General features: G+C 41.1%; 42 protein-coding genes and 1 riboswitch. Of the genes, 35 read left to right on the top strand and 7 right to left on the bottom strand.

Annotation, left to right across the window (positions count from 1 at the left end; genetic code table 11):
- Positions 1-67: 67 nt before the first annotated feature.
- Complete coding sequence (locus LKJ51_RS03290) at positions 68-1,582, top strand: YfcC family protein (protein ID WP_291980097.1); 1,515 nt, start codon at positions 68-70, stop codon at positions 1,580-1,582.
- A gap of 66 nt (positions 1,583-1,648) precedes the next feature.
- On the opposite strand, the gene LKJ51_RS03295 is transcribed toward LKJ51_RS03290, so the two are convergent.
- Complete coding sequence (locus tag LKJ51_RS03295; protein WP_291980101.1) at positions 1,649-2,479, bottom strand: aldo/keto reductase; 831 nt, start codon at positions 2,477-2,479, stop codon at positions 1,649-1,651.
- Between the two features lie 121 nt (positions 2,480-2,600).
- Entirely contained in the window at positions 2,601-3,008 is a 408-nt protein-coding gene (locus LKJ51_RS03300; RefSeq protein ID WP_291980098.1) for a hypothetical protein, read from the bottom strand.
- Positions 3,009-3,057: 49 nt separating this feature from the next.
- Between LKJ51_RS03300 and LKJ51_RS03305 the strand changes: the two genes are divergently transcribed.
- The 4 genes from LKJ51_RS03305 (at position 3,058) to cytX (ending at position 7,384) form a co-directional block, all read left to right on the top strand.
- A complete protein-coding gene (locus LKJ51_RS03305) occupies positions 3,058-4,113 on the top strand; it encodes a dipeptide epimerase (RefSeq protein ID WP_291980099.1) in 1,056 nt (351 codons plus the stop codon).
- 64 nt (positions 4,114-4,177) lie between these two features.
- A complete protein-coding gene (locus LKJ51_RS03310; RefSeq protein WP_291978814.1) occupies positions 4,178-4,858 on the top strand; it encodes a ribonuclease H family protein in 681 nt (226 codons plus the stop codon).
- Complete coding sequence (locus LKJ51_RS03315; RefSeq protein ID WP_291978813.1) at positions 4,858-6,018, top strand: hydroxymethylglutaryl-CoA synthase; 1,161 nt, start codon at positions 4,858-4,860, stop codon at positions 6,016-6,018. The genes LKJ51_RS03310 and LKJ51_RS03315 overlap by 1 nt, the downstream gene beginning before the upstream one ends.
- A gap of 16 nt (positions 6,019-6,034) precedes the next feature.
- Positions 6,035-6,143: riboswitch (TPP riboswitch) on the top strand.
- 80 nt (positions 6,144-6,223) lie between these two features.
- Positions 6,224-7,384 carry a putative hydroxymethylpyrimidine transporter CytX gene (gene cytX / locus LKJ51_RS03320; protein ID WP_291978812.1) on the top strand — a complete coding sequence of 387 codons (1,161 nt, stop codon included), beginning with the start codon at positions 6,224-6,226 and terminating at the stop codon, positions 7,382-7,384.
- A gap of 56 nt (positions 7,385-7,440) precedes the next feature.
- On the opposite strand, the gene lexA is transcribed toward cytX, so the two are convergent.
- On the bottom strand, positions 7,441-8,073 hold the full coding sequence (lexA, locus tag LKJ51_RS03325) for a transcriptional repressor LexA (protein ID WP_291978811.1): 633 nt from the start codon (positions 8,071-8,073) through the stop codon (positions 7,441-7,443).
- Between the two features lie 169 nt (positions 8,074-8,242).
- Between lexA and LKJ51_RS03330 the strand changes: the two genes are divergently transcribed.
- Both LKJ51_RS03330 and LKJ51_RS03335 read left to right on the top strand, forming a co-directional pair.
- Positions 8,243-8,494 carry a DUF896 domain-containing protein gene (locus tag LKJ51_RS03330; protein WP_291978809.1) on the top strand — a complete coding sequence of 84 codons (252 nt, stop codon included), beginning with the start codon at positions 8,243-8,245 and terminating at the stop codon, positions 8,492-8,494.
- 74 nt (positions 8,495-8,568) lie between these two features.
- Positions 8,569-8,793, top strand: a complete 225-nt coding sequence (locus LKJ51_RS03335) for a YneF family protein (protein ID WP_003716917.1) — start codon at positions 8,569-8,571, stop codon at positions 8,791-8,793.
- Between the two features lie 54 nt (positions 8,794-8,847).
- On the opposite strand, the gene LKJ51_RS03340 is transcribed toward LKJ51_RS03335, so the two are convergent.
- Complete coding sequence (locus LKJ51_RS03340) at positions 8,848-9,486, bottom strand: lysophospholipid acyltransferase family protein (protein ID WP_291978807.1); 639 nt, start codon at positions 9,484-9,486, stop codon at positions 8,848-8,850.
- Positions 9,487-9,573: 87 nt separating this feature from the next.
- On the opposite strand from LKJ51_RS03340, the gene LKJ51_RS03345 reads away from it, so the two are divergent.
- The 19 genes from LKJ51_RS03345 (at position 9,574) to ribF (ending at position 30,174) form a co-directional block, all read left to right on the top strand.
- On the top strand, positions 9,574-10,332 hold the full coding sequence (locus tag LKJ51_RS03345) for a tRNA1(Val) (adenine(37)-N6)-methyltransferase (protein WP_291978806.1): 759 nt from the start codon (positions 9,574-9,576) through the stop codon (positions 10,330-10,332).
- Positions 10,316-10,594 carry a GIY-YIG nuclease family protein gene (locus tag LKJ51_RS03350; RefSeq protein WP_291978805.1) on the top strand — a complete coding sequence of 93 codons (279 nt, stop codon included), beginning with the start codon at positions 10,316-10,318 and terminating at the stop codon, positions 10,592-10,594. The genes LKJ51_RS03345 and LKJ51_RS03350 overlap by 17 nt, the downstream gene beginning before the upstream one ends.
- A gap of 174 nt (positions 10,595-10,768) precedes the next feature.
- On the top strand, positions 10,769-11,554 hold the full coding sequence (gene rpsB, locus LKJ51_RS03355; RefSeq protein WP_291978804.1) for a 30S ribosomal protein S2: 786 nt from the start codon (positions 10,769-10,771) through the stop codon (positions 11,552-11,554).
- 111 nt (positions 11,555-11,665) lie between these two features.
- Entirely contained in the window at positions 11,666-12,541 is an 876-nt protein-coding gene (gene tsf / locus LKJ51_RS03360; protein WP_291978803.1) for a translation elongation factor Ts, read from the top strand.
- A 76-nt stretch (positions 12,542-12,617) separates the two neighbouring features.
- Positions 12,618-13,340, top strand: coding sequence for a UMP kinase (pyrH, locus tag LKJ51_RS03365; RefSeq protein ID WP_291978802.1), 723 nt, complete (start codon positions 12,618-12,620; stop codon positions 13,338-13,340).
- Positions 13,341-13,343: 3 nt separating this feature from the next.
- Positions 13,344-13,904: a ribosome recycling factor gene (gene frr / locus LKJ51_RS03370; RefSeq protein ID WP_291978801.1), complete on the top strand. Its 561-nt coding sequence runs from the start codon at positions 13,344-13,346 to the stop codon at positions 13,902-13,904.
- Positions 13,905-14,031: 127 nt separating this feature from the next.
- Positions 14,032-14,799, top strand: coding sequence for an isoprenyl transferase (locus tag LKJ51_RS03375; protein ID WP_291978800.1), 768 nt, complete (start codon positions 14,032-14,034; stop codon positions 14,797-14,799).
- A 17-nt stretch (positions 14,800-14,816) separates the two neighbouring features.
- On the top strand, positions 14,817-15,602 hold the full coding sequence (locus LKJ51_RS03380; RefSeq protein WP_291978799.1) for a phosphatidate cytidylyltransferase: 786 nt from the start codon (positions 14,817-14,819) through the stop codon (positions 15,600-15,602).
- A 22-nt stretch (positions 15,603-15,624) separates the two neighbouring features.
- Positions 15,625-16,902 (top strand): RIP metalloprotease RseP, encoded by a 1,278-nt coding sequence (gene rseP / locus LKJ51_RS03385; protein ID WP_291978798.1) that lies wholly within the window; start codon positions 15,625-15,627, stop codon positions 16,900-16,902.
- Positions 16,903-16,920: 18 nt separating this feature from the next.
- Positions 16,921-18,663 carry a proline--tRNA ligase gene (locus LKJ51_RS03390; RefSeq protein WP_291978797.1) on the top strand — a complete coding sequence of 581 codons (1,743 nt, stop codon included), beginning with the start codon at positions 16,921-16,923 and terminating at the stop codon, positions 18,661-18,663.
- A 73-nt stretch (positions 18,664-18,736) separates the two neighbouring features.
- Positions 18,737-23,065, top strand: a complete 4,329-nt coding sequence (locus tag LKJ51_RS03395; protein WP_291978796.1) for a PolC-type DNA polymerase III — start codon at positions 18,737-18,739, stop codon at positions 23,063-23,065.
- Between the two features lie 113 nt (positions 23,066-23,178).
- Positions 23,179-23,661, top strand: coding sequence for a ribosome maturation factor RimP (gene rimP, locus LKJ51_RS03400; RefSeq protein ID WP_291978795.1), 483 nt, complete (start codon positions 23,179-23,181; stop codon positions 23,659-23,661).
- A gap of 15 nt (positions 23,662-23,676) precedes the next feature.
- Positions 23,677-24,915, top strand: a complete 1,239-nt coding sequence (nusA, locus tag LKJ51_RS03405; protein ID WP_291978794.1) for a transcription termination factor NusA — start codon at positions 23,677-23,679, stop codon at positions 24,913-24,915.
- A gap of 18 nt (positions 24,916-24,933) precedes the next feature.
- Entirely contained in the window at positions 24,934-25,236 is a 303-nt protein-coding gene (gene rnpM, locus LKJ51_RS03410; protein ID WP_291978793.1) for an RNase P modulator RnpM, read from the top strand.
- Complete coding sequence (locus LKJ51_RS03415) at positions 25,226-25,537, top strand: L7Ae/L30e/S12e/Gadd45 family ribosomal protein (protein ID WP_291978820.1); 312 nt, start codon at positions 25,226-25,228, stop codon at positions 25,535-25,537. The genes rnpM and LKJ51_RS03415 overlap by 11 nt, the downstream gene beginning before the upstream one ends.
- Before the next feature lie 13 nt (positions 25,538-25,550).
- Positions 25,551-27,842: a translation initiation factor IF-2 gene (gene infB, locus LKJ51_RS03420; RefSeq protein WP_291978791.1), complete on the top strand. Its 2,292-nt coding sequence runs from the start codon at positions 25,551-25,553 to the stop codon at positions 27,840-27,842.
- A gap of 14 nt (positions 27,843-27,856) precedes the next feature.
- Complete coding sequence (gene rbfA, locus LKJ51_RS03425; protein WP_291978790.1) at positions 27,857-28,222, top strand: 30S ribosome-binding factor RbfA; 366 nt, start codon at positions 27,857-27,859, stop codon at positions 28,220-28,222.
- A gap of 60 nt (positions 28,223-28,282) precedes the next feature.
- Entirely contained in the window at positions 28,283-29,182 is a 900-nt protein-coding gene (gene truB / locus LKJ51_RS03430; RefSeq protein WP_291978789.1) for a tRNA pseudouridine(55) synthase TruB, read from the top strand.
- A 14-nt stretch (positions 29,183-29,196) separates the two neighbouring features.
- Positions 29,197-30,174 carry a riboflavin biosynthesis protein RibF gene (gene ribF / locus LKJ51_RS03435; RefSeq protein ID WP_291978788.1) on the top strand — a complete coding sequence of 326 codons (978 nt, stop codon included), beginning with the start codon at positions 29,197-29,199 and terminating at the stop codon, positions 30,172-30,174.
- Positions 30,175-30,222: 48 nt separating this feature from the next.
- On the opposite strand, the gene LKJ51_RS03440 is transcribed toward ribF, so the two are convergent.
- A complete protein-coding gene (locus tag LKJ51_RS03440; RefSeq protein WP_291978787.1) occupies positions 30,223-30,594 on the bottom strand; it encodes a hypothetical protein in 372 nt (123 codons plus the stop codon).
- A gap of 114 nt (positions 30,595-30,708) precedes the next feature.
- Between LKJ51_RS03440 and hrcA the strand changes: the two genes are divergently transcribed.
- The 5 genes from hrcA to lepA all read left to right on the top strand — a co-directional run bounded on the left by hrcA (position 30,709) and on the right by lepA (position 37,527).
- The gene (hrcA, locus tag LKJ51_RS03445) at positions 30,709-31,758 is read left to right on the top strand and encodes a heat-inducible transcriptional repressor HrcA (RefSeq protein ID WP_291978785.1); all 1,050 of its coding nucleotides are present in this window, start codon (positions 30,709-30,711) and stop codon (positions 31,756-31,758) included.
- A gap of 12 nt (positions 31,759-31,770) precedes the next feature.
- Positions 31,771-32,343, top strand: a complete 573-nt coding sequence (gene grpE / locus LKJ51_RS03450; RefSeq protein WP_291978784.1) for a nucleotide exchange factor GrpE — start codon at positions 31,771-31,773, stop codon at positions 32,341-32,343.
- A 26-nt stretch (positions 32,344-32,369) separates the two neighbouring features.
- A complete protein-coding gene (gene dnaK, locus LKJ51_RS03455; protein WP_291978783.1) occupies positions 32,370-34,241 on the top strand; it encodes a molecular chaperone DnaK in 1,872 nt (623 codons plus the stop codon).
- A gap of 119 nt (positions 34,242-34,360) precedes the next feature.
- Positions 34,361-35,515, top strand: coding sequence for a molecular chaperone DnaJ (gene dnaJ, locus LKJ51_RS03460; RefSeq protein ID WP_291978782.1), 1,155 nt, complete (start codon positions 34,361-34,363; stop codon positions 35,513-35,515).
- 176 nt (positions 35,516-35,691) lie between these two features.
- On the top strand, positions 35,692-37,527 hold the full coding sequence (lepA, locus tag LKJ51_RS03465) for a translation elongation factor 4 (RefSeq protein ID WP_291978818.1): 1,836 nt from the start codon (positions 35,692-35,694) through the stop codon (positions 37,525-37,527).
- 69 nt (positions 37,528-37,596) lie between these two features.
- Here lepA and LKJ51_RS03470 read toward each other — a convergent pair whose 3' ends face one another.
- The gene (locus tag LKJ51_RS03470; RefSeq protein WP_291978781.1) at positions 37,597-38,826 is read right to left on the bottom strand and encodes an MFS transporter; all 1,230 of its coding nucleotides are present in this window, start codon (positions 38,824-38,826) and stop codon (positions 37,597-37,599) included.
- Between the two features lie 491 nt (positions 38,827-39,317).
- Here LKJ51_RS03470 and LKJ51_RS03475 point away from each other — a divergent pair, with 491 nt between their 5' ends.
- The gene (locus tag LKJ51_RS03475) at positions 39,318-39,566 is read left to right on the top strand and encodes a cytochrome b5 domain-containing protein (protein ID WP_291978780.1); all 249 of its coding nucleotides are present in this window, start codon (positions 39,318-39,320) and stop codon (positions 39,564-39,566) included.
- A gap of 78 nt (positions 39,567-39,644) precedes the next feature.
- Here the strand turns inward: LKJ51_RS03475 and LKJ51_RS03480 are convergent, their stop codons facing one another.
- Positions 39,645-40,454 (bottom strand): Cof-type HAD-IIB family hydrolase, encoded by an 810-nt coding sequence (locus LKJ51_RS03480; RefSeq protein ID WP_291978779.1) that lies wholly within the window; start codon positions 40,452-40,454, stop codon positions 39,645-39,647.
- Positions 40,455-40,615: 161 nt separating this feature from the next.
- On the opposite strand from LKJ51_RS03480, the gene LKJ51_RS03485 reads away from it, so the two are divergent.
- From LKJ51_RS03485 to LKJ51_RS03495, 3 genes are all read left to right on the top strand, one after another.
- Positions 40,616-41,986: an RsmF rRNA methyltransferase first C-terminal domain-containing protein gene (locus tag LKJ51_RS03485; RefSeq protein WP_291978778.1), complete on the top strand. Its 1,371-nt coding sequence runs from the start codon at positions 40,616-40,618 to the stop codon at positions 41,984-41,986.
- Positions 41,987-42,002: 16 nt separating this feature from the next.
- On the top strand, positions 42,003-42,869 hold the full coding sequence (locus LKJ51_RS03490; RefSeq protein ID WP_291978777.1) for an SPFH domain-containing protein: 867 nt from the start codon (positions 42,003-42,005) through the stop codon (positions 42,867-42,869).
- Between the two features lie 15 nt (positions 42,870-42,884).
- Positions 42,885-43,528, top strand: a 644-nt coding sequence (locus tag LKJ51_RS03495; RefSeq protein ID WP_291980100.1) for a LytS/YhcK type 5TM receptor domain-containing protein, incomplete at its 3' end; no start/stop codon positions are given.

The following is a 43,528-nucleotide window of genomic DNA, read 5'->3' on the forward strand; positions in this document are numbered from 1 at the left end:
ATTTTATAAATCGGTTGAATACTATCGCCAAGTAGCTAAGGAGTTCTTTGAAAAGTAGGTGACTTTTATGGGAGAAAAAATTCAAAAAAAGCATCATTTTAAGATGCCCTCTGCCTTTACAATTCTATTTGGATTGATTATTCTAATTGCCGTATTAACCTGGATTGTCCCTGCAGGAGAATATAAGGTAAATAGTGCTGGTAACATGATTTCTGGTACTTATCATCAGGTCGCAAGTCATCCTCAAGGTATTTGGGATGTCTTTATGGCACCAATTATTGGAATGATTGGTGATAAAGCAACTACTGGAGCAATTGATATTGCATTGTTTATTCTTGTGATTGGTGGCTTCTTAGGTGTAGTTAATAAGACGGGTGCATTAGATGATGGGATCCGTTCAATTGTCGAAAATTCTAAGGGTCATGAAAAACGGTTAATTATCATTTTGACAATTATCTTTGCGATTGGTGGTTCAACTTATGGAATGGGTGAGGAAACTTTAGCGTTCTTTCCTCTAATCGTTCCAATTATGATGGGTGTTGGTTATGATTCATTAGTTGCTGCTGGAATTATTTTATTAGGTACTCGGGTTGGTGACCTGGCATCAACGGTTAACCCGTTTTCAACTGGGGTTGCTTCTGGAATTATAAAGATTTCACCGGGAGAAGGCCTTGGTTCACGGATTATTTTATTGATTATCGTAACTGGGTTAACAATTGCCTTTGTAATTCACTATGCAGATAAAATTAAAAAAGATCCAACAAAATCATTGGTTTACCAGCAACGTGAGTCAGATATGAAATTCTTTGAAGTTGCTAGGCGAAGCGGCCAACCCAAACCATTAACTAAAGTTCAAAAACATGTTCTTTGGGCGTTTGCGTTAACTTTTATTATTATGATTGTTGGCTTGGTTCCGTGGACTAGTATTAACAAGTCTTGGACATTTTTTGGAACCTTCACTAAATGGTTAACCCATATTCCATTTCTTGGTAATTTCTTAGGTGCTGATATGACCGCACTCGGTAGCTGGTATTTTAATGAAATTACGATGCTGTTTCTTTTCATGTCAGTAGTGATTATGTTCGTTGGTCACCTTAAAGAAGCTGAATTTATAGATTCGTTCATGAAAGGCATGGGAGAACTTCTAAATGTTGCAATTATTGTCGCTGTTGCTCGGGGAATTCAGGTTGTGATGAATAATGGTAAAATTACGGGAACAATTCTCCATTGGGGCGAAATTTCCTTGGCTGGAATGCCCAAGGCAGTGTTTATTATTTTGGCATTCATTTTCTTTATTATTTTATCGTTCTTAATTCCATCGAGTTCAGGGTTAGCTGCGGCAACCATGGGAATCATGGGATCATTAGCTCATTTTGCTCATGTTGATGGGAGCGTTTTGGTAACTTCTTATCAAGCTGCCACAGGACTAATTACCGCAATTACACCTACTGCGGGGATGCTTGTTGGAGCTTTAGCATTATCACGAATTCCAATTACGATCTACTGGAAATGGGTTTATAAGTTTATCCTCCTTCTCTTTTTAATAACCTGTGTTTACCTTGCAATCCTAACGGCACTCTAAAAAGTAAGCAGGCAAGTGATCGAATTAAGTGACGATCACTTGCCTGCTTTTAATGAGCTCAAATTTCTAAAATTCGCCAGGTTTAGCAATATAGTCATCTCGGCCATTTGGGTTTCCTGACCACTTATACTTGTCATACCAAATCGAATGCTTTTCTTCATCTAGCATTGCGATTGCTTCCATTTCATCGGCATCCAGTTCAAAGTCATAAACATTGCGGTTTTCTTGCATCCGTTCTTCGTGAACTGACTTTGGAATAACGATGAAGCCTTGTTGAAGCTCCCAACGAAGGATTACTTGCGCTGGGGATTTCTCATGTTTCTTCGCAATCTTACTGATTACCGGATTGCTCAGTGATTGACCATTACCTAGTGGTGACCAGGCCTCTAATTGAATATGGTGGTCTTGACAGAAGGCAACGGTTTCCGGTTGGTGAATGTGTGGGTTGAATTCAATTTGGTTAATCATTGGCATAATCTTAGCATGATCCATCAAATCTTTAAGGTGTTCAACGTCAAAGTTACAAACCCCAATTGCTCGCGCCTGTCCGTCATTATAAATTGCTTCCAGTGCCCGCCAACTTTCAATGTATTTATTGAATACGGGCCAGTGAAGCAAGAGGAGATCGACATGATCAGTTCCGAGTTTCTTTAATTGCCCATTAAAGGCATTTCGGAGTTGATCGAAGTTCCCTTGGTCTCCGTTAAAAATCTTGGTAGTAAGAAAAATTTGCTTCCGGTCAATTCCTGATTCTTTAATTCCTTGACCTACTTGTTCTTCGTTTCCGTACTGTTTAGCGGTATCAATTAGTCGATAATTATTTTTGATTGCGTTAGCAACGGTTTTGGCCGTTTGATTAAATGGAATCTTCCAAACACCGAAACCGATTTGTGGCATTTCAACCCCATTACTTAGTTTGATTAATTTTTGTTGATTTTTATTCAACAGTTTTCACCTTCTTAAATTAATTTTAGCAGTAATCGTTCTGGGTGACGCAGTTGAATTATATTTAATTGGTTTATTTCCAGTGATAATTCGTTTGAGTAGGTTTCTTAATTCCAATTAACTTCTTATTGTGTTTGACTTCAATTGTCACTGGACGTTTATCATTATTCGGTTGGATAGACCTAGTAAGGGCATAGGCTTGATTACTAATACTAGACTTATCGTTTTTTGTCATTTTCTGAAAACCTGGCTTGACCCGAATAATAATTGTTTTACGATCCCGATAATAAATCTTCTGAATATATTTTGCATAATCATAATTTCCTGGATCACTGTCGGCATAACTTTGGTGGTCACCAAGGTCTTCAGCAAGTCGCTGATTAATACTTCGTAAAGGTTGCTGCTTAGCATTTGCATTGCTAATGTTTAGGGCTAGACTAAAGAATAGGATTAACAAAATAACGAACGATTTTTTATACATAATGGACTCCTTGATAGTTTAGAACTGAGGAAGGTTTGAGGTGCTCTTAATGGAAGATAAATTAATGGTTTCTAAGATAACAACTGAAGTAGTCGAGGTCCCGCTGGAGCGACCATTCGTCACTCATCTTCACACGGTTAACGCAATTCATGCGGTTAAAGTGAAGGTCATCCTGAAAAACGGAATGACAGGCATAGGTGCAGCAACTCCCAACGAAGTAGTTACTGGTGATAATATTGATACTCTTAAATTAATTATTGAAGAAGTAATTACACCACGACTGATCGGGGCTTCCTTAGCCAATATTGAACCTCTGATGAAACAGTTGCATGATTCAGTAGTAGCGAACGGACCGGCGAAGGCTGCAATTGATATTGCAATCTATGATCTTTTAACTCAAATTTACCATGTTTCACTTAATCATTTGCTTGGTGGTAGTAAGCAGTCAATGGCGACCGACTATACTATCAGTATTGGTAAACCGGCTGAAATGGTCGAGCAGGCGAAGAAGACGGTTCAGCGAGGATTCACTGCACTAAAGATTAAACTTGGCGATCATTCCATTGATGAAGATGTAGCGAGTGTTAAACAAATTGCACAAGCGGTTGGACCGGATGTGGCGCTCCGTCTTGATGTTAATCAAGGTTGGAACTATAAGCAAGCTTTACGAGCTTTCAAAATGCTAACTGATGCCGAGTTAAACCTTGATTTTATCGAACAACCGCTGCCGGCAAATCAAATACGTGATTTAGCTTTACTTCGGCAGCAGTCGGCTATTCCACTAATGCTGGATGAGAGCGTATTTACACCAGCGGATGCCTTGCGAGTGATTAAAGCCAGAGCAGCAGACTATGTCAATATTAAACTGATGAAATGTGGTGGGATCTATGAAGCAACTAAGATTAATCAACTATGTGAAAGTGCAAGGATTCCGTGCATGGTTGGGAGTATGATTGAAGCTCCTGAAAGCATTGCCGCTGCGGCAGCTTTTGCTAATGCTCATGCCAATATTCACTTTATTGATCTCGATTCGGTTTATATGATTAAGCGTGATCTCGATCTTGGCCATCTGAAACGGGTTGGTACCCATTTGTGGCACGCATAGCTTTTAGTTCACATATTGCATTTAAATTCGTTATAATAAATGTATTACTTTTTTGAGGTTAGACATGAGTAAAGTATACGCAGTTAAGAAGGGGCGTCATCCGGGAATCTATCTTACCTGGCCGGAATGTCAGCAAGAAATTAATGGTTATTCGGGAGCGGTATATAAAAGCTTTTCTAGTAAGTCATCGGCTAAGAAGTGGCTGTCTGGAGAAGATCAGGACCAAATGGAAGATCATCCTGAGCAGCCAAATGATTCAGACGCCATTTACTTATATACAGATGGCGGTTCCCGGAATCATGGTAATAAGCTGGGGCAGCATGTTAAGCAGACGGATAAGGCTGCTTGGGCATTACTGATCAGTAAGAATGGACAGCAGTTTACCAAGACTGGTGGCGAATTTGGCGCGACAAATAACCGAATGGAATTAATGGCACTCCGGAATGCGCTTCGCATTTTATTGAAGAACCGGAAGCAGGAAGAGCCAATTGTCGCCACCCTTGACTCGCACTATGTTCTGGATCCAATCATGAAAAATTGGTTGAATGGTTGGCAGCGTCGGGGTTGGAAAACAAGTTCAGGTTCACCGGTTGCTAATCGGGAGCTATGGCAAGAGGTTGTGAAATTATTGCCACAATTTAAGCAGCTAAGGTTTCAATGGACCAAGGGCCACGCTAACAACCAGGGAAATGTTATTGTTGATCACTTATTGAATCAAACAATGGATCAAATGGAGGAAGAGTAATGAAAATCGGAATTGATAAGATGGCATTTGCAACTACTGACGAATATATTGATTTGCGCGAGTTAGCTCGTGAACGGGGTGATGAGCCAGATAAGTATACAATTGGGATTGGTCAGGATCGTCAAGCTGTTGTTCCGCCAACTCAAGATATTGTCACTTTGGGGGCAACGGCAGCTAAGAAACTCTTATCGGAAGATGACAAAAAGCATGTTTCTACCGTAATTGTTGCTACTGAATCAGGGATTGATAATTCCAAGGCAAGCGCCATTTATATAAAACACCTTTTGGGCCTTGATGATTTTACCCGTGCGGTTGAGCTAAAGGAAGCTTGTTATTCAGCGACGGCAGGGATTCAGTTTGCTAAGGGATTAGTAGCAATGGATCCGCAGTCGACTGTTTTAGTAATTGCGGCCGATATTGCTCGCTATGGTTTGAAAACACCGGGCGAGGTTACTCAAGGGGCTGGGGCAGTTGCAATGTTGATTTCTGCTGATCCTCATGTCTTGGCTCTTGAAGATACTACGGTTTCATATACAAAGGATGTTATGGACTTTTGGCGGCCGCTTTACGCGACTGAAGCACATGTAGATGGTAAGTACTCAACTAATGTTTACATTGACTTCTTCCTTCAGTGTTGGCAACGCTATCAGCAAATGACTGGGCGACAACTTGACGATTTTGCAGCCTTAACATTCCACTTACCATTTACAAAAATGGGAAAGAAGGCACTGGAAGCACTACTTAAGGACAATCAATCACCAGTTGCCGATAAAATGCGTGAGCAGCTGACTGCAAGTCAAAAGTACTGTCGTGAGGTAGGAAATCTCTATACTGGTTCGCTTTACCTTGGAGTAATGTCATTGTTGCAAAATGGTCAGGTTAATCCCGGAGAGCGGCTTGGTCTCTTTAGTTACGGTTCCGGAGCAGAAGGAGAATTTTACAGTGGTATTCTCCAACCTCACTTTAAAGAGTACTTGAGTGGCGTTATGGATGATCTCGCAAAGCGCCATCAGGTTTCGATTGCGGAATATGAGAAGCAGTTTAGTTCACAGCTGGGGATGAATTCAGATGATGTTGAGTTAGATTGGCAAGCGGATCCTGCACCGTTTGTATTGAAAGGACAGAAAGAACACCAACGGATTTATCAAGAAAAGAAATAAAAGTGTTATAATATAATTAACATGAACGGGGAGCTTGTATAACAGGCTGAGAGGAAGATGTGATCTTCGACCCATGGGACCTGATTTGGATAATGCCAACGGAGGGAATTCAATTAAGAATTTTAAAATCGATCAGGTAAGTGCCTGGTCGATTTTTCTTTATCAGGATCAAGTTTCGCTAATCAAGAAAAGGATGGTGGAACTGATGCAGCATAAGACATCACTGATAGAAAATGGAATGATTTGGTGTGGTGCGGGAATATCGATCGCAGAAATTCTGACAGGAACTTACTTAGCACCACTTGGGATGACCACGGGAATAGCAGCCATTATTTTAGGTCATTTGATTGGCTGTGGACTACTTTTCCTCGCTGGAATAATTGGCGGTCAGTTGCGGATTAGTGCGATGGAATCGGTAAAAATCAGTTTTGGTCAATTTGGTGGAATCTTCTTTGCCAGTTTGAATGTTTTGCAACTAATTGGCTGGACGGGAATCATGATTTGTGACGGCTCACTTGCGGCGAACGGGCTTTGGAAATTAGGTCGACCATTATGGTGTGGTTTGATCGGATTTTTTATTATAGTGTGGTTAATTATTGGGATCCGTCGTTTAAAATGGTTGAATACGGTTGCTTTAACTGCGTTATTACTTTTGACGATTTGGCTGTGTTACTTAATATTTGCGGAGCCACATGTCAATAGTCATTTGGAGACGTTATCATTTGGTCAAGGATTAGAATTGGCCGTTTCGATGCCCCTATCCTGGCTTCCTTTAATTTCTGATTATACTTCGGTTGCCCAAAAGCCAGTCCAAGCGAGTGTGGTTAGTGCGATTACTTATGGTGTTATTAGCTGTTGGATGGCAATTGTTGGTCTTGGTTCAACTCTATTAACCGGTCAAACAGATATTGCCCAAATAATGGTTGGTGCCGGTGTTGGAATTAGTGGTTTGGTTATTGTCCTTCTGTCAACAGTCACTACAACATTTATGGATGCCTACTCTGCGGGAGTATCAGCACAAACATTAAAGGTTAAGTGGTCTTCACGCTTAACAGCAATTGTTGTAACTATTATTGGAAGCCTTGGTGCAATCATTTTGCCAATGGATAATTTTAGTAACTTTCTTTACATCATTAGTTCAGTCTTTACCCCAATGATTGCGATTCAGATAATGGATCGATTTGTCCTTCAGCTTAATAATAGTGGTCATTGGATTAGTTGGAACCATTTTGCTTTATGGTTAGTTGGCTTCATCGTTTATCGTTGTTTGATGTTAATTGATCTCCCTGTAGGAAATACATTGCCTGATATTTTGATCATGATGCTTTTGGTATGGTTAGCTGACCACAAAAAGGAGCAGAAATGAACAAGATCGTTAGTTCATTTCTGCTCCTGATAGAGGACTGGGATTATAAAGATATTTTAGAAAATATGATCACGGTAGAGACCGATAACCTTGCCAAGGATGGTAACATTATCTAAATAAATTGGGGCCATTGTATCGTTTTCTGGTTGAAGACGGTAACGCTTGTTTTCGGGTTCCTTATAGAATCGCTTGCAGGTTGCTTCATTATCGTTGGTCATTGCAATTACGATTTCGCCATCCTTAGCGGTTGATTGCTTCCGGACAATTACATCATCGCCGTCTAGAATACCAGCCTTGATCATACTAGTACCGTGAATTTTCAGCATAAATAAACCAGAAGCATCCTTGATGGAAGGCGGAAGGGGAAAGTAGTCGGTAGTGTCTTGAACGGCCAGAATTGGTTGACCAGCAGTAACTACCCCGACCATCGGGATCTCTTTTTGCTCTGGTTCGATACCAAGGAGATCGAGGCCTTGCTTAGTAATTTCAAGTGCTCGTGGTTTGGAAGGATCCTTTTCCAGGTAACCCTCTTTAATTAGATTATTTAAGTGTGAATGGACCGTTGAAGTGGATGAGAGACCAACAGTACCACAGATTTCACGAACTGTTGGTGGATAACCATGATCCTTAACATGTTTGTAGATACAACTTAATACCGCAATTTGTTTTTGGCTTGCTGCTTTTGCCATCTTGACACCTCATTTGGCTATTAATATTAATCTTAGAATACCATAGTAGGATCCACATTTCAAACGTACGTTCGCGAAAATGAACATTTAGTGAATATCTTGAAAGTCAGTATTAAATTAGCTAAGATCGAATTGATAATTAAAATATTTCGAATGCGAGGAGATAATTATGGCTGAATCGACAGATCAGGAAAAATTATTAAAGCGGATTAACGAGCTAGCTCATAAAAACAAGCGCGAAGGATTAACCGAAGCCGAAACTAAGGAACGGGAAAAACTCCGTAAAGAATATTTGAAGAATTTCCGTGAAGCAATGCGAAGCAATATTGAAATGATGCGGATCTTTGATGATAACGGTAAAGAGGTAACTCCTGAAAAAGTTCGGGAAATTCAACGAAAAAAGGGCCTTCGGGATGATTAAAACTGTTTAGCCCTTTTCAAGTCGACTACTTTCGTGTACTATTGAACAGTAACTAAAAAAGGAGGAAAGTAGTTGTGGCATTAACAATTTCATTGGTAATCCTCGCCTTACTAATCGGTTTAGTTGGTGGTTTCTTTGGTGCTCGTCGTTACATGGAAAACTACCTTCGCAATAATCCACCTATTAGTGAAGAAATGTTGCGGACAATGATGTTACAAATGGGCCAGAAGCCATCTAGTCGAAAGTTACATCAAATGATGCAAACCATGAAGGCGCAAGCCAAAAAAGCAAACAAGTAATTTATAAATATAGAAAAAGAAACCGAAAAATTTTAATTTTCCGGTTTCTTTTTGTTAAAAATCATCATCTTTAGGTTTAGGTGGCATGATGTATTTATAATTAGGGTTAATTTGCTGATCTAATTGATCGAATGAATCCTGCATCTGCTTTTCTAACTTTGCTTGCTCTTCATCATTTAGTTTATTTTTGCGGTCAATATAAATTGGCCTACCAAAGGCAATGTGACGAGGATGCCGGCTAAATAACTCATTAAATTTAAGTGGTCCTTGGTAGACAACGGGGACGAGTGGAACGTTAGCCAGCTTAGCAATCAAGGTTGCACCACCCTTTAATTTGCTGGAGTACCGTGAACCAGAAGGAAAGATGATGGTTGATAAGTCAGTTTTACGAAGAATCTGAACAGGCTTCTTAATGACAGAAGGTCCAGGGTGCTTTCGGTCTACCGGGAAAGCATTTAATTTTTTCAGGAAAAAGGAAGCTAGTGGATTTTTGAACAGCTCCTTTTTTGCCATAAAACTAAACTTCTTTGGGTAGATCGCGAGGGCTATCAAAACTGGATCCATCCATGTTCGGTGGGGAGCAACAATGATATAATTGCCGTCAGGAATATTTTCCCGATTGTAAATTTTAGCTTTGCCATTAATTAAGTTCAAAAATGGCTGAACAATGGTCACGAGAAATGAATATAACATAAAATCATCCAATCTAGTCTGTATAATAACTGGAATCATTATGACCAAAAAATTAACTTCTTGCAAGTCTAAAAGAGGTGGGTAAAATTGGACAACAAATTATTAAAGACTGACGAACGAATTGACCAACTATATAGTCAAGATGTTCAGATTATTCAAAATCCGCATTGCTTTGCATTTTCATTAGATGCGGTGTTACTTGCTGACTTTGTTCGTCCCAATAAGAAGAAGCGGGCACGGATCGTTGATCTTTGTGCTGGTAATGGTGCAATTGGTCTTTTTCTCCATAATAAATTAGGAGGACACTTCACAGAGGTGGAACTTCAAAGTCAGATCGCAGATATGGCGGAACGAACAATTAAGCTAAATCACTTAGAGGACCGATATTCTGTCTTGAATATGGATATTAAGGATATCTATGATCAAATTCCTAAAGATTCTGCAGATATCGTGTTGTGCAACCCACCGTACTTTCCTGATAATGAACACAGTCAGAAAAATCCTAATCGGGCGTTAGCAATTGCCCGTCATGAGATTAAAACAAATTTAACAACGGTTGTTGATAGGATGAGTGGCCTGCTAAAAATGAATGGTCGTGGCTATCTTGTCCATCGTCCAGACCGACTAGCTGAAATATTAACCGAATTGACGAGCCATCGCCTTGCACCCAAAAGAATCCGCTTTATTTATCCTAAACCAGATCGTGAAGCTAACATTGTATTGATCGAGGTGATTAAGGATGGTGGTACGGGTGGTATCCGCGTTGTCCCACCGTTAATTGTTAATCGTCCCGACGGTAATTATGGAACCGAGGTGCATAGGTTGCTGTATGGCGAACAGAAGTAATCACTATTATATGTATGTTCTTCATTGTGCCGATGGAAGCCTTTATTGTGGCTTTACCAATGATGTTCAGCGACGATTTACTGTTCATCAAACGTACCGGGGAGCTAAGTATACTCGGGTGAAATCGCGGCATCCGTTAAAACTTTTATATTGGTGTGAATATTTAACTAAACATGATGCCCTAAGTGCGGAATATCATTTTAAACACCAAAGTAGGCGGAAGAAGGAACGCTTTCTCCATTTGCGCGGGATTAAAGTTTAAATTATTTCTGTGAAGTTAAGGATAAATGCTTGTCAGATGTGATGCTTTTTTGTATACTATATTTCGGTGTTAAACGCCAATTTCACACCCAATAGGATGGTGGCAATGTGCTAAATTAGTTTGACTGCCAGATGATTATTGGGGAGGAAAAAACATTTTGGAGGTACATATTTTATGTCTGTTGTTACTATGAAGCAATTGCTTGAAGCAGGTGTTCACTTCGGTCACCAAACTCGCCGTTGGAACCCAAAGATGGAAGAATACATCTTCACTGAACGTAATGGTATTTACATCATTGACTTGCAAAAGACTGTTAAGTTGATCGATGTTGCCTACAACTACATGAAGGATGTTGCTGCTAACGGCGGTGTTGCTCTTTTTGTTGGTACTAAGAAGCAAGCTCAAGATTCAATCGAAGAAGAAGCTACTCGTGCGGGCCAATACTACGTTAACCATCGTTGGTTAGGTGGGACTTTGACTAACTGGAAGACTATCCAATCACGGATTGCTCGTTTGAAGGAATTGAAGAAGATGTCTGAAGATGGCACTTTTGATGTCCTTCCAAAGAAGGAAGTTGCTGTTTTAACTAAGCAACGTGAAAAGCTTGAACGTTTCTTAGGTGGTATTGAAGACATGCCAAAGATCCCTGATGTAATGTTCATCGTGGACCCACACAAGGAACAAATCGCAGTTAAGGAAGCACAAAAACTTCACATTCCAATCGTTGCTATGGTTGATACTAACACCGACCCAGACGACATCGACTACGTAATTCCATCAAACGATGATGCTATTCGTGCCGTTCGTCTTATCACTTCAAAGATGGCAGATGCTATTGTTGAAGGTAAGCAAGGTCAAGATGACAACAAGCAAGCTGATACTAACGATGCTGCCGACGAACACGAAGAAGTTTCTGAAGATTCATTAAAGAACCTTAAGGACAGTGTAGAAGGCAAGTAATTAAACGATAATTAAGTATTAAATACTTGGGCTGTTTGCGTACGGACCATTGTGGCCTGAGTACCAAATAGCCTTTTTTATTAAAAAGTTAAACGAAGGAGAGATCTAATCATGGCTGAAATTAAAGCTGCTCAAGTTATGGAATTACGTAAGAAATCTGGTGCTGGTATTATGGATGCCAAGAAGGCATTAGTTGCTAGTGATGGCGACATGGATAAGGCAATGGACTACTTACGTGAAAAGGGTATTGCTAAGGCTGCAAAGAAGAGTGATCGTGTTGCTGCCGAAGGTTTAGCTGATATTGCCGTTAGTGGCAACACCGCAGCAATCGTTGAATTGAACTCAGAAACTGACTTTGTTGCCGCCAGTGATCCATTCAAGGACTTACTCAAGAAGGTTACTAAGTTAATTAGCGAGAACAAGCCTGCAAATGTTGAAGAAGCTCTCGCAATGAAGACCGAAAACGGGACCTTGAATGATGACTTGATTAGCACCACTCAAAAGACTGGTGAAAAGATTAGTCTTCGTCGTTTTGAAGTTGTTGAAAAGGCAGATAATGACAGCTTTGGTGCATACCTTCACCAAGGTGGCCAAATTGCTGCTCTCGTAGTTCTTGAAGGTGGTAATGAAGATGCTGCTAAGGACGTTGCTATGCACGTTGCAGCCATTAACCCAGAATTCATGACTCGTGAAGATGTATCTAAGGATCGTCTTGACCATGAACGTGAAGTCTTCAAGGAAGAAACTTTGAATGAAGGCAAGCCTGCTAAGATTGTTGACAAGATTGTTGAAGGTCGGTTAAACAAGTTCCTTTCACAAATTTGCTTAGCTGATCAAGACTTTGTTAAGAACCCAGACCAAACTGTTGCTGAATTTGTTTCTGCTAACAATGGTAAGTTAAAGTCATTTGTTCGTTACGAAGTCGGTGAAGGAATCGAAAAGAAGCAAGACGATTTCGCCCAAGAAGTTAAGGACCAAATGAACTAAACAACGTTCGGCTAAAAAGGGCGTACTCATTGAAGTGCGTCTTTTTTTAAAACAGAGTCAATTAGGAGGCAGATCTATGTCAGACATTAAATACAATCGGGTTATTTTAAAGCTTAGTGGTGAGGCTCTTGCGGGTGAGAAGGGTTTTGGAATTAATCCGCCTGTCCTTAAAGATGTTGCTAAGGAATTAAAAGAAGTTCATGAATTGGGCGTCCAAATTGCGATCGTTGTTGGTGGTGGCAATATGTGGCGTGGTGTTACTGGCGCCGAATTAGGAATGGAACGTGCTCAAGCCGACTATATTGGGATGCTGGCAACAATCATGAATGCCCTATCACTTCAAGATGCACTAGAATCATTAGATGTTCCAACTCGGGTTCAAACGTCTATTGAAATGCGTCAAATTGCTGAACCATACATCCGGCGGAAGGCAATTCGTCACCTTGAAAAGGATCGAATCGTGATCTTTGCTGGTGGTACAGGAAGCCCATACTTCTCAACTGATACAACTGCTGCATTGCGTGCTGCTGAAATCAATGCTGATGCTATCCTGATGGGTAAAAATGGTGTTGATGGTGTCTACAACGCTGATCCAAATAAGGATTCCAACGCGGTTAAATTTGATCACTTGACCCACATGGACTTGATTGAAAAGAATCTCCATGTAATGGATACAACTGCAAGTTCACTTTCGATGGATAATCATATCCCTTTGGTTGTATTCAATTTGAACACTCCTGGTAACATTATGAAAGTCGTTAAAGGCCAAGAAGTCGGAACAACAATTGAGGGGGACTAATTTATGGCTACTGGAAAGCAAATTTTAAATGAAGCTAAGGATAAAATGGCGAAGTCCGGTGATGCATTACGGCGGACGTTAGCTGATATTCGTGCAGGGCGTGCTAATGCCAGCCTGCTTAATGGTGTGAAGGTTGACTATTATGGTGCACCAACCCCATTAAATCAAGTGGCATCAATTACGATTCCAGAAGCGCGTCAACTGCTTGTTACACCATATGATGAAAGTTCGTTGGATAACATTGAAAAGGCAATCTATGCTGCTAACCTTGGTTTAACTCCACAAAATGATGGTTCTGCAATCAGAATTTTGATTCCACAACTTACTGAAGATCGTCGTAAGGAACTTGTTAAGGACGTTAAAGCTGAACTTGAAAAGGCTAAAGTTGCCGTTCGAAATGTTCGTCGTGAAGCGATGGATGATTTGAAGAAGGGGAATAAAGATGGCGATTTCAATGATGATGAATTTCATGATCTTGAAAAGAAGGTTCAAGCAGAGACCGATAACGGAATTAAGAACCTCGAAAATATCGCTGCGGATAAGGAAAAAGAATTAATGGGTTAATCCAATAGAAGAGAAAGATGGTAAAAGCCATCTTCTCTTTTTTTGTGGCTTGGCTTTTTCCCCTAATACATTTATAATTGACAAGTAGTTTTACTTTAAACATCGAAATTTGTCTGGAGGAACTGTTTTGTTTGGCAAAAAAGAAGTATCCTCAACTAGTGATGCGAAGTTAGATCTAAATCGAATTCCAAATCATATTGCAATTATTATGGATGGAAATGGTCGCTGGGCGCAAAAACGCCATTTACCACGAGTTGCTGGTCATAAGCAGGGAATGCAAACTGTTAAGACGGTAACGATCGCCGCTAGTGAATTAGGGGTAAAAGTCCTATCACTCTATGCTTTTTCAACTGAGAATTGGAAACGGCCATCGAGTGAAGTTAATTATTTGATGCAACTACCAATTAAGTTCTTTTCAACCTTCGTTCCAGATTTAGTTAAGCATAATGTGCGGGTAACAGTGATGGGAGATATCACAAAGTTACCTCAGGGGACCCAAAAGGCAGTTAATGATGCAATTGCTGACACTGCTGATTGTACGGGGATGATTTTGAACTTTGCTTTAAATTACGGTAGTCGTGATGAAATTGTTCGTGCAACTAAGCAGATCGCTTCTAAAGTGCTTGCAGGCGAGATTAGTACAGAACAAATTAATGAACAACTGCTATCAGAAAATATGATGTCGTCTAGGTTGGGTCCTTTTGCTGATCCTGACCTTCTCATTCGAACGAGTGGTGAAGAAAGAATTAGTAATTTCATGCTTTGGCAGATCGCATACAGTGAGTTGGAGTTTACTGATGTCTATTGGCCTGATTTTGATCGGCACTCTTTGGAAACTGCCATTATTAACTTTCAGTCGCGTCATCGTCGCTATGGCGGTTTAAAGAATAACTAAGTTTGAGGAGAATAATATTGAAAACACGAATAATTACTGCAGTTATTGGTTTAGCGATCTTCATCCCACTAATTGTTTACGGACATTGGCCATTAACAATTGCCGCAATTGCATTGGGAGTCGTCGCAATGAGTGAGATCTTAGCAATGAAGCGAATGTTTTTAATCTCATTTGAGGCAGTTGTGTCTTATTTAGGTGTCGCATTGCTAATTTTGCCTGATAGTTGGCTAGATTTCTTACCAAGTGCAACTACGCGTTGGTTTGCCTTCTATTTCTTGGTAATTCTATTACTATTGCATACGGTAATCCGGAAACAACGGTTTACTTTCGATGATGCTGGTGTTTTAACTTTAGCGATGCTCTATATCGGGTTAGGTTTCCGTTACTTTGTAGAAGCACGAGCTGTAAATTTTGAAACATTATTATATGGGATGTTAATCGTTTGGATTACTGATAGTGGGGCTTATCTGATTGGTCGTAAGATTGGTAAGAATAAGTTGGCACCTAAAATTAGTCCTAACAAGACCTGGGAAGGTTCAGTTGGCGGAACGATTTCCGCAACAATTATATTAGCGATTTATCTCCACTTTATTCCGGTTGGCGGTTCATTTATCCCAATGATCTGTCTAACACTTGTATTGTCAATTCTTGGTCAATTTGGTGATCTGATTGAATCATCACTTAAACGGTTTTATGGTGTTAAGGATTCCGGAAAGATTTTACCTGGACATGGTGGTATTCTTGACCGGTTTGATAGTATGTTAATCGTTATGCCAATGATGCATCTCTTAGGTATTATTTAATTCTGAAAGAAGAAGGGATTTTGTGCTAATAACAATTATCACCTTTATCATCGTTTTCGGAATACTAGTTTTAGTTCATGAATTTGGACACTACTATTTTGCAAAGCGAGCTGGGATCCTCGTTCGTGAATTTTCAATTGGAATGGGACCCAAGATTTGGTGGAAACAATCTGGTGGAACAACCTATACAGTTCGGATTCTACCACTGGGTGGCTATGTGCGGCTCGCTGGTGCGGATGATGAAGACGAAGATGAGCTGCGCCCTGGGACTCCAGTGACCATTCAGCTTAATGATCAAAATTTAGTTACAAATATTAACGCAAGCCAAAAGACGACCCTCTTTCAGGGAATCCCGTTACAAATTGTTGATTCTGATCTAGTTGATGGATTGTGGATTAAGGGATATGTTAATGGAGACGAAAGTGAACTTAAGGTCTATAACGTTGATCATGATGCTTTAATTACGGAGCATGACGGTACAGTTGTTCAAATTGCACCCAAAGATGTCCAATTTAACTCTGCAAGTTTACCAGCGCGGATGATGACGAACTTTGCTGGACCAATGAACAACTTTATTTTGTCATTAGTTGTTTTTATTATTCTTGGCTTCCTCCTAAGTGGTGGAGTTCCAGTGAATAGTAATAAGATTGGTCATGTTAATTCAAGGTCCGTTGCCGCTCGGGCTGGTCTCGTAAGTGGTGACCGAATTACACAAGTAGGCCATTCAAAGATCAATAATTGGACGGATCTTTCAACTGCAATTTCTAGTCATCCAGGAAAAAAGGTTACCGTAGATTATGAACGGAATGGAAAACGTCATACGACCACGTTGGTTCCTAAAACGGTCAAACAATCAAATCAAAAAGTTGGTCAAATCGGAATCTTGGAAGAGACTGACAAGAGCTTCTCGGCACGAATCAATTTTGGCTGGCAACGATTTGTCCAAGCCGGAACGTTAATCTTTAGTGTCCTTGGCCATATGTTTACCCATGGATTCTCATTAAATGATCTAGGTGGTCCAGTTGCGATCTACGCTGGAACGTCTCAGGCAACGTCGCTTGGATTTACAGGGGTACTAAACTTTTTGGCACTGCTATCAATTAACTTAGGAATTGTTAACTTGCTACCAATTCCGGCATTGGATGGTGGAAAATTATTATTAAATATTATTGAGGCGATCATTCGACGGCCAATTCCAGAAAAAGCTGAAGGAATTGTTACAATGATTGGTTTCTTCTTGTTACTAGTATTAATGATTTTGGTTACATGGAATGATATTCAACGTTATTTCATTAGATAAGGGAAAAGGAGTATTTTTATGCAACAGTCGAAAATGTTAATTCCAACAAAAAAGGAAGCACCAAGTGATGCAGAAGCGCTGAGTCATAAGATGATGATTCGGGCTGGATATATCTATCAAGTATCCGCAGGGGTATGGTCATACTTACCAATGGCTTACCGGGTTATTCGTAAGGTTGAGAATATCATTCGCCAAGAAATGGAAAAGGCCGGTGCCGTTGAAATGTTGATGCCGGGATTGCTTCCTGCTGATTTATGGAAGGAATCCGGCCGGTACGAAGCCTATGGTGATAACCTCTTCAAGTTAAAGGATCGTCGTGATCGTGACTTTATCTTGGGCCCAACTCACGAAGAAACATTTACCGAAGTTATTCGTGACAGCATTAAGTCATACAAGAAGTTGCCACTAGTTGTTTACCAACTACAAGACAAATTCCGTGATGAAGATCGTCCTCGTTATGGAATCCTCCGGGGTAAGGAGTTTGAAATGCTTGATGGTTATTCATTCTCTGCTGATCAAAAAGGATTGGATCAAGCCTATGATCTTCAGGCCAAGGCATACCGGAATATTTTTGATCGGGTTGGGTTAAATTATAAGGTTATCCTAGCCGATTCTGGTACGATGGGCGGTAAAAATTCGCAAGAGTTCTCTGCTCCAGCTGAGGTTGGTGAAGATGTTATTGCCTATACTGATGGTGGTTATGCTGCTAACTTGGAAAAGGCCACTAGTAAGTTTACTGGAGTTCAACAAACTGATGAGCCAAAAGAACTTGAAAAGAAACCAACTCCAGGCGCTCACAGTGTTGATGAAGCAGCTGAAAGTTTGGGGATGGAGTCAGACCAAATCATTAAGGCGATGTTTTACATGGCTAAAATGAGTGAAGATGAATCACAACCTGTTCTTGTGCTGATGCGTGGTAACGATGAAGTTAACGAAGCTAAATTAAAGGATGAATTGGGGTGTGAAGAGCTTGAACTAGCTAGCGAAGAGGATGCTGTAAAGTATCTTGGCGCTCACCCTGGTTCACTTGGCCCGGTTGGCGTTGGTGAAGAAGTGAAGATCTACGCTGACAACTATGTTAAGGTAATGGTTAACATGGCTTGTGGCGCTAATGACGATGGTCACCACTACATTAATGCAAATATTGATCGTGACTTCCGTGTTGATCAATTTGGTGATTTCCGAAACGTTAAGGAAGGCGAAATTGCTCCAGATGGTCATCCAATTAAGTTTACGCCAGGAATTGAAATTGGTCATATTTTCAAGTTGGGGACTCACTATACACACCAGCTAGGTGCTCAGGTACTGGATAAAAATGGTCGCTTAGTTGACGTAATTATGGGTAGTTACGGAATTGGTGTTACCCGGCTTTTATCTGCTGTTGCTGAACAAACAGCTGATGAAAATGGGTTAGTTTGGCCTGATAGTATTGCACCATTCGATGTTCACGTTATTCCTGTAAATGCCAAGAAAGATGAACAAATGAAGATGGCTAATGAGATTACCGTTAACCTTGAAAAAGCTGGCTACGAGGTTTTAATTGACGATCGTAAGGAACGTGCCGGTGTTAAGTTTGCTGATTCTGACTTGATTGGGATCCCAATTCGGGTAACTGTCGGGAAGCGGGCTTCAGACGGTATTGTTGAAATTAAGATCCGGAAGACAGGTGAAACGGTCGAGGTTAAGACTGAAGAGGTTGCTGATACTGTAGGTATCTTACTTAAGCAACTTAGCGAACAAAATACTAATGAGGCTGACTAATATTTAATCTGTGGTGTCGATGGTAGAATTCAATTTATCAACGCACCACTTTTTTGTTGTAGGAGGATAAAAAGTGAGCTTATCGCGACAAGAATTATTTCAAAAACTACTTGAACAAATTCACTTTCCAGAAAAAGATAATCCGGCCTTTCGTGATGCTAAGGTTCAATCTGTTGTAGTTCATAAAGATTCACGTCTTTGGGAATTCCGGTTGATGATGCGTCAACCGTTACCTTTCACTCTCTTTAATGACTTCTTAAATGCTTTGCGGATTGGCTTTCGGGATATTGCTAATACGAGGATTAAAATAAATAGCCCGATGACTGAGCTTGATCCTAAATTAATTGGTGATTACTGGGAGTACGTGGTTCGTCAAACGGCTCCGGATTCCCCAATGACCCAGCAAGTTTGCAGCCAGACATCACCAGAGATTAAAGATGGTCGGGTAACTCTAGTCATTGAAAATGAGATGATGAAGGACTTCCTCACTAAAAATGTCTTAGGGAAAATTGAAGAGAACTATGTTGATCTTGGCTTTCCACATTTTCGAATTCATCCATTTGTTGATGAATCGGCTTCAGAAGCACGAATTAAGGAACTAAAGGCAAAACATGAAGCTGATGACGCCGCTCTTGCTGCTAAAGCGATGGAACAGATAAAAAAGAACAATGTGATTAAGAAGAAAAAGCAGCAATCTAAAGAAGTGACCGCAGATGGCCCAGTTCAACTTGGTCGGTTAATTAACGATTCTCAAGAAGTTAAACAGATGAAGGACATCGTTGAGGAAGAGCGATCGGTTGTTGTTGAAGGTTATGTTTTTAGTAGCGAAGTTCGTGAATTACGTTCGGGACGTCAACTGTTAACGTTTGAAATTACCGACTATACTTCTTCATTTGCCGTTAAGAAGTTTTCACGGAATGAAGCTGATGAGGCCCAATTTGCTAATATCAAAGAGGGAATGTGGCTTAAAATTCGGGGCCCTGTACAAGAAGATACTTGGATGCACGATCTAGTTATTAATGCCTTTGATATTAATGAGATTAGGCATGAAGAACGCCAAGATAAAGCCCCAGCTGACGATAAGCGGATAGAATTGCACGTTCATTCAGAAATGAGTCAAATGGATGCCACTAATTCGATTACTGAATTAGCTGGCCGTGCTCATTCATGGGGTCATCCCGCAATTGCGATTACTGATCATGCTGATGTTCAAGCATTCCCAGAAGCATTTAAAGCTTCTAAGAAGTTGGGTATCAAAATGCTCTATGGCGTTGAAGCAAACGTTGTTGATGATGGGATTCCATTAGTCTACAACGAAAATGAAATGCCGCTTGATGGGCAAACATATGTCATCTTTGATGTGGAAACGACAGGGTTATCCGCAATTTACGATAAAGTTATCGAACTTTCGGCTTCTAAAATGAAAGATGGCGAAGTCCTAGAACGGTTTGATGAATTTATTGACCCTGGCTTCCCGCTTTCAGAGCAAACCACCAATTTAACGTCGATTACCGACGAAATGGTTAAGGGCTCAAAGAGTGAAGAAGAGGTCTTTAAGCTATTTAGGGACTTCTGTCAGGGATGTATTATTGCCGGACATAACGTTTCATTTGATATGGGATTCATGAATACCGGTTATCGGCGGCATAATATGGAAGAGATAACTGCTCCAGTTATTGATACCCTGCCGCTTGCTCGATTCTTATACCCTCATATGCGGGGATACCGGTTGAATACCCTGAGTAAGAAATTTAAGGTTGCTCTTGAACACCACCACCGGGCAAATTACGATGCTGAAGCAACCGGGCACTTGCTTCATAAGTTCTTAAAAGATGCCGAAAAGCGCTATGGAATTACAAAGGTCAGTGACCTTAACAAGCATATGGCTGATAATGATGCGTACCGTCATGCGCGTCCATTCCATGTTACGATTTTGGCTCAAACCCAAGCGGGTCTAAAAAATCTTTATAAGCTGGTATCGTTATCAAACGTCGAATATTTTGCTCGGGTTCCCCGGATTCCCCGGAGCGTTTTAACGAAGTATCGTGAAGGACTACTTTTTGGAACTGCTTGTTCTTCTGGAGAAGTTTTCACCGCGATGATGGAAAAGGGTTTTGCTGAAGCTGAAAGAAAAGCAAAGTACTATGATTTCATTGAAGTTCAACCGAAGCCAAATTACTTGCCACTAATGGAGCAGAAGGTTATTGCGGACGATGCTCATCTAGAAGATATCTTGAAGAACATGGTCGAGCTTGGAGAAAAATTAAATAAGCCAGTAGTTGCTACGGGAGACGTTCATTACTTAGATGCTCACGATGCAATTTACCGTAAGATTCTGATCAACTCTCAAGGGGGTGCAAACCCTCTTAACCGGACAAGTCGTCCAGATGTTCACTTTAGAACAACTGACGAAATGCTAAAGGAATTTAGTTTCTTGGGAGAAGAACAGGCACACACGATAGTTGTAACTAATACCCATAAGGTTGCAGACATGATTGATGATAATCTAAGTCCGGTCAAGGATAAGTTGTATACTCCTCATATGAATGGTGCGGAGCAGGAAATTCAGGATCGGACATGGGATACCGCTAAGCAGTGGTATGGCGATCCGTTACCAAAAATTGTTCAGGATCGGGTTGATCTCGAATTGAACAGTATCGTTAAAAATGGGTTCTCAGTTATTTACTTAATTGCTCAACGTCTGGTAGCTAAATCAAATAAGGACGGTTATTTGGTAGGTTCACGGGGTTCTGTTGGTTCAAGTGTTGTTGCGACCCTGTCTGGAATTACAGAAGTTAATCCGTTACCCCCACATTACCGGTGTCCAAAGTGTCACTATTCGCACTTCTATACTAAGGGTGAATATAGTTCTGGCTTTGACCTTCCCGAAAGAAAGTGTCCACGTTGCGGAACACTACTAGTTAAGGATGGTCATGATATCCCATTCCAAACCTTCTTAGGATTTAAGGGAAACAAGGTGCCGGATATTGATCTGAACTTTTCCGGTGACTACCAGCCAATTGCGCATAACTACATGAAGGTGCTATTCGGTGAAAAGAACGTATTCCGTGCGGGAACAATTGGTACCGTTGCCGATAAAACGGCTTATGGTTATGTTAAGGCGTATGAACGTGATACCGATAAGCAGTTCCGTGGTGCAGAGGAAGATCGGCTGTCACATGGTGCAACTGGTGTTAAACGAACGACGGGGCAACACCCGGCAGGAATCATCATTGTTCCCGATGATATGGAGATTTATGATTTCACTCCGGTCCAATACCCAGCAGATGATCAAAATGCTGCATGGGAAACAACTCACTTTGACTTCCACTCAATTCACGATAATATTTTAAAGATGGATATTTTAGGTCATGATGATCCAACGATGATTCGTGCTTTACAAGATTTGTCAGGAGTAAATCCACAGACAATTCCAATGAATGATCCGGGTGTGATGAGTCTCTTCTCTAGTCCGAAAGCTCTCGGTGTAACGGAAGAACAAATTCAAAGTAAGACTGGAACTTTGGGATTGCCAGAATTCGGGACGAGGTTTGTTCGGGGAATGCTTGAAGACACTCACCCGAAGAACTATTCTCAGCTGTTGCAAATTTCTGGACTATCACACGGAACAGGCGTGTGGTTGGATAATGCCCAGGAGTTAATTAAGCAGGGAGTCGCAACGATTGCTAACGTGATTGGTTGTCGTGATAACATCATGACCGACCTAATTCACTACGGCCTTGATTCGGAAACTTCATTCCAGGTAATGGAATCAGTTCGTCACGGACGAGGCATTCCCGATAATTGGCAAAAGAAGATGCATGATGCTAACGTTCCTCAATGGTATATGGATTCATGCTTGAAGATTAAATACATGTTCCCACGTGCCCATGCTGCAGCGTATGTTTTAATGGCTTTACGAATTGCTTACTTTAAGGTTTACTTCCCACTTGTTTATTATTGTGCATTTTTCTCGGTTCGTGCAGACGATTTTGATGTTGTTGCGATGGCTCACGGAAAAGATGCCGTTAAAACACGGATGAAAGAGATTAATGATCAGGGAAACGATGCTAGTGCTAAGGATAAAAGTTTACTAACAATTCTGGAACTAGCTAATGAAATGCTAGAACGAGGATTTAAGTTTAAGATGGTTGATCTTGAACGCTCAGATGCTAGTGACTGGTTGATTGATGGTGATTCATTAATCGCACCGTTCCGTGCAGTTCCTGGACTGGGATTAAACGTTGCCAAGCAGATCGTTGCTGCTCGAGAAGAGAAGAAGTTCCTTTCTAAACAAGACTTAGCAGAACGAGGCAAGGTTTCACAGACAATTATTGACTTCTTAACGCAGAATCATGTACTAGATGGCCTACCTGATGAGAACCAGTTGAGCTTATTCTAGTCATTGTTGCTTGATAGTGATGATGATTCATGCTACAATAATTATGGTAAATAACTCGTTGGAGTGAGCAGAGATGCTCGCTCTTTTTATTGCAAACAATGGAGGTGACGCAGTTGAGCAGTGTCGTTGAAACAGTAACTGGATTAGCAGAGCCAATTGTAGCGGCGCATGATTGTTACCTATATGATTTAGAATTTGTTAAGGAAGGTAAAAGCTGGTACTTACGGGTTTACGTTGATAAAGATGGGGGAGTTACCCTTGATGATTGTGCGGATATTAGTGATGAATTGAGTGAAACACTCGACAATACTGAACCGGACCCGATTCCTCAGGCATATTTTCTTGAGGTTTCTTCTCCTGGTGCCGAACGACCATTGAAAAAGGAAGCCGACTATGAACGGGCGGTCAATGATTACATCCACGTTTCTCTTTACCAACAGGTAGAGGGTAAAAAGGCGTATGAGGGAACCTTAGTTGATCTTAAGCCTGACGAAATAACGTTGGAATACATGGATAAGACCCGTAAACGTCAAGTTACGATTGATCGTAAAATGATCGCGCAAGCACGGTTAGCAATCGACTTTAGTAAGATTTAAAGGGAGTGTCAAAAGGTGAGCAAAACAAAAGTAAATACCGAAATGATCGCCGCTCTTGATTACTTAGAGAAGGAAAAGGGTATCAAGAAGGATATTGTTATCGAAGCCTTAGAGCAGGCTTTGGAATTGGCATACAAGCAAAACTATGGTGAAAAGAACGTTGAAGTTGATTTTGATGGGGTTACCGGAAATATCAAGGTATATGCCGTAAAGACAATTACAGATAATGACGACCTTGTTGAAGAAGATGACAACGAATATATGAGCCTTGCTGATGCCCGGAAGTTGCCACACGGTCAAGGATATGATGTTGGCGATGAAATCCGCCAAGAAGTTACACCACGTGATTTTGGTCGGATCGCAGCCCAAACTGCAAAGCAAGTGGTAATGCAACGGTTACGTGAAGAAGAACGGAAAATCATTTACAATAAGTACAAGACTTATGAAAATGAAATCATTACCGGTGAAGTTTCACGTGAGGATAAGCGCTTCACATGGGTTGATCTTGGTGATGGTGTAGAAGGTGCAATGGGTTACCGCGATAAGATGCCTAATGAGCACTACCACATTCATGATCGGATTCAGGTTTATGTTTCAAAGGTAAATGATGATCGGCATGGTCCACAAATTTTTGTTAGCCGGACTGCTCCAGAATTACTAAAGCGGTTATTTGAACGTGAAGTTCCTGAAATTAAAGATGGTACCGTTCTGATTGAAAACATCGCTCGTGAAGCCGGTGATCGTGCTAAAGTAGCTGTTTACTCTAATGATCCAAACGTTGATCCTGTTGGAACTTGTGTTGGACCACGTGGTTCGCGTGTTCAAGCAATTGTTAATGAGCTTGGCGGAGAGAACATGGACATTGTTGAATATGTTAAGGATCCAGCACAATTTATCGCAAATGCCCTTAATCCTGCAGAAGTTCTTGATGTAATCTTTAATGAATCAGAAGCATCTACACCCGCAGAAGAAGAGCAACCTGCAGAGGAGACACCTACTGACTCAACAGCAACCGAAACTGACGTAGCAGCTGATGAAGAAGATTCTGAAGCAACTGAGACACCAGTAGTAGAAGAGCGCTCTTGCACTGTTGTTGTTCCCGATAGCCAATTATCCCTTGCAATTGGGAAGCGTGGTCAAAATGCTCGCTTAGCAGCTCGATTAACTAAATATAAGATTGATATTAAGCCAGCTTCTGAAATGGAAGATGACGATGACTTGGGTGAAGACGAGAACGATACTTCTGTAGAATAAAGCAGCGGGGTGAAACAAATGAAAAAGAGAAAAGTACCGATGCGAAAAGACATTGTTACCGGAGAAATGATGCCTAAGAGGCAACTAATCCGGGTTGTAAAAAATAAGGAAGGTGAGGTTTCAATCGATCCTACTGGTAAGAAATCCGGCCGTGGAGCTTACATCGCAGTAGACGTTGAGATTGCTAAACGAGCAAAGGAAGAGAAAACCTTTGAAAAGGCCTTTCACGTTAAGATGGATGATTCATTCTATGATGAATTAATCCAATACACGGATCACTTGCAAGCACGGCAAGTATTATTTGGTAACAATGAAAAATAATCAACAATCCGTCTTAAATTTACTCGGATTAGCACGTCGCGCCAAACAAACCCAGAGTGGTGAAGGCAGTGTATTAAAATCAATTCAAACAGGAAAAGCCCAGTTTGTTTTCTTAGCAAAAGATGCCGGTTCGGCAACGACAAAGAAGTTCACGGATAAATGTGTTTTCTACCATGTTCCCCAGTGCTCACTGTTCACAAAGCAGCAGTTGAGCCAAGCAACGGGGCAATCAAGAACTATTATTTGTGTTACACAATCTGGATTTGCAAGAAAGTTTGAGGAACTATTAGCAATGAATTAAGGAGCGTGAGTATATGGCCAAAGAACGAATTTATGAACTAGCCAAAGAACTCAAGATGCCAAGTAAGAGCCTTGTGAAAGTCGCTAAGGATCAAGGGATGGATATTAAAAGCCATATGTCATCCGTAACACCAGATCAAGCGCAGAAATTACGCCAAGTTGTTAAGAATGATAACGGTGGTACTAAACAAGCAAAGCAAAAGCAACCTTCCCGTCACCATGAGAAGAAGGTTCAAGAAAGGGCTAGCCATAATCAACATCAGGCAAAACAACCGAACAACCAGAATCATGGTAAAAAGAATGATGAACGTCATGATCATGGTAAAAAGAATCATGATAGTAATAACCATTCTGCAAAGCAAAATAAGCAAAGAAACCATAATAACCATCAGCAAAATGATAATAACGGTCGCTTTGGTGGAAGCTTAAATAACAAGGGTAAGCGTTTCAACAAGAAGAATAAAAAGCATAACAAGAAACATAAGAATAATGGTCGCTTGCGTGAGGTTAAGCATCAACAGCCAACTCAACGGAAGGAAAAGCCGTTACCAGATGTTCTTGAATATACAGAGGGAATGAATGCTCAAGATTTGGGGAAGATCTTGCACCGTTCACCAGCTGAAATCATTAAAAAGCTCTTTATGCTTGGTGTAATGATTAACCAAAATCAATCCTTGGATAAGGATACAATTGAATTATTGGCTACGGATTACGGTATCGAAGCTAAGGAAAAGGTTGAGGAAGATATTTCCGATATCGATAAGATGTTTGAGGAAGAACAAGAAAACACCGACCACTTAGTATCCCGTCCACCAGTTGTTACTGTTATGGGACACGTTGATCATGGTAAGACTACCTTGCTTGATAAGCTTCGTCATTCTCACGTTACTGAACATGAAGCTGGTGGAATTACGCAGGAAATCGGTGCCTACCAGGTTCACTATAAGAATAATCTAATTACGTTCTTGGATACCCCAGGTCACGCTGCCTTTACCGAAATGCGTGCTCGTGGTGCTAACATTACTGATATTACCGTATTGGTTGTTGCCGCTGATGATGGTGTAATGCCACAGACCGTTGAAGCTATCCACCACGCTCAAGCTGCCAAGACACCAATTATTGTTGCTGTCAACAAGATTGATAAACCAGGTGCTAATCCAGAACGGGTTATCGAAGAATTAGCTAAGTATAACCTGATCCCTGAAGACTGGGGTGGTGACACAATCTTTGTTAACATCTCGGCTAAGTTTGGTAAGAACATTGATGAATTGCTTGATATGATTCAACTCCAAGCCGAAATGATGGAATTAAAGGCAAACCCAGAACAAAATGCAGCGGGTTCAGTTGTTGAAGCCCGGCTTGATCAAGGAAAAGGTTCAGTTGCGACTGTTCTTATTCAACAAGGTACTCTCCACGTTGGTGATCCAATTGTTGTCGGAAACACTTATGGTCGTGTTCGGACAATGACAAATGAAAATGGTCGGCGCATTAAGGAAGCTACGCCATCAACACCAGTCGAAATAACTGGTTTAAACTCTGTTCCAGAGGCCGGTGATCGGTTTGTTGTCTTTGATGATGAAAAGACTGCTCGCGCTGCTGGTGAAAAACGTGCTGAACAAGCACAAGAAGAAGAACGGAAGCGGACTTCTCACGTTACATTAGATAACTTATTTGATACTATGAAGAAGGGACAAATGAAGACCCTCCCATTAATCATCAAGGCCGATGTTCAAGGTTCTGTAGAAGCATTGAGTCAGAGTCTCCAGAAGATTAAGGTTGATGGTGTCCGGGTTGACATCATTCACCAAGCTGTTGGTGCAATTAACGAATCTGATGTCACTTTAGCTGAAGCTTCTAATGCCGTTATCATTGGATTCAATGTTCGGCCAACTTCTCTTGCTAAGTCCCTGGCTGATTCTAATAAGATTGATATTCGGCTCCACCAGGTTATCTACAACGCAATTGAAGAAGTTGAAGATGCCATGAAGGGGATGCTTGAACCAGTTTACAAAGAAGAAACAATTGGTCAAGTTGAAGTACGGCAAATTTATAAGGCTTCTAAAGTTGGAACGATTGCAGGGGGAATGGTAACCTCTGGTAAGATTACTCGTGACGCTAAGGTTCGCCTTGTTCGTGATGGAATCGTTATCTACAGTGGAGAACTAGGTAGTTTGAAGCGGTTCAAAGATGACGTTAAGGAAGTCAAGGCTGGTTTTGAATGTGGATTAACAATTCAAAATTACAATGATATTAAAGAAAAAGACGTCATTGAAGCATATCAAATGAAAGAAGTACCGGTTAAGTAAACCGAGGTGATAAAATGCCAAATAAGCAGTATCGTGTTGACCGGTTAGCCCAAGAAATTCAACGCGAGGTTGATGATATCCTTTTAAAGCGGGTTCGTGATCCTCGTGTTCAAGGGGTAACCGTTACTGGTGTGGATGTTACTGGCGATCTTCAACAGGCAACGATTTACTACAGTATCTTATCCGATAAGGCTTCCGATATGGAAAAGACCCAAACAGGATTAGATAAGGCAACGGGACTAATCCGGAGCGAATTAGGAGCTCGGCTAAATATTTTTAAGACACCCGAGATCAAATTTGAACGGGATAAGTCAATTGCCTATGGAAGTCGAATTGATCAACTGATCAATAAACTTCACCAGCAAGAACAAGATAAGTAATGAAGGATGAATGGGCTGGGAGAGATTTCTCTTGGCCCGTTTTTTATGGAGAGTAACAATATGGATGGAATTATTCCCTTATATAAAGAGCGTGGAATGACGAGTTTTGACTGTGTAAGTCGCTTGCGTCGGATCTTACAAACAAAAAAGATTGGTCATTCAGGTACATTGGATCCCTCTGTTGATGGTGTTCTTCCTGTTTGTGTAGGGAATGCAACTAAAGTAGTGGAATACTTGATGCATTCTGGGAAGGAATACCAAGGTGAATTGGTAATTGGCAAAGCAACAACGACTGAGGATTTTGACGGTGAGGTTATTGAGATAAAACCTGTGAAAGTGGCAATTAGCGATGAACGGGTTAAAGAGGCAATGAAGGACATGACGGGAGAAATTACTCAAATTCCGCCAATGTATTCTGCGGTTAAAGTTAATGGTAAACGTCTCTATGAGTATGCTCGTGCTGGTGAAACCGTGGAGCGTCCTCAACGTAAAGCAACAATTAGTGAATTTATAATGTGCCGGAATGAGTATGATCCTGTAAATCAAGAACAGCACGTTTTCTTTAAGGTTAAGTGCAGTAAGGGAACCTATGTGAGGACATTAGTGGCTGATTTAGCACGTTCACTTGGCTACCCGGGTGCAATGAAATGGTTAACCCGGTTAGAAAGTGGCGGCTTTACGCTTGCACAAACAATGAGCTTGAGTGATGTTCAGGATGCAATGGCGCATCAAACAATGGCGCGCCACCTTTACCCAATTGATTATGCTTTGAAGGAGTTTCCTGCTGTGGATTTAACGACCTCACAATGGCATGCTGTCCAGCATGGGGGGTGGTTAAAGCAAGATGAGCTTCAAACCAGCGCACAAGAGCTTGTTTTAAGATATAATGATTCTGTAAAGGCGTTATACCATCTAACTGAACAAGGGTACAAGCCGACTAAAATGTTCTCTGTAAAGTGAAGGAGGAAGGGCAAGTGGAAGTAATTAGAATCCACCATCCATTGCAAAAGAAATTAGTACCTGATGGACAGGTAGTTCTTGCAATGGGCTTCTTCGATGGTGTTCATCGGGGACACCAGCAGGTTATTAAAACGGCCAAAAAGATTGCCGAAAAAGAGGGGATCCCTCTAGCCGTGTTAACTTATGGCCATGCGCCAGGAATCGTTTATCGTCAGTACCCAGGTGGCTTTAAGTACCTTTCAACGCCAACAAGAAAGGTAGCACTTTTAAAGCAGCTAGGGGTTGATTTAGTTTACCTTGTTAGTTTTACTTCCAGTTTTGCAAGCCTTTCACCACAAGAATTCGTGGATGAGTATTTGATTGGCTTTCATGCCAAAACGGTGGTTGCTGGTTTTGATCACACGTACGGTAAAGCAGCAGTAGCAACAATGGCAAAATTGCCGGAGTATGCAAAGGGTCGTTTTGATGTAGTAACCGTTCCTAAGTTTACCGGAAATGATGAACAAAAAATCGGCTCACGAGTTATTCGGAAAATGATCGATAATGGTAAGATTCAAAGTGCCAACCAATTGTTAGGGTATTGCTACAAGACAACGGGAATTGTTGTTCATGGTCTAGCTCGTGGTCGAACACTCGGATTTCCAACAATTAATGTTGAAACCCCTGAACATGAGCGAATTCCAGGAATCGGGGTTTATACGGTTCAAGTAAAAATCGGTACAAAGTGGTATGGCGGAATGGCAAGTGTTGGTCACAACATTACCTTTGGTGATCAAAATAAACTCACCGTTGAGATTTACCTCTTTGACTTTGACCAACTAGTATATGGTGAGGAAGTTCAAGTACGCTGGCTGAGTTACCAACGTGGAGAAGAGAAGTTCAGTGGTGCAGACGAACTTGTTAACCAAATGAGGAGAGACGAACAATTATCTCGGGAAAACCTTCAACGGATGCTGGATAAAAATGAAGATAGCCAGTATTTACTGAAATAAGAAAACTAAGCCCCCAGCATTTGAAAATTAATGCTGAGGGCTTACTAACTAATGGCGACTAGCCCGGTGACTGCCGGATTGATTAATTTTATGGACATGGCGCTTAAATTTCATTCCACCATCGGAAATTAACTTGAAGTGCCGCATTTTAGCGTTAAAGGGCCGATTAGAGACACGAATTGAAACCCAACGGCGCATTATCTCCGTCATTCCATCAAGCGTTTTAACTAAATTCTTATCAGGAGACTTTAAAGCGGCTTCACGAATATCTGTTTGAAGACGGTGGATAAGGTTATTGTGGTAATCTAATAGATCCTTAGTGAGTGGGGCGTTCCGGTAACTGTTAAAGAGTTTCTGGATAATCCGCATGGCATCTTCTGGCCCGCTCGGCTGAATAAATCGTTGTTGTTTATGCTTCATAGAAAAACTCCTTGAAATTTATTTGACGTTTCTTGACTTTTACCAATCAGATTGTTATATTATACATGTGTTTAGCACTTAACCCTATAGAGTGCTAAAAGGGGAAGTGATAAAATGATAACACAGCGTCAAAATAAGATCCTGCAAGCGATTGTACGTCAATACACCTCAACAGGTCAACCTGTCGGGTCAAAACATCTTGCGGAAAAGTTACCGTTTAAGGTTAGCCCCGCAACTGTTCGTAACGAGATGGGTGTTCTTGAGGAAAATGGCTTTGTTAATAAGGAGCACTCATCTTCAGGACGGGTACCCTCAAAGAAGGGCTATCGGTATTATGTCGATCATTTACTTGATTCCGAAGCTATAACAGATAATGATTTAGTGGTAATTCAGAATTCATTAGGAACAAGCTTTCAAAAGATTGATGAGATCATCTCGCACTCGGCTGATATTTTATCTGATCTTACCTCTTATACGGCATTCACACTCAAGCCTGAACAGGCTGATGTTTGCTTAAGTGGTTTTCGGGTTGTTCCGCTTGGTAATCGTAAGGTGATCGCTATTTTAGTTACTGATAGTGGTGATGTTGAGAGTCAAGCATTTACGTTGCCACGGAATTACGACACCGATGCACTGCAAGCAGTTATTCGGATGATTAACGATCAATTAGTTGGTCAGCCATTAGCTAATGTAATGCAGCGATTGAATGATGACATCCCACTTCGGGTAATGCATTACATGCAAAGTGCAAGCGGATTTCTGGATCTTTTTGATAGTGTCGTGTCAAGGGCAGCACGTGAACAATTCTTCGTCGGCGGTCGATTGAATCTCCTTGATTTTTCTGAAAAACGAGATTCGGTAGATTTACAAACTTTGTATAGTCTGCTTGATCATAATGATCAATTATCGAACCTCTTAGATTCAAATGTCTCCGATGAGGGGATTAACGTTAAGATCGGTTCTGAGATTTCAAAGGATAAGGCTCTAGACGATTATAGTTTGATCACTGCAACCTATGATGTTGACCAATATGGTAAGGGGATCATTGCAGTCCTCGGCCCAACGCGAATGCCTTATTCACGGACAATTGGTTTGGTGAATGCGTTCCGTCAAGAACTAGCAAAACGATTACTGAACTTTTACCGTCATTATTACGATTCATAGGAGGCGAGTCGATTGGCAGAAGACAAAGCTGCAAAGCAAAATGAAAAAGAAAATAAGGAGAGCAAAAAGGCTGCTCCTAAAAAGAATTCACAGCTTAACTCTAAGGAGCTGCAAAGTCAGGTCACAAAGTTAGAAGCTCAGGTCAAGGACTTAAAGCAACAATTAAGTGACAAGGATGACCAGTATTTACGAGCTGAAGCAGAGATCCAAAATATGACTAACCATTTCAAGAAAGAGCGTGCTCAATTATTGAAGTATGATGGTCAAGATTTAGCAAAATCAGTGCTTCCCGTTTTAGATAACCTCAAACGGGCTTTAACGATTGATGTCCATGATGAAAATGGTCAACAATTAAAAAAGGGAATTCAAATGGTGCACGATCATTTGATTTCTGCATTAAAGGACCATGGAATTATTGAAATTGAAGCGGATGGCAAACCGTTTGATCCGACACTTCACCAAGCAGTCCAAACTGTTCCGGTGGAAGGTGATCAGAAGGCCGATACAGTCGTTAAGGTTCTTCAAGCCGGTTATCAATTAAAAGACCGTGTTCTTCGTCCAGCAATGGTTGTTGTTGCACAATAAAAAATATATAAGAGAGGGAATAAACAATGGCAAGTAACAAAATTATTGGTATTGATTTAGGTACTACTAACTCCGCCGTTGCCGTTATGGAAGGTAACGAGCCAAAAATTATTACAAATCCTGAAGGGAGTCGGACCACTCCATCTGTTGTTTCATTTAAGAATGGTGAAACTCAGGTTGGTGAAGTAGCAAAGCGTCAAGCAATTACTAATCCAAACACCATTTCATCAATCAAGAGTCACATGGGTGAAGCCGGATACACAGTTGAGGTTGATGGTAAGAAGTACACCCCACAAGAAATTTCTGCAATGATTCTTCAATACTTGAAGAAGTATGCTGAAGATTACATTGGTGACACTGTTGACAAGGCTGTTATTACCGTTCCTGCATACTTTAACGATGCACAACGTCAAGCTACTAAGGATGCTGGTAAGATTGCTGGCTTAGATGTTAAGCGGATTATTAACGAACCAACTGCTTCATCATTGGCTTATGGCCTTGACAAGAAGGATAAGGATGAAAAGATCCTTGTTTACGACCTTGGTGGTGGTACTTTTGATGTTTCAATCCTTGAATTAGGTGACGGTGTCTTCCAAGTACTTTCAACTAATGGTGATACTCACCTTGGTGGTGATGACTTCGATAAGAAGATCATGGACTGGTTAATTGATGGTTTCAAGGAAGAAAATGGCGTTGACCTTTCTAAGGATAAGATGGCTCTTCAACGGTTGAAGGATGCTGCCGAAAAGGCTAAGAAGGACTTGTCTGGAGTTCAAGAAGCTCAAATCAGCTTGCCATTCATTTCCGCTGGTGAAAATGGTCCGCTACACCTTGAAAAGACTTTGAGTCGTGCGCAATTCAACCAATTAACTAATGACTTAGTTGAGCGGACTAAGCAACCAGTTATGAATGCTTTGAAGGATGCCGACTTAACATTTGATGACATCGATGAAGTTATTCTTAATGGTGGTTCTACTCGTATTCCAGCTGTTCAAGAAATGGTTAAGGAATTAACTGGTAAGGAACCTAACCACTCAATTAACCCAGATGAAGCGGTTGCCCTTGGTGCTGCTATTCAGGGTGGTGTGCTTACAGGTGATGTTAAGGATGTTGTTTTGCTTGATGTTACTCCACTTTCACTTGGTATTGAAACCATGGGTGGTGTCTTCACTAAGTTAATTGACCGGAATACCACTATTCCAACATCAAAGAGTCAAATCTTCTCAACCGCTGCTGATAACCAATCTGCCGTTGATATTCATGTTCTTCAGGGTGAACGGCCAATGGCAGCTGACAACAAGACTTTAGGGAACTTCCAACTTACTGACATTCCTGCTGCTCCTCGTGGTGTGCCTCAAATTAAGGTTACCTTTGACATTGACAAGAACGGTATCGTTAATGTTTCTGCCGAAGATCAAGGAACCCATAAGAAGCAAAACATCACTATCAAGTCCAATTCTGGTTTGAGCGATGAAGAAATTGAACGAATGAAGAAGGATGCTGAAGAACATGCAGCAGCCGACAAGAAGAAGAAAGAGGAAGTTGACTTAAAGAACGAAGTTGACCAAGAACTCTTCCAAGTTGATAAGACTTTGAAGGAAGTTAAGGGTAAGGTTCCTGAAGAAGATATTAAGAAGGCCGAAAGTGCTCGTGACGACTTGAAGAAGGCTAAGGAAAGCGGCAACTTAGATGACATGAAGTCTAAGAAGGACGCATTGAACAAGGTTATTCAAGACCTTAGTGTAAAGCTTTACCAACAAGCCCAAGGTGCTCAAGGCGGTCAAGCCGGTGCTGCTGGAAACAATGGCGCTGCCGGAAATAACAATAATTCCGGTTCTGATGATGGTAAGACCGTTGATGGTGACTTCAAGGATGTTACTCCAGATGACAAGAAGTAACGTTATAATCCGTTAGTAAACAATTGTTAAAAGCCAAAGGCCAGAAAGAGGACTTTGGCTTTTACTTTCGTTTGTCATCTATGGTATAACTAAACAAGCAATTAAAATGGAGGATCCGTATGGCAGAAGAAAGTTATTATGACATCCTAGGTGTAAAAAAGGATGCTTCTGAAAAGGAAATTAACCGGGCTTACCGAAAGCTAGCAGCAAAGTATCACCCGGATATCAACCATGCACCGGGTGCCGAAGAAAAATTTAAAAAGATTAATGAGGCTCATGAAGTTTTAAGTGATCCTCAAAAGCGGGCACAATACGACCAATTTGGTTCTGCCGGAGCAAATGCTGGTGCTGGCCAAGGATTTGGTGGCTTTGGCGGTCAACAAGGTTATGGTAACTTTGCTGGCGGTGATTTTGGCGATATTTTCAGTCAGTTTTTCGGTGGCGGTGGACGCCGGCAAGCTGATCCAACTGCTCCACGTCAAGGGCGTGACCTACAATATTCCATGACGTTGGAATTTATGGATGCCGTATTCGGTAAAACCACAACAATTAAATATGAGCGAGATGCCCAGTGTAATGTTTGTAAGGGAACCGGGGCTAAACCTGGTAAATCACCACAAACATGTTCACGGTGCCATGGTAGTGGGGTAGTTTATACCGTAAGACAAACACCACTTGGAAATATTCAGACGCAAACCACATGTCCTGAATGTCACGGTACCGGTAAGGTTATTAAGCCAGAAGATCGGTGTACCAAGTGTCATGGCTCAGGACACGTTCATGAGCGTCATGAACTAGAAGTGAAAGTTCCCGCCGGTGTTGATGATGGTCAACAGATGCGGCTAGAACACCAAGGAGATGCGGGAGAAAATGGCGGTCCTTACGGTGACCTATACATTGTTTTCCGTGTTACTCCAAGTCGTGAATTCCGTCGTGATGGTTCAACAATTTATGTTGACCAAGATATTTCATTTGCCCAAGCAGCATTAGGTGATGAGGTTAAGGTAAAGACGGTTCATGGTGACGTTGACCTTAAGATCCCTGCCGGTACCCAATCCGAAACTAACTTCCGTCTACGTGGTAAGGGAGTTCCGCACTTAAACGGTAATGGTAATGGCGATGAGCACGTTACGGTTCATGTTCACACGCCAAAGAGCCTTAATAAGCGACAAAAGGAAGCTATGATGGCCTTTGCTGCTGCTAGTGGCGAGGACGTAAAAGGTGTTAAGAAAACCGTTTTAGATAAGCTGCGCGATGCTTTCGAAGATAAGTAATAAGTATTTTATTAAGCTAGTAATAGCCGGTTATGGATCGGTCATTACTGGCTTATTATATTTCGGGAGTATAGCAGCTTGGATCCTAAACTGATTAACTTTTCAAGCCATCGAAGTCTTTGGTATACTAGTATTAGTATTTACAAGTTTAGAAAGTAGTGAACTAATTCATGACAATGAATCTTGATAAAATGAAAGAACGACAAAAACATATTCGAAATTTTTCGATTGTCGCTCATATTGATCACGGAAAGTCGACACTTGCTGACCGAATCCTGGAAATGACGGATTCTATCAGTAAACGTGAAATGAAAGACCAGATATTGGATGATATGCCGTTGGAACGTGAACGGGGAATTACCATTAAATTAAATGCCGTAGCACTGACGTACCATGCTAAAGATGGTCAGGATTATATTTTTCATTTGATTGATACTCCAGGACATGTTGATTTCTCTTATGAAGTATCGCGTTCATTAGCTGCCTGTGAAGGGGCTATCTTGGTGGTTGACGCTACCCAGGGAGTTGAAGCGCAAACCTTAGCAAATGTTTACTTGGCTCTTGATAACGATTTGGAGATCTTACCGGTAATCAATAAGATTGATTTGCCTTCTGCAGATCCTGAAGGAACAAAAAAGCAGATTGAAGATGAAATCGGTTTGGATACCGATGATGCTTTAGATGTTAGTGCGAAGACGGGGCTTGGTGTTGATAAGGTCTTGGAAGAGATCGTCAAGAAGGTTCCAGCGCCAACCGGTGATTTAACTGCTCCATTGAAGGCGCTAATTTTTGATTCTAAGTACGATGACTACCGTGGAGTCGTTCTCAGTGTCAGGGTGTTTGAAGGAACCGTAAAGAAGGGTGACCGGATTCGGTTAATGAATAGTGGAACTGAGTATGAAGTTGCTGAAGTCGGTATTAACTCACCGAAACCATTAGCACGGGATGTCTTGATGGCTGGTGATGTTGGTTATATCACCGCAGCAATTAAGGACATCAAGGATACCCGGGTTGGTGATACCGTCACTGATGCAAATAATCCAACCGAAAAGCCACTGGAAGGCTATCGGCAAATGACTCCAATGGTTTATGCGGGTCTTTACCCGACCGATAACGCGAAGTTTAATGATCTCCGGGATGCTTTGGAAAAACTTCAATTGAATGATGCAGCGTTAACATTTGAACCTGAATCATCACAAGCACTTGGCTTTGGATTTCGTTGTGGTTTCTTAGGATTGCTTCATATGGATGTTATTCAAGAGCGGCTTGAGCGAGAGTTTGATCTTGACTTAATTACGACTGCACCGTCGGTTACATACCATGTCGATCTGGCTGACGGCACGACTAAGGAAGTTGAAAACCCTGCTGAGATGCCAGACGCATCCTCAATTAAGGATATCAAAGAACCATACGTTAAGGCTTCAATCATGGTGCCAAATGATTATGTTGGGCCAGTAATGGAACTTTGTCAGCGTAAACGGGGAATCTTTGAAACAATGGAATACTTGAGTGATACGCGGGTAAATGTGATCTATCATATTCCACTATCCGAAATTATCTTTGACTTCTTTGATAAATTAAAGAGTTCGACTAGGGGTTATGCCTCACTTGACTACGAGATTGACGACTATAAGCCAAGCAAGCTGGTCAAAATTGATATCTTACTGAATGGTGACAAGGTTGATGCTTTGAGCTTTATTGCTCATAAAGACTTTGCTGCAGAGCGAGGACGGGACATTACATCTAAGTTGAAGAAGATTATTCCTCGACAAAACTTTGAAATTCCAATTCAAGCGGCAATCGGTTCAAAGATCATTGCACGGACCAATATTAAGGCCTACCGGAAGGATGTTACTGCCCGAATCCACACCGGGGACCCAGACCGGCGTGCTAAACTGCTAGAAAAACAGAAGCGTGGAAAGAAGCGGATGAAGGCTGTCGGCAAAGTTGACATTCCTCAAGAAGCCTTTATGGCTGTCTTAAAAACCGATGAAGAGATCGACGATAAGTAGATAAAAATTTAAATAGGCCTAGAACCCACTTATTGAGTTCTAGACCTATTTTGTCATTCATAAATGATTTTAGTGATTAGCTAATTTTCGCATGCCAGGTAGTGATGACATGACGATAAAGCTTAAAATGTAAAGTGCCGATAGGAACCCCATTGTTACTCCTAATGAATAGTGATCCATTAGTAAGCCGATAATTACCGAAGAGAAACCACCTATTGCCCGGCCAACATTCATAATAATGCTGTTGGCAGTTGAACGAATAGCGGTTGGGTAAAGTTGGCTGATGACGGCACCATATCCACCAAACATCCCGTTAGAGAAGAACCCAATTAATGCTCCCGCAAGAATCAGGGCAATTGAACTTTGAACCATCAGGATAGTAAACATTACTGTAGCAGAACCAATTAGGAAGATTCCAAATGCCCAGCGAGGTCCCCAGTTATCCATAATTGTACCGAAGACCATCATTCCAATACTCATCCCAATGATGGTTACAATCATCCAAATTGATGAACCCGAAACGGATAGTCCTTGTTGCTTTTGTACAATTGATGGCAGCCAATTCATTAGACCAAAGTATCCGGCAATTTGAACAATTGTCATTACCATTAAGCCAAGGGTCTGTAAAGCTAACCTTGGTGTAGCAAAGAGCCGACTAACTGAAATCTTTTGGTGATTGTTAAGTGCCTTTTTATGAGCAATGATAAATTCCTGGCTTTCGTGAACGTGACGACGAATAAAGTAGGTCAGGATTACTGGAACAACCCCAAGTAAGAAAAGCGCGTTCCAACCAAAGTGGGGAATAATGTAAGCTGCCATTATTGCAGCAAGAATAGCCCCAACTTGACCGCCGATAGCAGCAACGGAAGTTAAACGACCAATTAAGTGTGATTCAAAGTTCTCGGCGATTAATGCAATTCCGACACCATATTCACCACCAGCACCAACACCGGCAAGAAAACGACAAATATAGATTGCCGGTAATGAATGAGCAAAGAACATTGCGGCTGTGGCTAAGGCAAAAATAAAAATCGTGTAAGTGAATGTTCTTACACGACCGATCCGATCACCGACAAGGCCGAAAATCGCACCGCCCGCTAACATTCCGAGATTGGTAAGAGAACCAATCCACCCAGCAGCAGTACTTGAAATGTGAAGGCTAGCAATAATTGGTGCAAGGGCAAATGACAAAAACATAATATCCATATTTTCAAGTGAAAAACCGGATGCAGTAGATGCTAATACCCATTTCTGGTTCTTAGTCATTGCTTGGTCAACATGACTACTTGTCTGTCCCATATTTAATTCCTCCAAAATGATGCTCTCTGACATCGATTATTTTGCATAAGATTATTAAATCTCTGTTTGGTAATGGATTATACACGCCTTAATGAAAATTGCAATTAAAAGATTAGTAGCTGGACGGAAAAGGTGGTGTATAATATTGAATATCAGTTCAAGGGGGTTATGGGATGAAGAAGAATATTTGGCGTCAGTTATGGGATGTTATTTCTCTTATTGTTGCTGCAATTTTACTGTATTATATTGTTACCTTTTTAGACGGTCTCATTAAATAAAAATTGAGGATTACGATCAGAAATTGATCGTAACCCCCAAGTAGAAGTATTTAGCGAAAGTGATTGCAGAATCACCTTCAGTATTATTTATAATAAAATTAATTTTTATTCCGTTGTTGTCTAATTAATTATTGCTATTATTTCGACTTGCCTTAATTAGTATATTAAAAGTGCTATACTAAATTTAGTAATGGAAACCGGGAGGATTTTATTATGACGACAAGAACATTTACTGCCGAAGAACTTGCCAAGTACAACGGTCAAGATGGTAATCCTGCTTACGTAGCTATTGATGGGGTTGTATATGATGTTACTGATATCCCAGCATGGCGTAATGGTAAGCACCATGGTAATTTGGCAGGACATGACGTCACAGCTGCAATTCAGCGTTCACTTCACATGAAGCGGGTCCTTGATGAATTGCCGGTGGTTGGAAAGTTTACGGGTGATCCTGAGATTTAAATTCTGTTTTATTGGTAGCAGTGAAGAGTAAATAAAGAGTTCGGCGAAGCAAATTTTCACCGAACTCTTTTGTTTAACTTAAGCTAATTTAAGATATTCCTTTAGGTAGTTAGCTAATCCGTTATGCTCATTATCTAGTGGAGTAACATCATCTGCAATTTCCTTAATTTCAGGAATTGCGTTCTGCATTGCGACTCCGCGTCCCGCAGCATCAATCATTTCTTGATCATTTTTTTCGTCACCAAAGGCAATGATATGTTGCTGATCGATTCCATACTGTTTAGCAATATAAAACATCCCGGATTCCTTGTGGGTACCTCGATGAATTAGCTCTAAGATGTTATATGGGCCACCCCAGACTCGTGATTCGACAAAGTCTCCATACTTACTATCAACAGCCTTAATAATGCGGTCCTTGCTATCAGGTTGGTATTCAATTGTCATTGCGATTGGATTGTCACTGAGGTTGCGTTCGCTTAATAATTGAGATGGCTTGAGACGGCTGGGAAGAAATTCGGGGACGTCTTTAGTTGCTTGGTTAGCCCAAAAATGATTTTTGCTTTCAACAGTAATTGTGTCAATTCCGAGTTCTTCCCGATGTGCTAGGAGATCTAAAGCTATTTCCTTAGTTAGTTCAATCTCGTATTCTTTATCCCAGTTTTCGTGTGGAATATGGGTAAGAGCACCATTAAAATTAACCATTGGTGTTTTAATTCCAATCTGATCATAAATGTGTTGAGCAATCCGGTATGGACGGCCAGTAATAATGCTAACAATGTGACCATTTTTAGCGGCAAGGCGTAGAGTATTGATAGTCTCATTAGTAAGTTTTGATTGGTTATTCAGGGTAGTTCCATCTAAGTCGATGGCAATCAGATGTTGATCCATGTAAACGTCACTTCCTTTGAACTACGAATAGTTAAATATTATACCCGAAAACATTAATGAATTAAATGAATATGACAGACAAAATGAGAGAGGTGTTTTGGAAGCGGCTAAAATAAGTTATAATTTGGTTAAGATTAAATAGATGAGGGTGAGAATTGAAAATGCAGCTACCGAATGCATTTAAAAATAAATATCAGCGATTATTGGGAGAAGAGGCTCCAGCATTTTTTGCGGCGCTAAATGAAGAGAGCTTTAGTGGCTTTCGAATTAATCCGTTGAAACCTGGGAAGCCGACAGCAACGATTAGTCAGTCTACTGGAAAGGTTCCATATGTTCCAACTGGTTATTATGGCCAGGTTAATGGTAAGTCGCTCGATCATGTGACTGGTTGGGTTTATAGTCAAGAACCATCTGCAATGTATGTTGGTGAGGTTGTCGATCCGCAACCAGGTGAACGTGTCCTTGATTTATGCGCGGCTCCTGGTGGAAAATCAACTCATTTAATTTCACTAATGAATGACCAGGGGCTTTTAGTTGCTAACGAGATTTTTCGGAAGCGCGCACAAATATTGGCAGAGAACTTAGAACGCTGGGGAACCCGTAACACGGTAGTAATGAATGAAAGCCCTGAGGAATTGGAAAAGCAGTTTCCGCAGTTCTTTGACCGGATCTTGATTGATGCACCATGTTCTGGTGAGGGGATGTTTAGGAAAGAGCCAGCAGGAATTGAATACTGGAATCCAGAGTATCCAGCCGAGTGTGCAAACCGGCAGCGAAAGATTATCGCTTCAGCGGTAAAGATGCTTAAACCAGGTGGCATTTTAGTATACTCGACTTGTACGTTCTCGCCAGAAGAGGATGAGCAAAATGCTGGTTGGATTCTTAAAAACTATCCATCAATGAAGATGATGGAAATTGATTCATATCCTGGAATGGATCATGGACGTCCCGAATGGGCAGATGGTAATCCTGAATTAGCCAAGGCTGTCCGTCTTTTCCCACATCATATTAAGGGGGAAGGACATTTTATAGCCAAGTTTAAGTATGGAGATAAGGTTGAGGGCCATTCGGTTAAACGAAAAGGTCGGAAGAAAAAGAAGCGTCAAACTAGTTATAGCTTGAGCAAAGAGCAACAAGAATTGTTTTGTGAGTTCAACGATACAGTGATCCCTGATTATCAACCTAATCATCTCGTATTGTTCGGTGATCAACTTTACGATTTGCCGTCTGGGATTAATCAACTTGATGACCTGAATATTCTTCGACCAGGATTACATTTGGGAACCTTTAAGAAACGTCGCTTTGAACCATCACTTGCATTGGCACTCTTCCTTCACCCAGATAAGTCTGAGAAGACGTTAGAAATCAATGAAGAGCAGTGGCGCCAGTATGTTCACGGGGATACGATTGCGGTTGAACAAGAGCTGCCAAATGGTTGGTACTTATTGGTTTGTGCTGGTCATCCTTGTGGTTTTGGCAAGTTAGTTCAAAAAACGGTTAAGAATTTTTATCCAAAGGGACTGCGATTTTAAGGAGGAGTTAGACAAGATGAAAGAAAAACAGGCATTTCATATTAATGGATATGTAGGGCTACTAGTAGCAATAGTTGGTGCCTTATTTGGACTTTGGTTGGTATACAGTGGTTTTCGCTTTGGTCACTTACTGGGGATGGTTGCAGGAATTATTTTGATAATTTTAGTCCTAATTTTGGCTAGTAGTTTAACGATCATCCAACCTAATGAAGCCAAGGCATTAACTTTCTTCGGAAATTATATTGGTACCATTCGTGATGCTGGACTGTTCATGACAGTACCATTTACCGATAAGGAACCGGTTTCACTTCGGGTTCGGAACTTTAATAGTCAAATCCTTAAAGTTAACGATTCAAAGGGGAACCCGGTTGAAATTGCTGCGGTAATTGTTTTTAAAGTTGTTGATACTGCCAAGGCACTGTTTTCTGTTGATGATTACGAACAATTTGTTCAGATTCAAAGCGAGTCGGCAATTCGTCACGTTGCAAGTGAATATCCATATGATACGTTTGAAAATGAGAATGCATTGACCTTACGGAGTAATCCGACAGAGGTATCTGACCGCTTAGCAAATGAGTTGCAAGAACGGTTGAACGTTGCTGGGGTTAAAATCATTGAAACACGGTTAACTCACTTAGCCTACGCGACCGAAATTGCAAGTGCGATGCTTCAGAAGCAGCAATCATCGGCCATTCTTTCAGCCCGAAAGATTATTGTTGAGGGTGCTGTATCAATTACAGAAGCAGCAATTGACCGTCTATCAAAGGAAGCCAACTTGGATCTGACTGACGATCAACGTCTTCAAATCATCAATAACATTATGGTAGCAATTATTAGTGAACGGGGAACCCAGCCGGTAATTAATACGGGAACTAAACAATAACAGGGGATAAAACGGATGCTATATTTAACGATCTTGATGACCGAACGGGTCGGCTTTGTTATCATTTGTGCCTTCCTTTTGGTAAATATTCCAGCGTTTCGTAAGTGTCTTTTTGCCCAAACAATTGTTGCTAAGCTGCAGTTAGTAATCATTTTTTCCCTCTTTGCAATTTTGGCGAACGCAACGGGGATTGAAATTGATCCTGCTAACGAATTACATAATAAGATCATTCTAACTGCCGTTTCTCACGATTACTCAGTGGTAAACGCACGAATTCTAGCGGTGACAACGTCCGGGATCATTGGTGGTCCTTGGGTAGGAGGATCTGTGGGGCTAATTGCTGGTCTCCACCGTGCTTTTCAGGCTGGGTTTGCCAGTGAAGCGTGGTTTTATATTCCTAGTTCTACTTTAATCGGTTTGCTTTCTGGCTATCTTTATAAGGATAAGAATAGTTCTTTTACTGTTATGACACCTTGGCGGAGCTTCATTGTTGGCCTGTCAATGGAATCAATTCAGATGATCTTTATTTTCCTGTTTAGTCCAACTGGTTGGGTACTAGTTCGCTACATTGCGATTCCGATGATCCTCATTAGTTCACTAGGAACTTCAATCTTTATCTCGATTATCACAATTTACCTTCGTCAAGAAGAAGAAACGCG

The sequence above is a fragment of the Limosilactobacillus sp. genome, assembly GCF_022651205.1.
GTDB lineage: Bacteria > Bacillota > Bacilli > Lactobacillales > Lactobacillaceae > Limosilactobacillus.

Excerpts from the sequence above, each read along its gene's own strand:
- LKJ51_RS03290 (WP_291980097.1), top strand. The coding sequence starts at position 68 with ATGGGAGAAAAAATTCAAAAAAAGCATCATTTTAAGATGCCCTCTGCC.
- LKJ51_RS03295 (WP_291980101.1), bottom strand. The coding sequence starts at position 2,479 with ATGCCACAAATCGGTTTCGGTGTTTGGAAGATTCCATTTAATCAAACG.
- LKJ51_RS03300 (WP_291980098.1), bottom strand. The coding sequence starts at position 3,008 with ATGTATAAAAAATCGTTCGTTATTTTGTTAATCCTATTCTTTAGTCTA.
- LKJ51_RS03305 (WP_291980099.1), top strand. The coding sequence starts at position 3,058 with ATGGAAGATAAATTAATGGTTTCTAAGATAACAACTGAAGTAGTCGAG.
- LKJ51_RS03310 (WP_291978814.1), top strand. The coding sequence starts at position 4,178 with ATGAGTAAAGTATACGCAGTTAAGAAGGGGCGTCATCCGGGAATCTAT.
- LKJ51_RS03315 (WP_291978813.1), top strand. The coding sequence starts at position 4,858 with ATGAAAATCGGAATTGATAAGATGGCATTTGCAACTACTGACGAATAT.
- cytX (WP_291978812.1), top strand. The coding sequence starts at position 6,224 with ATGCAGCATAAGACATCACTGATAGAAAATGGAATGATTTGGTGTGGT.
- lexA (WP_291978811.1), bottom strand. The coding sequence starts at position 8,073 with ATGGCAAAAGCAGCAAGCCAAAAACAAATTGCGGTATTAAGTTGTATC.
- LKJ51_RS03330 (WP_291978809.1), top strand. The coding sequence starts at position 8,243 with ATGGCTGAATCGACAGATCAGGAAAAATTATTAAAGCGGATTAACGAG.
- LKJ51_RS03340 (WP_291978807.1), bottom strand. The coding sequence starts at position 9,486 with ATGTTATATTCATTTCTCGTGACCATTGTTCAGCCATTTTTGAACTTA.
- LKJ51_RS03350 (WP_291978805.1), top strand. The coding sequence starts at position 10,316 with ATGGCGAACAGAAGTAATCACTATTATATGTATGTTCTTCATTGTGCC.
- rpsB (WP_291978804.1), top strand. The coding sequence starts at position 10,769 with ATGTCTGTTGTTACTATGAAGCAATTGCTTGAAGCAGGTGTTCACTTC.
- tsf (WP_291978803.1), top strand. The coding sequence starts at position 11,666 with ATGGCTGAAATTAAAGCTGCTCAAGTTATGGAATTACGTAAGAAATCT.
- pyrH (WP_291978802.1), top strand. The coding sequence starts at position 12,618 with ATGTCAGACATTAAATACAATCGGGTTATTTTAAAGCTTAGTGGTGAG.
- frr (WP_291978801.1), top strand. The coding sequence starts at position 13,344 with ATGGCTACTGGAAAGCAAATTTTAAATGAAGCTAAGGATAAAATGGCG.
- LKJ51_RS03390 (WP_291978797.1), top strand. The coding sequence starts at position 16,921 with ATGCAACAGTCGAAAATGTTAATTCCAACAAAAAAGGAAGCACCAAGT.
- rnpM (WP_291978793.1), top strand. The coding sequence starts at position 24,934 with ATGAAAAAGAGAAAAGTACCGATGCGAAAAGACATTGTTACCGGAGAA.
- LKJ51_RS03415 (WP_291978820.1), top strand. The coding sequence starts at position 25,226 with ATGAAAAATAATCAACAATCCGTCTTAAATTTACTCGGATTAGCACGT.
- infB (WP_291978791.1), top strand. The coding sequence starts at position 25,551 with ATGGCCAAAGAACGAATTTATGAACTAGCCAAAGAACTCAAGATGCCA.
- rbfA (WP_291978790.1), top strand. The coding sequence starts at position 27,857 with ATGCCAAATAAGCAGTATCGTGTTGACCGGTTAGCCCAAGAAATTCAA.
- truB (WP_291978789.1), top strand. The coding sequence starts at position 28,283 with ATGGATGGAATTATTCCCTTATATAAAGAGCGTGGAATGACGAGTTTT.
- LKJ51_RS03440 (WP_291978787.1), bottom strand. The coding sequence starts at position 30,594 with ATGAAGCATAAACAACAACGATTTATTCAGCCGAGCGGGCCAGAAGAT.
- hrcA (WP_291978785.1), top strand. The coding sequence starts at position 30,709 with ATGATAACACAGCGTCAAAATAAGATCCTGCAAGCGATTGTACGTCAA.
- dnaK (WP_291978783.1), top strand. The coding sequence starts at position 32,370 with ATGGCAAGTAACAAAATTATTGGTATTGATTTAGGTACTACTAACTCC.
- dnaJ (WP_291978782.1), top strand. The coding sequence starts at position 34,361 with ATGGCAGAAGAAAGTTATTATGACATCCTAGGTGTAAAAAAGGATGCT.
- lepA (WP_291978818.1), top strand. The coding sequence starts at position 35,692 with ATGAATCTTGATAAAATGAAAGAACGACAAAAACATATTCGAAATTTT.
- LKJ51_RS03470 (WP_291978781.1), bottom strand. The coding sequence starts at position 38,826 with ATGGGACAGACAAGTAGTCATGTTGACCAAGCAATGACTAAGAACCAG.
- LKJ51_RS03475 (WP_291978780.1), top strand. The coding sequence starts at position 39,318 with ATGACGACAAGAACATTTACTGCCGAAGAACTTGCCAAGTACAACGGT.
- LKJ51_RS03480 (WP_291978779.1), bottom strand. The coding sequence starts at position 40,454 with ATGGATCAACATCTGATTGCCATCGACTTAGATGGAACTACCCTGAAT.
- LKJ51_RS03485 (WP_291978778.1), top strand. The coding sequence starts at position 40,616 with ATGCAGCTACCGAATGCATTTAAAAATAAATATCAGCGATTATTGGGA.
- LKJ51_RS03490 (WP_291978777.1), top strand. The coding sequence starts at position 42,003 with ATGAAAGAAAAACAGGCATTTCATATTAATGGATATGTAGGGCTACTA.